Raw genomic sequence first — 57671 nt, forward strand, 5'->3', positions numbered from 1 at the left:
GGCGGCGATTTGGTAAGGCCGCATGACTAGGAGGTTGCCGTCTTCGCGGAGCACGCAGTATTTGGTGAGGATGTTGAGGATGGTGTGTTTAGCGAAGAAGGTGCGGGTGAAGCCGTTCAGGTCTGGGATGACTTTGTTGTGGCTGTCTGCCCACCAGCAGGTGAAGGCCCACGTGTTGGGGGTGCGTTTGGTGTTGTCGGTTTTCTTGGGGCGGGTGGTGTTGGAGTAGTACTTGGTGAGTGTTCCGTTGGAGATGACGAACACTTGCACGTAGTCGAAGAGGCCGTGGCCTGCCCAGAGGGATTGGTTTTGGTAGCGGGCTATTTGGTTGAACGCTTCGCGGAGGTTGACGCCGCGTCGTTTGAGTTCGATGTGGATGAGTGGCAGCCCGTTGACGAGGATGGTGACGTCGTACCGGCTGGAGTGGGTCGCGGCGCCGGGGGTGGTTCCGGCGTCGACGGCGTATTGGTTGATGACTTGGAGTTTGTTGTTGTGGATGTGGGTTTTGTCGAGCAGCCGAATGTTTTTGGTGGTTCCGTCTTCGCGGCGTAGGAGTTGGGTGTTGGCGTTGTGGAGGCGCCAGGTTTTCTCTTTGGGTCCTTCGTTGGCGCTGGCGATGGACGTTTCGAAGAACGTTTCCCATTCGGCGTCGGTGAATTGGATGTTGTTGAGCGCTTCGAGTTGGGTGCGGAGGTTCGCGACGAGGGCGGCCTCGTCGCGGATGTTGGCGTATTCGTAGGCCTGCGTTTGGAGCTGTTTGATGAGGGCGTCTTCGAGTTGCGCTTCGGACTGATAGGCGTCCGATGCGGTGGTGTCGGCTTCGTAGGTGGCGACGACGGTCGCTTCATCGCTGACCGCGATGGGCGCGATTGTGCCGCGGCCCAGTTCCTCGATTGTGGAGCGTTCCATCCCTACCTATCCCCTTACCCTGCCGTTACGCGAACCGAAGTGGAAGCCGGCTTATGCCGCTTCTGGTTGCAACTCTTTGAAGGTCAATAGTTTGTCTCGATAGTACTCATACTGTTTCCGCCGAACCTCAATCTCCGCCGGCAAACCCGACGACAGGTCGTTCACGAGCGCATCAAACTTGTCGAGAACATCGGCGATCTGACGCTGCACCTCAATCGGTGGAACTGGAAGCAACACTTTTTGCACTGCTGTCTTCTTCAAATGCGTCTGATCAGTACCATTGTCGTAACGCAATAGCTGGCGGTTCCGGTCCATTACGAATGACAGGAAACGCGGCAATAGTTTGGTGGGGTCCTTAACTCGCAAGATGGCCACTCGTTGGTTTATTGCGAAAGCATTAGACTCACGAACAAAAAATGTGCGTGCGAGCGCACGTCCGTTCGGCAAATCACTCAAGACTAGGGCGACATCGCCTTGCAAGGCGGGCGTGAGGACAACCTCTGGTTTCAACCAACGATTGGCTTCGCCATTGCGCGAAATAAAACGGGCCGTAATCAGTGGAACAGATCCATCTGGGTGAACCAGTTTTTCGTGGGCTTTGCCGTTGATGTATTCAACGAGCGAGTCAAGCTCAACCCAGGTCGCCGCCCCATTTTCAGGGAAGGTGAGGAGCTGGTCGCGGTAGTGCTCGTACTGCTTCCGGCGAGCCTCGAGCTCAGCCTCGAGCTCAGCCTCGAACTCAGTAAAAAGATCAAGAATCTTAACGATCTCCCGCTGCACCTCAATCGGCGGAACCGGGATAACTACCTTTTTCAGTTTGTTCGCTGAAATATCAATGACTTTCGCACCGGTAGCTAACTTGTACTTCTGCGCAAAAAAATTTGTTGACCTAAACCAGTAGGCAAGAAACGTCGGGTCCAACGGACTGCGAATTACTGACGAGTGTCCGCCAATTACAATGGCATTCTCGCCGAGCCAGGCCACAGTGGAACAGACGTCATCGAGATTCTCACTGGTGTTTGTAATAACGACGTCGCCCGGCTGTACTACCGTTAGTTTCGCCGCATCCTCGGGCGTCACAAAGGAAACTGTTTCTCTTGCAGTTGGACCGTAATGCGTGTAAATCTCTCCATAATGAATGGCCCCAACGCCCTTCTTGGTGAGCATCGTTTTGGGCATTCCATTACCGCGATCAATTACAGCAATATCTCCGAGCATTTTGTACTCAACCCCGTTGGGGCACAGCTCTCGGATCAGTTTTTCGACGCGGTTCATTTGGTTGCACCTGCTTCGAGTTCGGCGACGATCGCGTCGATACTGGTCCGCAGCTCGGCCTGACGCTTCACAATTTCCGCGATCTCGGCGTTCAACGCCTCAATATCGATCTTTTCGCGGGTGTCTTCCAGCTCCACATACGAGCTCACGGAGAGGTTATAGTCGTTCGCCGCGATCTCCTCGGCGCTCGCCCGCTTCGAAACGTACTGCTCCTCGCTTCGCTCCGCGACCATCTCCACGATCTTGTCGCGATGCGACGGCGCCATCACATTGTGCTTGCCCTGCCGCACGAAGTCCTTCGACGCGTCAATAAACAACACGTCGTTATCCTTCTTGGACTTCTTCAACACGAGCACACAAACAGCAATCGTGGTGCCAAAGAACATGTCCTCCGGCAACTGAATCACCGCATCGACATAGTTGTTGTCCACCAAGTATTTGCGGATCTTCTGCTCCGTACCCCCGCGATACAAAACCCCAGGGAACTGCACCAACGCGGCCGCACCATCGACTGCAAGCCACGAAAGCACATGCATCGTGAACGCGAGATCCGCCTTCGTCACCGGCGCCAACACACCAGCTGGAGCGAACCGCACATCGTTAATCAACAGAGGATTATTCTTACCCTCCCACCGCGTCGAATACGGCGGGTTGGACACAATCGCATCGAACGGTTGATCGTCCCAATGCTGTGGCTCAATCAACGTGTCCCCGTGCGCGATATTGAACTTGTCGTAGTTCACGTCATGCAAAAACATGTTGATGCGCGCCAAGTTATAGGTAGTTAGGTTGATCTCCTGACCGTAGTACCCCTGCCGCACACCATTCGGGCCCAGGACCTTCGCGAACTTAAGAAGCAGCGAGCCGGAACCGACCGCCGGGTCGTACACGCGCTGCACCTGCTTCTTACCGATCACCGTCAGGCGCGCCAACAGTTCACTGACCTCCTGAGGCGTGTAGTACTCGCCACCAGACTTACCGGCCTGCGAGGCATACATCTGCATGAGGAACTCGTAGGCGTCACCAAACATGTCGATGCCCTCATCGTGCTGCTCGCCCATGTCCAGCTCACCGATTGCGTTGAGCAGCTTGCGCAGCTTCTCGTTGCGTCGCTCCACCGTGTTGCCCAGGCGGGTCGAGTTCACATCAAGGTCATCGAACAGGCCCTTGAGGTCGTCCTCACTCGCGTGCCCCACCGACGAGCCTTCAATGCTTTGGAAGACCTTCTCTAGGGTCTCATTCAGGTTCTCATCCTGCGCCGCCCGCTTGCGCACGTTCACGAACAGCTGCGACGGGAGGATGAAGAAACCCTTCTCATCCACCATCATGCCGCGGATCGGTTCAGCCTGCTCATCCGTCAGGTCCGCGTAGCTGAACCCTTCGCCCTCGTTCTTTTCAATGAAGGTGGCGAGGTTCTCCGAAATAAAGCGATAGAACAGCATGCCGAGCACATAGCTCTTGAAATCCCAGCCGTCCACCGCACCGCGGAGCTCATTCGCGACCTCCCAAATAGTCCGATGCAAACGATCCCGCTGAACCTCACGCGACAAAGAACCCACAACAACCCCTCACATTAGCCAGGGCAGACGAAAACAGCCCGAAGAAAGCATTTCTGACAGGATACGTCAGCGAACGACGGTGGTCGCGGCTGGCGCGCGGATACTGGGTGGGTGGTGGCGAGACGGCGGCTTGCAACCGAGCCTCCGCGCCAGACCTCCCGTGTAGGGTTGTTGGCATGAGTACATCCAAGAATGTCCTTGTCATTGGCGGCCACGGACGAGTTGCCCTGCGCACGCTGCCGTTGCTGACCAAAGCCGGCCACAACGTCGAGGCCCTCATCCGCAAACCCGAGTATGAGGCCGACATCGTAGCCCTCGGCGCGCGGCCTCGCATTGCCGAGATGCTTAACTTCGATGACGCCGCGTGGGATGAGCTGCTGCGCGACAAAGACGTCGTGATTTGGGCCGCGGGCAACGGGGGCCGAAACGGTGTCGACCAGACCTACGCCATCGACCGCGACGCCGCGATCGCATCAATCGACGCGGCCACCCGCGCCGCTAGCAAGCCCCGCTACCTGATGGTGAGCTTCGCAACCTCGTTCGTGCACCCCATCGACGAGGAAGATCCGTTCCACCACTACGTGCTGGCCAAGCGTGCCACCGATGAGCACCTGCAGGGCACGAGCCTGGACTACGCCATCGTTGGCCCAGGCCTCCTCACCGACGAGGATGAACCTGCCGGCGTGCAGCGCTTCAACCCCAACAGCGATGTGCCGGAGAGCACGGACACGAGCCGGGAACTCGTCGCACAGGTGCTGGCCCACCTGGTTGACGCAGATCAGCTTCCAGACGACAGGTTCATTGCGTTCATGGACGGGACAGACCCAGTAACAAGCCTCTGAAATAGTTCCGGTTCGCAACAGCGGTGCCGAGCCGCCGATCACCAAGGTGACGGCGCTCGGCACCGTTGTTGTTTAAGGCTCGTGGTTATCCTTGGCTAGGCAAGCGCGATCTCCAAGGATATGCATTATCCTTGGATGAAATATCCATCTTCTCAAGGATACCTCTTATTCTTGAGAAAGACGTCGCTTGATGGAAGGCTAGCGCTGATGTCGTGGACAGCTAGGGAATGGACTCCCTCTGACAATGCACGGCGGCCACGCGACCGCTGGCACGGAACCTACTGGGCGTACCAGCCGTTCTCGCTCACCACACCGGAGTGGCGCATCGACCCGGCAGTAGCGACCGAAGCCGGCCGTGTGGAACGGCGCATCCGAAACCTGAAGTTTCACGACGCCGCAGGCAAGCTTGAAGCTGTGTCACGCCACCTTCTGCGTAGCGAAGCCGTTTCAAGCTCCTACATAGAGGGGCTGCGTTCTAACGCGCGGAATATTGTTATAGAAGAGCTCAAACGACTCGAGCAAGCCGCGAAAGGCACCCCTGAAGCCGGGCATCCATCGGTAGCGGCAGAAGTCGCCGCCAACATCGCGGCCCTCACCACCGCTGTTGAGCGGCTTGGCGCAGCCGAAAGCATCACGTGGGCCGACATCGAATCACTACAGACAGAACTGTTGCCTCACTTGGGCTCCTCAGGTATTCGCGACAGACAGAACTGGGTAGGCGGAAGTGAGATGCACCCGGGAGAAGCCGAGTTCATTCCACCCACGGAAGACGCGCTCATTCCAGCGATCGACGACCTCGTCGAGTTCATGAGTGGCGCCGCCGTGGGGTGCCTCATCCAGGCTGGACTGGTGCACGCGCAGTTTGAAACTCTGCACCCTTTCGCTGACGGTAATGGGCGAATCGGCCGCGCACTCATCCACACCGTGCTTGTGCGCGGCGGCCTCACAGAGAGCTCCGTGCTGCCGATCAGCCAGGTTCTACTGACACGCTCAGACGAGTATGTTGCTGGGCTCATGGCGTTTCGTGGCATCCCGCACAGCGCTGAACTTGCATCAGACGCTGAACCGCTCCGTGAGCTCAGCGTCAGCGAAGGCATCAACTCGTGGCTGCGGACATTCATCGCTGCCGCCGATGACGCCGTGGATCTTGCATCTGCACTCAGGGATGAGCTCGCCGAGTTTGAACGCGACGCCCGATCCATGGTCGCCGCCTATGCCGAGCAGACCGGCACACGTATTCCGCGTAGCGACTCAACCGTATGGAAGATCCTTGATGTGCTGCCGAAGCTACCCGCCTTGACTATCGATGTGGCAGCCCAGCTAACCGGAACGAGCGGTACCTCAGCACAGAACGCCCTTGAATACCTTACTGAGGCAAGCGTCCTGGACCAGCGAAGCGTCGGCAAGGGCAAACGCGGTTTCATCTGCAACGACATTTTCGACTTGCTGAACGCTACCCAACGACAATGGGCGAGCACCCGGTTCGACACCCGCATCAGCGAACCGAACCGGCCCGTACCGAGCAGGCCCGCACAGAGGTGAGGCAAGGAGCCCTCACTCCAGCCTGTTCTTACACCGCGTCACCGCGGCCGGTTATCGAGGTGGATGATAATCTACTTCCCCACGGAAGAGTTGTACTCCACGGTCATGGTGGAACGGAATGTTCTCGACCGCTATCCTGCCGGGCAAGACCGAAGCCCACCCCCATGCGAGGGCAACGACAACGCACGTGAAAAGCCTCCTCACTAATTGAACCAATCAAGCGGCTAGATCGTAGTTCGCGCGCGCTTGTATCAATCGTGGTGTGAAAGTTTAAAAAAGTTCAGGCTGGCCAACTTGTCTTGATAGGGGCGTAGATTATTGCGGCGCTTGATCGCACCTACGCCTGGTTCATGGATGATCTGCTCTAGTTCATCGGTGAGGCTATCGAGAAATGCAGGATCAATCACCCGGTGGATATTCTCTGGACTGGTGTAGTGCATCCCTCCTGCCTGGCGGGTTTCTGGATTGAGTGTGGACTCAAAAACACCGCCGAAAATAGTCGGGGAAACATTTGACCAATCGGTACCGGCGGAGACTTCTTCAAGCAGCAGCTCGACGATCTCATCGGTGAACTGGGGAATGTCTACGTTCTGCTCTGCAAAAAGCCCACCGTTGACATAGGGGAATGCTTTGAGTTGGTCGCTAGCGTATGGGTCGCGGTCTTCTGGCCGTGTATCTAGATACAGGAACAACTCACGAAGTGCGATACGAACTTGGCGGGCTGGCAGCTCTTTGAGGTAGTTGTAGAACGCTGCTCGATCAAAAACACCGGCATCTTCTGCAAACAGACAGAAGACTAACCGCACACACAATACATTCAGACTGTGTTGTGCCTCCGGGGTGTCAGGATCTAGGTACCGCTCCTGCAGCAGGTCGTACAGCTTGCCTATCAGGTAACCGGCGTTGACCGAGACCGCCTTCTCACGTCGGCGACGATCTGCTTTGGGATCAACGAGAAAATCTAGCAGGTGTAACTGTCCTGGCAGTTCTTCCAACTTGAAAGAAGAATAGTTCGTCTCTGGATGCAGCTCTTTGGCAAGATCATGGATCCGAAACTCTCGGAAGTTGGACACAATAATGGTGTCTGGGCGCTGCACATTCGGCTGGGCATCCGCGTAGCGTTTGGCTTGTTGGAAAGGTGTTACAAGCTCGCCCTGACGCGACTCTGCCCTGTCTAGATCTACGCCGAGGGACTTTTGTTCAATGAAGGTCTTAGCATCCACCACAATCGCATCGATGTATCCGCGGGACACAGTGGATTGCTCAAACATCACATTCGTAGTGACATCTTCCATGCCCAAACGTTCGACCAGAACTTATGGGTATCGCCTTTGTCGTAGCCGAGGCCTTCCCAACGTTTTACGAATTCTTTTACATCAATAAGTTTGTGTTCGATTGAAAGAAAACTCTTGGAACTTCAAACGTCGGATATTTCTACTTTTGGTTATGTCGCTTCTTAAGGTAGATCGACAGCGCGACAACGTAGATCGCAAGGATCCCGATGATGCGCTGTCCCACCGAGAACGTATCGATCGTGCCCAGAAAAAACTGCGGGGACGGTACTTGTCAGCTCAAGACTACGCCGGCAATCGCGCATTCGCACAAGAGCATTCTAATCAGCCACCGTGGTCATGCACCTTCAATGAGCAGTCTGGTTTGGCCGGCCAAGTGTACGGGCAGGGCCTGAACCTGCCACACCTGCCGGATGAGTTCCTGAGTCAAGACCGTCGAGGGGTGGCCGTCCGCCACGATGTGCCCGTCGTGCAGGACGAGCACGCGGGTGCAATAGGACGCTGCCAGATCAAGATCGTGTAAGGCCATGACCGTGGTTTCGGAACTGGCGCGGAGGTGATCTAGCAGCTGGTGTTGGTGCCGAAGGTCCAAATGATTGGTTGGTTCGTCCAAGAGCAGCAGGGCGCTACGTTGGGCAAAAGCTCTGGCGAGTAACACCCGGCGGCGCTCGCCGCCGGACATTTCCTGCAAGGAACGGTCCAGCAACCCGGTCAGCTCCCAGCGCTGAGCTAGGTCCTCGACTGCGGCGTGATCGCAGCGGCGGTGCGGGTGCCAATCGGGCTGCCCTGCCGTCCGGCCCAAGAGCAACACGTCACGTGCCGTGAAGGGCAGCTCGGTAGCTTCTTCTTGGGCGACTAGAGCGAGTAATCGTGCCCGGTGACGGTCCGGCAGCTTGCTTAACTCCCGCCCGTGCAGCTGGACACTGCCTTCATCGGGAGCCACCATGCCGGCTAGGACACGCAGCAGTGAGGTCTTACCGGACCCGTTGGGGCCCAGCAGCCCGACTTTTTCACCGGCATGGATGCGGAGGTTGATCCCGCTCAGGATGTCCCGCGATCCGCGACTGACGCCAAGCCCGGAGGCCTGCAGCACCGGCTGATCGGCTGATGCTGCAGGCAGTCCAAACTCGGAGGTGCTAAAGACCCGCCGCAGCAGACTAGTGATCGTGGGCCAGCTCATGTGACTGCTTAACCAGTTCCTCTAGGCCTGCCACCGCGGACGGTGCCGGACTTGAGGCAGAACCTGGTAGGAGGATGATGCGTTCCTTCTTCACGGCATCGAGAGCCTTGATACCGGGTTCAGCCAGAAACTGTTTGAGAGCCTCATCCTTGGTCTCGCCGTACAGTCCGTAGCTGAGCACGATCCACTCGGGCTGTTTCTGAAGCAACGATTCAGTGGAGACCGTGAGATAGGCGTCCTTTTCATCTGCGTAGGCGTTTTCCATGCCGGCACTGCGCAGAATCGCCGGGGAAATTCCTTTCCCGCCGTAGGCCGAAAGTGGATCACTGGAGGAGAAGTAGTAGACCCAGGCGGCACTTCCATGACCGACTTTGTCATGGTGATTCTTCTTGATGCGTTCTTCTAACGCGTCGGCCTGCTCGTTCGCAGTGGACTCGGTCTTGAACAGTTTTCCGAGCCGACGAATGTCATCGGTGACGGTATACAGATCAACTTCGTCACTGGTGGTTTCGGCGTCATGGCCGCATTCACCATTCACCGTCAAGGACGCGATCCCGGCTTTGTCCAGCTCTTCGGTGTTCGCGTTGAAAAGCCCGTAGCCAAAGACCACATCGGGGGCGGCGGTGAGAATATTCTCGGTGGTGGGATCTGCCGGATCAACAATGAGGTCCTCGGCGGGCGGATTCTTGACATCCTCCGAGAGTGGGGCACCGAATTCACCGCTGCGGCCCACAATCTTGTCCGTGGCACCAGCGGCGTCTAAGAGTTCTACCGCGGCAGTGCCCACGGTAAAGACCTTTGCGGGTTGTTTATCTAGCGTGATTGTTGTTCCGCAATTTTCAACCGACAATTTCTCGTCGGCCTTCGCTACCGCTTTCTCATCATCTTGGCTGGCGCAGGCGGTCAGGGTTGTCAGACCCAGCCCGGCGGCCAAGAGCAATGCCAGAGGTTTACCCCAAGCGGAGTATTTCAACGGTGAAAGGTGTACAGATGTCATTCGATTCCTTCTGAGTAGTAGTGATGACGTGGGTAAGATGTGCGATTCGAGCTAGTTAAGTTGTTGGCGTCGGCGGTGCAGCATGTACATCAGCAACGGCGTACCGACCAGAGCCGTGAGAATGCCCAGCGGTATTTCTCGGGGCGCTAAAACGGTCCGTGCCAGAGCATCTGCGAGTACGAGCACACTGGCCCCCAGTAAAGCGCTGGCCGGGATCAGCAACCGGTGGGTGGCTCCGACCAGTTGCCGGGCCAAATGCGGTATGACAAGACCGACGAAACCAATGGCACCACTGACGGAAACGGCAGCGGCTACCGCGATAGCGACAACGATGGCCACCGAGCGACGGACCCGGAGTGGATCAACACCGAGACTGCGAGCCACATCGTCGCCCAGACCAATGGCATCGAGCCGTCGGCCCCAGAGCAACAGCAGCGCGGTTGCCAGCACAGTGACGATGAGCACCAAGGGGACTTGGTCCCAGCTCGATTTGCCGAGTGAGCCCAACATCCAGAACATGATGGCGCGCACCGCGTCCCGCTGATCGGAGAGTGCGACGACCAAGTTCGTCAAGGCCGAGAGGAAATAACCGACCGTCAAACCGGCCAGCACAAGTCGAGAGCTGCTCAACTGTCGATTTCCCAAAATCACCAACACCAGAGCCAGCGCAGCAAGGGCCCCCAAGAAGGCGCCGCCGGCAGCGCCAACCACGGCGCCAACCACCCCGATGCCGGAGGCCAACACCACGGCAGCCCCGAATGAAGCACCGGATGAGACGCCCAATAGATACGGGTCCGCCAAATCATTGCGAACAATGGCCTGAAGTGCGGCCCCGCTCGCGGCTAGGATGGCGCCCACGCAGAGGCCGACCAGCACGCGTGGAACGCGCAGCTGCCACACAACAGTGGTGGCCAGCCCTTCTGTCACGATGCTGGTGGGCCCATCCCATAGCGTGCGCACAACGTCCGTTGGCCCCAGACTCAATTGCCCGAGACCGATCGCAAACAACCCGACGAGCGGTGTCAGTAATGCAAGGCCGAAAAGCACTAAGCGTGGGGCAACGGTCGTCATATGCGGTTTTTCTAAATTGACGCGGGGGACCGCAGCTCGTAATGTCACAAGCTAATGATAACCATTAGCAATAGCAATTGGGCAACTGAAGGGTGACAGGCGTGCTACATGTAAGACTTCTCCGGTTGTGGGGGCGACGCCGCTGGGCGTTGGGCGCGCTGATCATCGTGGGCCTGCTGATCGCCGGCAGCTGGATTTGGCAAGCACTGCTGTTGTCGGAGATTTTTGCCGAATTGGCGGTCGGCCGGGCGTGGGACGCCGTGCAGCTGGTCCCGCTCATCATGGTGCTAGCCGCCGTGCTTTTGCTGCGGCCGCTGCTCGTTGTGGGTCGACAACTGCTTTCCCAATGGGCCATGACTCTCATCAAGTCGGAGCTGCGCTCCGCCGCGCTGGTCGCGTATATCCGTCGTTCGGCCACCGACCCTGCCGGTGGCAACTCCGGACGGGACCACGCCCAATTGGTGGACGGTGTCGAAAACCTTGACGGGTACCTCTCCGGATATCTGCCGCAACTTGGTGTGACCGTCGCAGTGGTGTCGGTGGTTGGCACCACCATGATTGTTTTCGATCCGGTGACAGGTGCGGTCGCGCTGTGTCTGGCCTTGTTGCTGCCTTTCTTGCCGCGGTTGTGGGACAAGGTGTTGGCCGCCCGTGGGCAGGACCATTGGGGTGCTTACGCACAATTACAGGCCGAATTCGTCGATTCTATGCAGGGCATGACCACCTTGGTCAGCTTTGGTGCCGACCAGCGTCGCGAGCGCCAATTGGCCGATGCCTCAGAAAACTTGTTGCGTAGGACCTTGCGGCAACTGCGGATTTCCCTGATTGAATCCGGGCTCAATGGTTTTGCGTTGGCTGCCGTCCCCGCGGTGGTTCTGGTGGTGGTGGCCAGCCGTCGAGCAGATCTTGACGCGTTTACCGCCTTTGCCCTAGTGCTGCTCTCCATCGAGTTGGTCCGTCCTTTCAAGGATCTGGCTGCCCAATGGCATGCCGGCTACTTGGGCACGTTTTCCGGTCCGGGCATCGTGGAACTTATCGAACAGGATTCGGTGGACCGCAAAGTGGCTGCCGACAGTGAGGAACCTGATGCAGCCCCGCACCAGGTTGGTGAAGTAGCGCTCGAGCAGGTGACGGCTTACCACCCGCGCACCGAGCATGCAGCGCTGGCCGATATTACTCTCCAACTACGCCCAGGGTTGACTGCGGTGGTCGGTGAAAGCGGGTCAGGAAAATCGACGCTGGCAGCAGTTCTGACCGGTCTCATAAACCCCGCCCAGGGTCAGGTCCGTGTCAATGATGAGGCGATCGACGCTGCCGAACGATTGAAGGCCGTGGCGTTAGTGGCACAGGATCCAGTGTTGGCGGCAGGCACTATCGCTGACAACATCGGTGCCGGTCAGCGGACTAAGAATCCTGACCTGATTCACGCTTCGGCCCAGCTCATGGGCATCGGAACTGAGGAGAGCACGCTTGAGCTGCAGTCCCCGGTGGGGGAGGGCGGTGCGTTGCTCTCGGGAGGGCAACGTCAGCGTGTAGCGCTTGCTCGTGGGCTAGCCCAAGACCGGCCCATCGTGGTGATTGACGAAGCAACCTCTGCCTTGGACACCGCCAGTGAAGCGCTCATCATGCAACGGATCCGACAGGCCTGTCAGGACAAGATTCTGTTGGCCATCACCCACCGGTTGGCAGTGGCCAATAACGCCGACTGGGTGGTCGTGATGGCAGACGGAAACATCGTCGAGCAAGGTCAACCCGAACAGCTTTTAGCGGACCCGAATAGCGCCTTTGCCGCGCTCGCGGCGCAAAACCAAGGAGCCCTCTCATGAGCACTGGTACCCAAATCCGGACGCCAGAGACCGGCAGCATCGGTGGTTTGTTAGAGCCAATCTTCGCTCTGTGGCAACACCTACACCAGTTCCGACGGCTGTTCTGGTCAGTCGTGGTGATTGTGTGGTTCAGCTTGTTGCTGGGGATTGCCGCCGGGAGCTTGTCGGTTTCCGCCACCACAGCCCTAATCGCCGAGCACACTAATACGACTGTGTTAATTTTCGCTCTGCTGGTCGCCGTTCTCGGTGTAGGCCTGACCGCATGGTTGGAACAGTGGTTTGCACACGTGCTGGCATATCGAGTCATTGATACGATCCGCATCAAAGTGCACCGGGCTATCGCACGGCTAGCCCCACTAGGCCTAGCGCGCAGACGAAGCGGCGAAACCGTAACGGCAGCCATGAACGACACCGAATCGTTGGAATGGTTCTACGCGCATACGGCGGCGCAGATTGTGGCGGGGCTGGGTGCCGGAGTGACGATCACGGTTGTTGGTTGCCTGTGGTGGGGCCCAATCGGGCTGTTGATACCACTGGCCCAGCTGCTGTTGATCGCGGTGCCGCTTGCCCTGCTGCCCCGGGCAGTCCGGCAGGGCCGTCGTTTACGCGCGGCCATTGCTGAACTAGGGGCAGAAGCTCTAGCAGCACGCACGGCTGCCCGAGAAACCCTCGTGTTGGGAAGACTCGGTCAGGTGGCTGCGACCGTTGCTACCGGAACCTCGAAAATACAATCGGCCCGCCGCGCACTCTCGGTACGGGCTGGACTGGAACAAGCGTGGGCGGAAACGACCGCAGTGCTGGTCATCGTCGGGACACTCATATGGGGCAGCACCGCTGCCGCAGCAGGAACAATCGATCCGGCCAGCGTGCCCACCATGGTGATGCTCGCCAGCATGTCTCTAGTCCCAGCCATGGCGGTGACCGCAGCGCTGAACAAGATTGGTGAAATCTCCGCCGCGGCCCACCGTGTGGACCAGCTGATCAGCAACAAGGGGATCCGTCCCACCGCCAATCCAGAGCTGGCACAGCTCCTCCCTTCAGTTCCAGTGGAGAACGGGTCCATCTGCACGGAAAATCTGCGAGTAACCTACCCGGATACCTCAATGGAGGTGCTTCGAGGCCTAGACCTGCAGGTGCGCCCGGGTACACACGTGGGGATTGTGGGGGCCTCCGGAGCAGGCAAAACAACGCTGGCTCTAGTCCTAGCTCGCCTCATCGCTGAGGATTCCGGAACCATCATGGTCGATGGAGCCAATGTGGCAGCTGAAGACCCAGAAAAGACCCGAACCAGACTGGTTTTGGTCAATCAGCATCCTCATATTTTCCGGGCCAGTGTCCGAGATAATCTGCTTACCCCGGAGGCGACAGACGAGCAGATTTGGTCCGCGCTCCAGACCGCGCAGATCGCCGATCATGTTCGTGCTTTGCCCGAAGAATTGGACACGAAGCTTGCAGAAGGCGGCACCAACTGGTCCGGCGGCCAACGACAACGATTGGGCCTAGCTAGGGGACTGCTGCGAGATCCTTCGGTCTTGGTGCTAGACGAACCAACTGCGGGACTAGACACGGCAACTGAGGCCCAGTTTCTGCGGGCCCTGAATCAGGGCCGAGCTCACAAGACCACCCTGATCATCACCCACCGGCCAGCGGTCATGGACAGATGCGACACCGTGGTTTTCCTCCACGAGGGCACGGTCGCGGACTGCGGCACCCACCAAGAACTTCTGCAGCGAAACCCGAGCTACCGCTCCGTGGTTGCCAGCGCAGAAGATTCCCCGCCCGCATCGAGTCCCTTGGAAGGAGGTGAAACGGATGGTTGAAATCTCCATTGTTGAAGTTGCCCAAGAGCGTGACGTGGAAACCGTGCTAGCACCTAACTCGCACCACCACGGTCACGTGGCGACCTCGTTCGCCTGGTCCTAAGTGAACGGTCCGTAACGACCGACCACACCTGGACCTGAGGTCGGGGGTCAGCTCAACCCGTTTGATCTGGCCCCCGGCCCCGAACAATACCCACCCGATAAGCCGCTGCCCAAGGCCAAGGAATCACACCCATATGAGCACCCCTCTGCTGACATCTCCCACCAGTTTTGCTTCCGGATTTGAAGTCCGTGCCCTGAACTCTGACGAAAGCGTGCTCAGCCGGGGCGAAAAACACCATCGTCTAGGGCTTCCAGCAGAGACTTTGAGCTTGCTGGTGACGGCATGGAGTCAACAACGACTCGAATTGATCAGCCCACAACTCTTAGCCGCGGCACAAGGGGTTTTCGAACTCTTAGAGAAACTCACGCATGACCGGTTGGGCCCGCAACAACCCCACCGTGAACAACGACCCCCAGCCCTAACAGTGCGCTCAAGCATTATCTTGGCTGGCAAGCCCGAGTTGACCGAGCCGCTGCGCGAATTCTTCAGCGAGTCGGCCCCGATTCGATCCCTCGAGCTGGTGTCAGCGCGTGAAGTGGTCAACCAAGCGTTTGCCACCGCCAGCCTTCTCGTCGTGGTCTGTCGGGGAGCCAACCACGATTTGCTGGTTGATATCGACCGCATGTGCCATGACATGCGGGTGAACTGGATGCCGGTAGAGCTCACGCGGGGGAGGATTTGGGCAGGCCCTGTCGTGACACCAGGGGTTGGGGCAAGCTATGAAGACGCTGCCGCCCGGCGTCTGGCCGCTGCGTTCGATCCGCAAGTGCATCGGGCATTACGCCAACCCGCCGTCAATGGGGACCAAGGTCCGGGGCTGACCGACATGCCACCCATCACCACCACACTGGCGGAGGTCCTAGCAAACGCGAGTGAGCAGGTGGCCGCATACCGGGAAGGAGACCGCGAAGATCCTCGTCCTGACATGGTGCACGAAATCTGGTGGGATGACGCACGTGAGCTGACGCATCATGAACTTCACCCGGTATTACCACTACCTCACCGCAGTACACAGCACCGGGACCATCGGCCCGAAGACCTCATCGATCCCAAGACCGGGCTCATCCTCAAAGCCAGGGACGTGGTGCATGATCAAGCAGTACCGAAATCCTTGACCACGCGGCAAGCGGACGTCGCCGACATCCGTGCGGTGACGCCGTGGGCCAACAATGTGCTGTGCCAAGGCTCTGCGTTCCATGACCCGGAAGGTGCTCGGTTGGCCGCCATCGGTGAGTCGGTGGAACGGTACTGCGGCAATATTTTGGACACGCATCCGGTGATCTTTGCCAGCTATGACCAGATGCTCCGGCAGGGTCGGCAGGCCGTAGACCCGGATACCTTGGTGCTGTACAGCGACCGTCAATACAGTGAACCGGGCTTCCCATTCGTGCGCCTAACACGGGAGCTTCCAGTGCACTGGGTCCCCGGGCTCAGGATGAGCGACCAGAGTGAGGTGTGGGTGCCGGCTTCGCTGGTGTACGTGAACTGGTACTCGGCCGGGTACGCGGCCAGCCCGCCCACCAACTTCTGTGCTTTTGCAGGCATCGCCGCCGGACCAAGCCAAGATTTTGCGGTCGCCAGCGCGCTAGAAGAACTCATCGAACGCCACGCGACCATGATCTGGTGGCTCAACGCGCAAACTCTACCGGCAGTCGACGGAGTCTTCGAACGCACAGAGGCAGGTAGCTTGCATAACCCTGCCCAACGTGTCGACTATCTAGCTTTGCCCAACGAATTTGGGGTGCCGGTAGCGGCCGCGATCCTACGCGACGAGGAAGAAGCACTCATCAACATCGGCTTTTCTGCTCGGCCATCCTTTGCCCAAGCTGCAGCCAAGGCACTGACCGAAGCGTACACCTTGCAAGAGGGCTCCCGCGATCTGCTGCGCTACGACGGGTTGCACTGGCAGGTCATGACAGCAGGCGAACTCAACGGCCGGGCCTTCAAGCCGTGGCGGGAGGACCGGCGTTATCTCGATGACTTCCGTGCCGACATGCGCGATTGCGACGACCTCATGGTGCAGCAGCAGGTCTATCTTGACCCACGGGCCGCCACGAAGATGAGCCACCTGCTGGCACCGAACACTTCGGTGGATGTCCACGAGATTGGCGCACTTGCTGATCGCAGTTCCACGAGCTATCTGGCTTGCCTGCACAAGACAGGCATCGATCCCATCGTCGTGGACCTCACCAGCCCGGATGTAGCCAGCACCGGACTGCATGTAGTGCGGGTCATTGCACCAGGTTTGGTTGGCAATGCGCCAGCGGCGTTCCCGTTCCTAGGACGGGCCCGCGTGCAGCAAGCCGCCGTTGAGCTGGGATGGCGGGAGAACCCGCTGGATGAAGAGGACCTCAACTACTTCCCGATGCCGCATGCCTAAGGCGCCGGTAGCACATCGGTTCCCGCACGCTTCCCCCGTTCCGGAACGATTTCAGCACTACCAAGTGTCACTGCCGGAACGAACCGGAGTCGACACCATCGCCCCTGCGGTTGGTTTTGATCTAACAGCCGAGCAGACCGCGCAACTCGTGCAGCGTGCGGCAGCCCGGCACTGGTACGCCTGCGATCACGGACAACTCACGGTCCGAGAAGGAAGTCAGAACCAACTCGAAGCAGAGACTCCTGTCCTCGGCGTGCACGACTTCGGGCTGGTCTCCCCGGTCCTCGCTGAGATACCCGGCAGCCCGCTGGTTCCCGCCACCCCGAATACGCAGCACCGGTGGGTACGATCCGAATACATGGCGGGCCTGAATGATGAAAGCCCAACACCAGGTTTTGTGCCGTATACGCTCGCTGTTCCCCGACCGTGGGATCACCACCAGCAAGAACCTCGGATCACACCGCACTACCTCGGTGGTCTCGGCGCCGGGGAGTGTCTGAAACAGGCGACCGAAGCTGCATGGGCGAACCTGAACGTGGAAGACGCGCTCGCGCATTGGTGGTACGGGCACCGCCGAGTCACTGCCATGACGCCGGGGCCAGATCTCGAGCCCGAAACCTGTGGGGTGCGGTATCGATTTGGGGCTTTGCACTCCTCGCTGGGTGAGCCTGTGACCGTGGTGATGATCGAGGCGCCGAGCGGCGGCAGGCGGCTGCAAGCACTGGGCGGCGGTTACGGACATGACATCGATGGCCAGCGATCAGCGTTAGCGAATGCATGGTGGCAGTGGGCTATGGCCCGGGAGCTGTCCGATCCTCAGAGTTCCCTCTACGAGGGCCATGGGTCGGGTTTGCCGCGCTACCGGGTCCGCAACGATTATCTGCGCGCGGCACGGGCGCGGAACTTCCGGACGCTGTTAGATCCACTAGCGCACGTGCAATTGTTGCTTGATCCGGACATGGCGGCCCACATCGGGGCTCGTTGGAAACAAGGAACAGGTCCACACTCGCAAGCTGCTCCAACCCGGGAGTCGGAGGAAATCTGGCGGGTGGTCTACACCCACCAACCTGGGGTGAGTGTCGTGCGGCTCTTAGTTCCCCGAGCCCTAAAACTTCCCGTGGGCGCATTCCCCGCCACGCCTCAGCAGTTCATCGAATCGGTGCCTTACCCCGGCTGGTAGTTACCAGCCGTAAGGCTACGATCAGGCGCTCTTGGAAGACTTCTTGGTGGACTTCTTCGTCGTTTTCTTCGCCGAACGTTTTCGATCCAGAGAGGATTTCAGCGCTTCCATCAGATCGACCACGTCGGCGTCGTCTCCGGTATCTTCATCCTCGGGTTTCTCGCCGAAGGTCGCCTCGGTGTCGAGGGTGTCTCCGGCCTCGAGCTTCGCATCGATCAGCTTGCGCAGCTCGACTTGATACTCGTCCTCGAAATCCTGCGGAGTAAAGTCTGAAGCGAACTGGTCGACGAGTGCTCCTGCCAATTCAAGTTCTTTATCGCTGATTTTCGCCCGCGACTTGGTGCCCTTGAAGTCGACGTCACGGATCTCATCAGCCCAGAGCAGGCCCTGTAGTACTAACACCTTGCCACGGACCCGCAGCACACCCAACCGGGTCTTGTTCCGCAGCGCAAATGTCACAACCGCTGTCCGGTCCGTGTCTTCAAGCGTCTGCCGCAGCAGCAAATAAGACTTAGGCGACTTACCTTCCGGCTCGAGGTAGTAGGTGTTTTCCAGCATGATCGGATCGATCTGATCGGAGGGGACGAACTGAACCACCTCGATCTCGTCATTCTCCGCTTGTGGCAGGGCCGCGAAGTCCTCATCGGTGATGATGACGGTATCATCTCCTGACTCGTAAGCCTTATCGATGTGCTTGTACTCGATCTTCTTGCCGCACACCTCGCAACGCCGCTCATAGCGGATCCGCCCACCGTCCGCATCGTGGACTTGATGGAAAGAGATGTCATGGTCCTCTGTCGCGCTGTACACCTTGACGGGGACATTGACGAGGCCGAAAGTGATGGCACCGGTCCAGATAGCTCGCATAGCATGAGTCTATAGAGGAAGGGTTGTGCGGATGCCGCGAAAGGCCAAAAAGTTTGAAGTCGGCGGTCACAGCTTATCCGTGACCAACTTGGACAAGGTCCTGTATCCGGAAACTGGGACAACCAAGGCCGATGTCATTCACTACTACCTATCGGTCGCGGACGCGCTCATTCCACTCCTAACCTGACGCCCGGTGACAAGAAAGCGTTGGGTAGACGGTGTGGGGACGGCGGAAGACCCAGGGAAGGTGTTCTTTCGCAAAGACCTCGAAGACTCCGCCCCGGGCTGGATCCCGACCGGTAAGATCAAACACAAGAGCGGGACAAACACCTACCCGCTTGCCGACGAGCCAGCGGTGCTCGCATGGTTCGGGCAAGTCGCCGCTCTTGAACTTCATACTCCGCAGTGGCGTTTCGGCCGCAACGGGCAACCTAAAAACCCGGACCGCCTAGTTTTGGATCTCGACCCAGGTGAAGGGGTCGGACTGGCAGAATGCGCGGAAGTAGCACAGTGGTGTCGAGAGATTCTCGAGGACATGGGGATGCCCACCTACCCGGTGACCTCCGGGTCAAAGGGTATCCATCTGTACGCGGCGTTAGATGGAAAACACAATTCAGACCAAATCTCTGCGGTGGCACACGAACTCGCCAAAGCCTTGGAAGCTGATCACCCTGATGAGGTGATCTCACGAATGAAACGAGCAGACCGGGCCGGCAAAGTTTTTGTCGATTGGAGCCAAAATAGCGCCGCAAAAACCACCATCAGTCCGTACTCCTTGCGTGGCCGTGCCAAACCCACCGTGGCAGCGCCGCGAACGTGGGAGGAACTTGCCGACCCGAAGTTGCGCCAGCTGGGTTTTGAAGAGGTGCTCGCACGGCTAGAAAAGGGCAACGACCCAATTGCTGATCTGGGAGCAGACCGGCTCGAGACCTATCGGTCCATGCGGGATGCGCAAAAGACAGCGGAACCGGTACCGAGTACGCGGGTGGTAGTCGAAGATAACGACCAGCCAAGCTTCGTTATCCAAGAACACCACGCAAGTCGGTTGCACTGGGACTTCCGGCTAGAGCATTCTGGGGTGTTGGTCAGCTGGGCGGTCCCCAAGGGAGTGCCGCTAAAACGGAACATCAACCGGCTCGCCGTCCAAACCGAAGACCATCCCCTTGAGTACGGCAGCTTCGAAGGCACCATTCCGAAAGGGGAGTACGGCGCTGGTGAGGTCACAATCTGGGATAGCGGCACCTACGAACGGGAGAAATGGCGGGACGGGAAAGAAATCATTGCCGTGCTGCACGGCAAACCGGACGGCGGACTAGGTGGGGTGCCCCGACGCTTTGTCCTCATCAGAACAAAAGGAATGGACGGGAAAAACACCTGGTTGCTGCAGTTGATGAAAGACCAACCAGACGAATCGGCGCCCGACCCCGAACAGGCCTCCGAGCCGTCAGCTCCCGATCGGGAACTCCCGGCACCAATGTTGGCCACGACTGGCTCTGAAGCGGATGTCCGGCTCGCGGAAGAAGACGGTCATAAGTGGGCGTTCGAAATGAAATGGGATGGCTACCGAGTCATCGCCGCAGTCGACTCGGCCGGTGTCACGTTATCCAGCCGTAACGGTAAAGACATCACAGGACTGTTCCCAGAAGCCGCTGAATTGAGCGAACTGGTAAAGGAAGACGCCATCCTTGATGGTGAACTGGTCGCCCTGAATGAAAAAGGACGCCCGGACTTCAGCCACTTACAAGCTGTGCTACGAGAAGAAAAAGCTCCGCCGCCAGAGGCTGAGCTACGCTACATGGTGTTCGACATCCTTGAACACAACGGAACATCTCTACAAGAGAAGACCTACGAGGAACGCCGTTCGGTACTGACCGAGGTGCTGGAAGCGGGTGAGCACGTTGCCGTGCCGCCGGCACACACCGGACGACTGGCCCAAGCGATCAAGGCGAGTCACACACTTGGTCTGGAAGGCGTGGTGGCCAAGCGCCGTGACAGCACCTACGAGTCCGGGAAACGAAGCTCGGCGTGGCTGAAGCTGAAAACTCAACAACACCAAGAGGCCGTTGTTATCGGCGCTCGCGAAGGTAAAGGGTCCCGGTCCGGCGGGATCGGTTCTTTACTGCTGGCAGTACCGGATGACAGTGGCGAGCTGCGCTACGCGGGCCGAGTAGGCACCGGCTTCTCCGATAGCGAGCTCGCAGACATCGAACGACGACTACGAAAACTACAACGCAAGACCCCCGCTGTCGACGATGTTCCGACCGAAGACCAAGCTGATGCGTGGTGGGTGACACCGAAGCTCGTTGCGGAAATCTCTTTGGCCGGTCGCACCCGGCAGAACAAAGTCCGTCAGTCCTCATGGCGAGGTTGGCGCCAGGACAAGGAAGCAGCTGACGTGCGTTGGGAAGTTTGACGAGACAGATGAATTTGAGCCAATGTCAAAGTAGCATCCTAGGAATCAGGCTTCTCCACAGCTGCCATATGAGGCACGAAGAGCCTTGGAAGGGTGTTGGAAGAAGCGGCATGAAAGTCAAAACGAATTAGGGTCAGAGGTGAGGAGGTGAAAAAATTGCTAAAGACATTGACCGATGGCATCGCCATTCGAGGCAGCGAACATGTTCAGCAAGATGTTTGGGGCAGGGAGAACAGCACTCTTTGGGTGATAGACGGTGCCACACGTGCTTCGACGGAAGAAAACATGACGGTTGCAGCTTGGGTCACCAAGCTCAGTGCAAAGATTGCACAACTTGCGCGTGATTCACCTTCGCTAAGTCTTCAGGAGTTATTAAAGCAGGCAATCGTCGAAGCCAGATCGACCACCACCGGGTGGCACCCCTCTGCAACCATTTCACTGGCACGACTACATCCGACAGCGATTGAATTGCTTGTCTTGGGTGATGCAGGCGCTCTCGTTCGTACAGAACTTGGTGACCATGCCGGGATTCAAGACAACAGACTGCAGAATGTTGGTGCCCAGATTAGAGCCAAGCGGCAACTAGCCCGTCAACAGGGGAACATCACGGAAGCGAAAAAACTCACGCAGGAACTTCTGAGTGAGGAAGATCGGTGGCGTAACAAGGAAAACGGATTCTGGGTGGTTGGTGCAGATCCGAAGGCGGCCGAAGAAGCCGTTCATCACCGGTTTGAAAATGCCAGAGGAATCGTCCTCATGTCCGATGGTGTATATGGCGAGATCGGAAAGTTTTTGGGCAACCGTGAAACAGCGTGGGAAGCTCTGACTTCCAATCTCGAAGAGTGTCTACTTCAATTGCGCCATCAACGTTTAGAAGAATCGGGTGCGGTTGACGATATGTCCGCAGCTGTAGGTGGATAGAACTTTTAGAACACTCGGCTCTCTTTCTAGATTGGGCAGAGCGCATCGTGTGGATTGTGGTTGCCTTGGGGCTTCCGGTAATCCGGTGGTCTCGTCAGCGCTTCAAACGGTCTCGAGTTCGGAAGTTTTTTGGTGGCGAAACTGTAACTACTTACTTTCCGCTTCGAACCTTGGACCGACGAACTGCAATCGCGGAAGCCGACTTTGTTGCGGCCCATGAATTATCCGCTTTTTAGCAAAGTTCGGGATCTCCGTAAATTACAAGTTCATCAAACCCAATGGTCGCATCGATCTGAGTGACCCTGCCATCGTCCTCATTTGCGGACCCAAATCATCCTCCGTGGTCAAAGATGTTCTGGATCGCGATGAAGCAGTCCGGTTCCGGGTTGCTAATAATGACTACGTTTTAGACGACCTTGTTGAAAACAAGACATTCAGATCGAGACGAGACTTCGATGGGGTGGAAGCAGATATCGGATACTTGGCACGTCACGCAATAGATCCCGAAACGGATAGGTCTCTCATCTCAATTGCGGGAATTCACGCTGAGGGAAGTGCTATCGTGATCCGTCACATTACCGATTATCGGCGGTTACGTGCCCTGCAAAAATCTGCGCGGGATACGCTTTTTTCTGCGATCATTGGCGGACAATATCAAGCAAACCCGCTTCAGGTAACCTCATCCAAGGTCTTGGCTCAGCACACACGGGATTCAAGCGGCTTCACCCAAGATCACTTCACTGTTGTAGAAGAAAACGCGTGCCAGCCAGAAAGTGCCAATGACTTGGACAAGCAAAAGTCTAGTGATCACGTCAGCGATGACTAGTGCGCACCTGCCAGCAAGAATTCGGTGAGCTTGGCGGTAATTTCTGGGTGCTGTCCCATCGGCTGATTATCCAAGCTCAAGACCGGCGTGATCAGGCGTACGGAGGACACGAGCCACACCGCATCCATCTGCAAGAGCTCTTCGGTGGTCACCGGCCCATACCCTAAGTCCCACCCGGAGTCTTCCGCACCGGCGAAGATGGCGCCCTGTGTGGTGCCTGGCAGCACCCCGGTTTCCAGCCGCGGGGTGATCAGGGTCGGCACCCCGGTCTGCTGATCGATCTTGACCATGAGCACGGTGGAGGTGGGGCCTTCTAGGACCCGTCCTTCGGAGGTGTGGAAGATGACGTCGTCTTTGCCCTGAGCTTTGGCGTAGCGAAGCGCGGACATGTTGACCGCGCAGGACAGCGTCTTGGCGCCCATCAGTAGCCACGGGGCCCGATGGTTGGCAGCCGCGTCGTGACCCTTATCTAGCAGGATCACGTCGACACCGTTTTCGCGTTGCCGGATGGTGGACTCCGGCACTCCGGTGGCCAATACCCAGCAGGTGCTGCCCATACCGGAGACGCCGCGCGTGGCGGTGAGCTTCACGGTCATCTCGGTGAACTCCGGGCGCTGTTTCCTCAAGGTCTCCACGGCGGTCTGGATGGCGGCTTCCCACGCCTGCTCGGGTGGGATCGGCAACGTGCAGATATTGGCTGACGAGGCGAGCCGGTTCAGGTGCAGACCCAGCTTTCTGACCTTGCCATCGACAGCCAGCATGGTTTCGAAAACACCATCGCCACGAGTCAAGCCTTCATCGGTGACCAAGATCTGCGGCTGGGTGGGATCTGCGATGCGTCCGGCAGGGTAGTTCGGGTCAAGGAAAACGAGGGCTGCATCAGTGGGCTGGCTCATGCCATCAGAATACACACGGTGCGCAAACATGGGCATAAGCTAGAGGGAATTATTGTCTACTGTTTGCACTCAAGGAGTCGTGTTGGGCTGGCCCATTACGTTGACTGCGTTTTTGCCGGAGTGGGCAGTCGCTGTGCTCTTCGTGCTGGAACTGGCCGTGCGCGTACTCATGCTGGGTATCATCCCCGGCAACCGTCGCCCCACCACGGCCATGGCTTGGCTGTTGCTTATCTTCTTTGTGCCGTTGCCCGGCATTATTCTGTTCCTGCTTTTCGGGACCTACAAACTCTCTAATCGGCGCCGCGAAGCCCAGCAGATCATCAACGACTACTTGCGGGAGAACACCGAACACCTGAAGCTGCCGGACGAGGCCAGCAATGTGGACAAGCGCTGGTTGACTGCCGTCCACCTCAATCACGATCTGACCGGGTTCCCCATGCTGGATGGGAATGAGCTCGAGTTCATCACCGATTATCGGGCCGTTCTGAAGCGGATCGCCGAGGACATCGATAACGCCAAAGAGTACGTGAACATCGAGTTTTACATTCTGGGCTGGGACGAAGAAGTCGCCAAACCGGTGTATGAGTCCATGGCCGCTGCCGCCGAACGCGGTGTCAAGGTTCGCCTGCTCTTTGATCACTTAGGCACCATGCGCACCTCCGGGTATCGGACGCTGCTGAGGTATCTCAATGGCACCAAAATTCACGTTCGCAAGGCGCTTCCGCTGCAGCCGTTGCGGGGGCTCTGGCGCCGGTTCGATCTGCGGAACCACCGCAAGATCGTGGTCATTGACGGCGATATTGGCTACACCGGCAGCCAGAACCTAATCGAGCCGGGCTATAACCGGGCCAAGTCCCACAAGATGGGTCGGGAATGGGTCGAGATCATGGCCCGCTGCACCGGTCCAATCGTCAGCGGCCTCAACGTTGCTTTCGCCTCCGACTGGCTCATGGAATCTGACGCCAGCCTGGAAGAAGACCTGCGTAAGGTACCGCCGGCAGAAGTACAGCCGCACGGGGGTGGCGGCGTGGCCACCCAGGTGGTGCCCTCCGGGCCCGGTTACGCCACAGAAAACAACCTGCGCCTGTTCAACACCCTGATTTATGCGGCCCAAGAACGGGTCCGCATCGTCACCCCGTACTTCGTGCCGGATGACACACTGTTGTATGCCGTTACCATCGCGGTCCAGCAGGGAGTTGAGGTAGAGCTGTTCGTCTCGGAGCAATCAGATCAGATGATGGTCTCCCATGCCCAACAGTCCTACTATCAGGCCCTGTTAGAGGCGGGTGTGAATATCTACCGGTACCCGGTGCCGGACATCCTACACGCCAAGATCCTGACCGTTGATGGTGAGGTCTCCGTGTTCGGGTCCTCCAACATGGACATGCGGTCCTTCTCCTTGAACCTTGAGATTTCTGTGATGGCGCTGGGTGAAACTATCACGGGGGAACTGGACAAGATCATCGATTCGTACAAGGCTGAAAGTCCAAAGCTTTCCTTGGATGAGTGGGAGAACCGTTCGCCACGGACCAAATGGTTGGACAACGTTTTCCGGCTCACCGCGACCATCCAATAACCACATTTGAATACGCCGCAATCTCCATAGCCCTGCAAGGAAGAAGTTCGTATGAACACTCAACGCCTGCTCCGCATCCTCCTTCCACTTCTTCTGATTGGCGTGTGGCTTGCCGGCGCAGGGTTTGGTGGGCCGACTTTCGGGAAGATCTCTTCGGTCTCCTCCAACGAGCAGGCGACCTTCTTGCCGGCGGACGCCGAATCAACCAGGGCGATTGACTGGCAAGAAAAGTTCAGTGAAGAAGACGTGATCCCGGCCGTCGTGGTGATTACGGACTACGACCAAGAAACCTTGGGCCGGGAAGACCTCGCCGAGTTCGGTGAGCTCTCCGAAACCCTGAAAGACATTGACGGCGTAGTTCAAGCCATTGGCCCCATCCCCAACGATGAACAGGACCCCAAAGCCGTTCAGTTCACGGTCTTGCTAGATACGGCCGACCACGAATCGACCGAGGTCGTTGAAGAGCTGCGGGATGTCCTTTCCAGTGATTTGAATGAGAACTACACGGCAAATGTCACCGGCCCGGCCGGGCTGAGCGCTGATCTGGGCGAGGCGTTCTCCGGTATCGACGGGCTGTTGTTGATCGTCGCTTTGGTGGCCGTCTTCGTCATCCTCATCATCGTCTACCGGTCCGTGCTGCTGCCGATCATCGTGCTGATGAACTCCGTCACCGCGCTGTCGGTCGCGATCTTAGGCGTCTACTTCCTGGCCAAGGAACAGCTCATCCAGCTCAACGGCCAGTCCCAGGGCATCCTGTCCATTCTGGTGATTGGTGCCGCCACCGACTATTCGCTGCTGCTGGTGGCTCGCTACCGCGAAGAATTGATGAGCGAAGAAAACCACATCAGCGCCCTGCTCAAAGCGTGGCGCGCCAGCTTAGGGGCGATTTTGGCCTCCGGCGGAACCGTGATCGCGGCTTTGCTGCTGCTGTTGTTCTCCGAGCTGAACTCCAACCGTTCGCTCGGCCCGATCGCGGCGATCGGGATCGTGGCCGCCATGGCCGCCTCACTGACGTTCCTGCCGGCTTTGTTGGCCGTGGGCCGAAGAGTGATTTTCTGGCCATCCATCCCCAAGTTTGATCGCAGTGCCGAGCACGCCTCGGACGACGAGTACGCCCACCCGCGCTGGCGCAAGATCTCCCAGTGGGTGCAGGCGCATGCCCGTCCGGTCTGGATCATCACCCTGATCGCCTTGCTGGCCGGGGCCGGTTTCGTCTCCGGATTCCGGGCCGAAGGGGTGGCGCAATCCGAAACCATCTTGGGTGCCTCCGACGCGAAAGAGGGCCAAGACAAGCTTGAAGAATTCTTCGGCGCGGACATTGGCTCCCCGGTCAACGTGGTGACCGCCGAGGACAAAGCCGAGCAAGTATTTGATCTCCTCAGCGACAACCACGAGCTGACCGATGTCACGGTCACGACCGAAGAGGGCCAACCGGCACCAGATATCCGGGCGGCCAAGGTCGTCGAGGATAAAGTCTTGCTCTCGGCCAACCTGAAACACCCGGCCGACTCGGATGAGTCCAAGGCCGTGGTGACCCAGCTGCGGGACGAACTGCGCGGAGAAGACCCGGATGTTCTGGTTGGCGGGGAGACCGCGGTGTTCGTGGACACGACCGAAACCGCCCAGCGTGACTTGGTCCTGCTGGTGCCGCTGATCCTGGCAGCCGTCTTCGTCATTCTGATCATCCTGCTGCGCTCCTTCTTGGCGCCGCTGCTATTGATCATCGCCACCACGATCTCCTTCTTCACCGCACTCGGCGTCTCCTCTTTGGTGTTCACCCACATCTTCGGGTTCTCCGGGGCGGACCCCACGGTGCCGCTGTTCGGGTTCGTCTTCCTAGTGGCGCTCGGCGTGGACTACACCATCTTCCTGATGACCCGAACCCGGGAGGAGGCCGGCAAGATCGGCGCGCGACCGGGCTTGTCCAAGGCGCTGACCGTGACCGGCTCGGTGATTACCTCCGCGGGCATCGTGCTGGCCACCACCTTCGCGGCCTTGGGCGTCATTCCGCTGATGTTCATGGCTCAGCTGGCCTTCCTAGTCGCCTTCGGCGTTCTGCTGGATACCCTGATCGTCCGCACGCTGCTGATCCCGGCGGTCGGTTTCGAGCTGGGAGAGCGGATCTGGTGGCCGGCTAAAAAGTTTTTGGCACAAACTTCTGCAACCGGGAAATAAACCACGCCTACCGATAGTTGTACCTATCGAAAGCCAAAGTTGAGCCAGCTTCACTCAAGTTAGTTTGACAGTGCGGAAGATTCTCGTGAAGAATCGTTTCCAGACGTCGCAACTGACCGAAGTTGAGTCAGCTCGGCTTAAGATTGTTAGTCAGCATTTGGAAGGACACACACATATGTCTCGTGCAGTAGGTATTGATCTCGGTACCACCAACTCCGTTGTCTCCGTACTGGAAGGTGGCGAACCCACCGTTATCGCGAACGCCGAAGGCGGTCGCACCACTCCATCCGTGGTTGCTTTCTCCAAGGGCGGCGACGTCCTGGTTGGTGAAGTGGCCAAGCGTCAGGCCGTCAACAACGTTGACCGCACCATCGCTTCCGTCAAGCGTCACATGGGCACCGACTGGTCCATCGACATCGACGACAAGAAGTACACCGCGCAGGAAATCTCTGCCCGTACCCTGATGAAGCTCAAGCACGACGCTGAAGCCTACTTGGGCGAGGACGTCACCGACGCCGTCATCACCGTACCGGCCTACTTCAACGACGCCGAGCGTCAGGCCACCAAGGAAGCCGGCGAGATCGCCGGTATGAACGTGCTGCGCATTGTCAACGAGCCAACCGCAGCCGCGCTGGCCTACGGCCTGGATAAGGGTAAAGAAGATGAGCTCATCTTGGTCTTCGACCTCGGTGGCGGTACCTTCGACGTCTCCCTGCTGGAAGTTGGCAAGGACGAAGACGACTTCTCCACCATTCAGGTCCGCGCAACCGCCGGTGACAACCGCCTCGGTGGTGACGACTGGGATCAGCGCATCGTGGACTGGCTGCTGCAGTCCCTGAAGACCAAGGGCATCGACCTCTCCGGTGACAAGATCGCCCTGCAGCGTTTGAAGGAAGCCGCTGAGCAGGCCAAGAAGGAACTGTCCTCGGCCACCAGCACCAACATCTCCCTGCAGTACCTCTCCGTCACCCCGGAAGGCCCAGTGCACTTGGACGAGCACCTCTCCCGTGCCAAGTTCCAAGAACTGACCCAGGACCTGCTGGACCGGACCAAGAAGCCATTCGAAGACGTTGTGCGTGAAGCCGGTGTCTCCATCTCCGACATCGACCACGTGGTCCTGGTCGGTGGCTCCACCCGCATGCCAGCGGTGACCGAACTGGTCAAGGACATGACCGGCAAGGAACCAAACAAGGGTGTGAACCCGGACGAGGTCGTCGCCATCGGCGCCGCACTGCAGGCCGGTGTGCTCAAGGGCGAACGCAAGGACGTGCTGCTGATCGACGTCACCCCACTGTCCCTGGGTATTGAAACCAAGGGTGGTGTGATGACCAAGCTCATCGAACGCAACACCGCGATCCCGACCAAGCGCTCGGAAACCTTCACCACCGCCGAAGACAACCAGCCTTCGGTCTCCATCCAGGTGTTCCAGGGCGAACGCGAGTTCACCCGGGACAACAAGCCACTGGGTACCTTCGAACTGACCGGCATCGCCCCAGCACCACGCGGGCTGCCACAGATCGAGGTCACCTTCGACATCGACGCCAACGGCATCGTGCACGTCTCCGCTAAGGACAAGGGCACCGGTACCGAGCAGTCGATGACCATCACCGGTGGCTCCTCCCTGTCCAAGGAAGACATTGACCGGATGGTTCGCGAAGCCGAGGAGCACGCCTCTGAGGACAAGGCCCGCCGTGAAGCCCAGGAGACCCGCAACAACGCCGAACAGGCCGCGTACTCCGTGGAGAAGCTCATCAAGGACAACGAGGACAAGCTGCCAGCCGAGGTCAAGGACGAAGTCCAGGCCGACGTTGACGCCCTGAAGAAGGCACTGGAATCCCAGGACAACGACGACGAGGTCAAGGCCGCGTTCGACAAGCTCCAGGAATCCCAGACCAAGCTGGGTGAGGCCCTCTACGCACAGGCTCAGGCTGACGCTTCCGCCGAAGGTGCCGAAGAGGCCCCAACCGCAGGTGCCGACGATGAGGACATCGTTGACGCCGAGGTCGTCGACGAAGACGAAGAGAAGAAGTAACCCCTACTTCCTCTTCTGACACAACCGTTGCCGGTGGGCTGGGATCGTAGGCACACGCCACGGCCCAGCCCACCGGCGCATCAGCTTGAAACACCCAGCCCCCCCCGGCTGCAGACCTGAAGGAGCCCCATGACTGAGCAGAACAACGATCTGCCCGACGAGAACAACAACGAGCAGCCCAACGACCAGCCCAACCCCGAACAGGCCGAGCAGGCCGACCAGGCCGCAACTGACGCGGCCGCCGAGGAAGCGATCGCCGAGGCTGAGGCCATCGTCGCGGACGTGGAAGAACAGAGCCACACGGACCGCGAAGAAGACCTCCTCAATGACCTGCGCCGGCTGCAAGCCGAGTATGTCAACTACCGCAACCGCGTGGAGCGGGACCGGGACGTGGCCAAGAACAACGCCATCGGTTCGGTCTTCTCCTCCCTCATCCCGGTCTTCGATGACATCAGCGCCGCCCGCGAACACGGGGACCTGACCGACGGCCCGTTTGCCGCCATTGTGCGCAAACTCGAGTCCGTCCTCGAAGGCCAGGGCCTGGAAGTCATCGGGGAGGTCGGGGTGGAGTTCGACCCGAACATCCACGAGGCCATGCTGCAGGCACCCAACGAAGAGATCCCGGCAGACCACGTCGCCCAAGTGCTCCGCCTAGGCTACAAACACGGCGACCGGCTGCTGCGCGCAGCCCAAGTCATCGTCTCCACCGGGGCTTAATGACCGAAAAAACACCAGCAAACACCACTAACAACAACACAGAAGGGAGGCACCATGGCCTCACAAGATTGGCTTGAAAAAGACTTTTACCAGGTTCTGGGTGTCTCCAAAGACGCCACCGACGCGGACATCAAGAAGGCGTACCGCAAACTCGCCCGCAAGTACCACCCGGACACCAACGCCGGGGACGCGGCCGCGGAAAAGAAGTTCAAGGACATCACCGAGGCGAACTCGGTGCTCTCCGACCCGGAACAGCGCAAAGAATACGACGCCATCCGGGCCATGGGCTCCGGGGCCCGCTTCACCGCCGGTGGGGCAGGCGCCTCCAACGCCGGCTTCGAGGACCTCTTTGGGGACATGTTCGGTGGCGGTGGCGGCCGCAACTACTCCTACTCCACCCAGGGCGGGCCGGATCTGTCCGACCTGTTCGGCCAATTCGGTGGGGGCGGCGGCTTCGGCGGCAGCCCATTCGGTGGCGGCTACGGCCAACCTACCAAGGGTGCAGACCGCACCGCGGCAACCACCATCTCCTTCGGCGGCTCCATCAAGGGCACCACGGTCAAGTTCCGGGTGCCCCAGTCCGGGGAAACCATCGACGTGCGGATCCCCGCCGGGATCCGGGACGGGCAAAAAGTGCGGGTGGCCGGCAAAGGCGAACCCGGCCAAGCCGGACCCGGTGACCTGCTGGTGACCGTCAACGTGCGCGAACACAAACTGTTCAAACGTGATGGCGACAACATCCGCATCACCGTGCCGGTCAGCTTCGATGAGGCCGCGCTCGGCGCCCAAATCCAGGTACCCACCCTGGACGGGGGCACCGTCACCATGAAGGTCCCGGCCGGATCCAACTCCGGGCGGACCCTGCGCTTGAAAGGCCGGGGTGTCAGCACCAAGAAGCGGACCGGGGATCTGCTGGTCAGCCTTGAAATCAAGGTCCCGCAGAACCTCAACGACGCCGCTAAGGCGGCCGTGGAGGCCTTCAAGGAAGCCACCGAGAACGAGAACCCGCGCGCCTCGCTGATGGCTGACGCGCGACTGTAAAAAAACCAGCTGTGTGAGGAGGTCAGAGACAAATGAACGAGAACTTCATAGGTGAGAACGCGCCGGTCTACCTGATCTCCGTCGCGGCTCAACTGGCGGACATGCACCCGCAGACCCTGCGTCAATACGACCGGCTGGGTCTGGTGGTGCCCCGCCGCCAAGGCGGACGGCACCGCCGCTACTCGGCCCGTGACGTGGCCCGACTGCGTCAAATCCAAACCCTCTCCCAAGACGGAGTGTCCCTGGAAGGGATCCGGCGGATCCTAGAACTGGAAGCCGAAGTCCAAGCCCTGCAAGACAGGGTCTCCGGGCTGCAGAACCGGGTGCGGCAACTGAACATCGCCGCCCGGGCATCGCTGCGGCCCACCGAGGAGGGCACCGACGCGCGGGTCTTCGTGGCCGACGGCACCGGTGGTGTCACCACCTTCGGGGCCGGCCGGGCCAGTATGTTCGTAAGGCCACTGCCGCTACCGGCCGCGCGGACCCGCCGCATTCTGGCGATCGGACGGGACTAGTCCTCAACACAAAAGTGGCCGGGTACCTAAGACAAGGAACCCGGCCACAGTTATTTGTGTTTTAGAGAGTTAGCTCTCTTTACTTACTCCTGAGTGAAGAAGACTTCCTCGTGGACCTGGTCGTAGAAGCTAACTTCCATCTCAAGGTCAGACTTGTCAGCCACTTCGTAGGCGACGTTCCACTTCAGGGACTTGCCTGGGCGGATGGAGGAGGATGGGGAGCGGTAGTTCGAGCCGTAGAAGGTGGAGGCCTCGGAACCGTCGGAGACAACCTTCATGTTGACCCGGCTGGCTTCGATGTTCTCGTCGGAACCGTTGGTCACGGAGACCGAGAACGCTACGACGTCACCGGTGGCCCGCTCTTCTTCGTACTTGTTGGCGAACTCAGCATCGGTTGGCTTGCCGATGGTGATCTCCAAGCCGTCTTCCCAGCGGTAGGTGTCACCGAACTTGGCTTCGTTGGTGGCTGGGCCTTCGCCGCCACCACCTGGGGAGTTCTCACCGCCATCTGGAGCTGGCGAGCTTTCGCCACCACCCGGGGAGTTTTCGCCGCCGCCTGGGGCCGGGGACACAACGCCGCCGCCGCCACCTGGGCTGGTTTCGCCGCCACCGGCTGGTGGTGGAGTGGTTTCACCGCCGGAAGGGCCCGGGGCAGGAATGCAGGCGGTCAGCCCGAAGACAAGGGCCGTTGCCGCAATGGCGAGTTTGGTCTTTTTCATCTGATCTCCCTGAAGGTCGTCAGTGCGAGTGATTAAATTCGAGCCCGCACCCCTGCGGGCGCTGGTCTTGATTTCATAGTATGGCACCCCGACCGTAAAAAAGTCGTGCCCGTCAGAAAAGTTACAGGTTAAGATTCAAAATCGTCGAAAACTGTTTCCGTGCCGCTTCAGGTGCCACAAATCTAGACCCCGCCGCGGGTGTGCCGGCAGTGCCGCAGCGGACCAACACTGGTCCCCAGTTCTTCCATGAACCGTGGTGGTGACGCCCAATATAGTGCGCTATGGCCTTCAGGAACGGGAACCAGTGGTACCGTCATCCGGGTTGGACGAAGCGGACGGTTCATCCGTTGCGGGCTGCTCGGCCGAATCAGCGGCGGCAGTTTCATCACTCTGGGGTACCTCCTGGGGCGTTGGATCTGGGTTGACCCATCCATCAGCATAACTGTTGGTCTCGTAGTCGTATGCTACCGGTTCGCCATCCTCATCATGTCGGACGTACCACCCGGTCAGCTCCTCGGCCGTGGAATCAATGTCCCCGGCAGCAGAGTAACCTTCCCGGGCTCGCTCCACGGAGATCTCAAACTCGTCCCCGTAGTCGGCCAGACCGCGGCGGACCGCGGTGGCCACGGCCCGGCGGGCGTAGCGTTGGCGCAGCGAGTACGGATCGGTCCGCAGCTCCCGGTAGAAGGCGTACATGGTGAACAGCAACACCAGCGCGAACGGCAGCGCCGTAATGATGACCAGGTTCTGTAGGCCGGTCAGCGCGGTCTCGCCACCGGTCAGCAGCATGACCACGGCGATGCCCATCATGGCCAGACCCCAGAAGATCACCCCACCCTTCTTCGGGTTGGTGTCACCGCGCTGGGACAAGGTGCCCATGATGACTGAGGCCGAGTCGGCGCTGGTGACGAAGAAGATCGCCAGACAGATCATGACCACGATGGTGATGATCGGGGCCAGCGGGAACTGATCGATCAGGTTGAAAAGCAGTTCGGCCTGAGTCAGGGACCCGTCGAAGCCTTCGCGGCCCTCCCGCGAGAAGTAGATCGTGGTCCCGCCCATGATGGTGTAGGCAGTGTGCAGCACCAAGGTCGGCACGAACAGGACCACTAGGATGAACTCGCGGATGGTCCGGCCCCGGGAAATACGGGAGATGAAGGTACCCACAAACGGGGTCCAGGAGATCCACCAGGCCCAGTAGAACACGGTCCACAGGGACTGGAACTCTTCGGCCTCCGGACCCCACGAGACGGACTTGGACATCATGGCGAACATCTGGTCGAAGTAGAACATCAGCCCGGAAGGCACCAAGTTCAGCAAGAACAGGGTGGGGCCGAGGGCAAAGATGAAGATCATGAACCCGAAGGTCAGAGTCATGTTGATGTTGGAGAGGTAACGAATACCGCGGGCCACACCGGAGACGGCGGAGACGATGAACGCAGCCGTCAGGATAGCCAAAATACCAATGAGGACAGCGTTGGAGACCTCATCCCAGCCGGCGACAATCTTGACACCCTCACCGATCGACATGGCCGCCAACCCCAGGGAGGCGGCGGTCCCGAAAACGGTGGCGAAGATCGCAGCGATGTCGATGATCTTGCTGACCCAGTTCTTCGACGGGCTCTTACCCAAGATCGTGGTGAAGATCGCCGACAGCAGCGGCACCCGGCCGCGCCGGTACGTGGAGTAGGCGATAGCGCCACCGACCAGGGTGTACATGGCCCAAGCGTGCAGGCCCCAGTGATAGGTCGTCTGCGCGATCGCTTGGTGCAGCGACTCCGGGGTGCCCTGGGCGAAGGTCTCCGGAGGCGGATCCAAGAAGTAGCCCAGCGGCTCGGAGGGACCGAAGAAGAACATGCCGATACCGATACCGGCGGCGAACAGCATCGCGACCCAGGAGAAGCGGGAAAACTCCGGTTTCTCATCGTCGCGGCCTAGCCGGATGTTGCCGTACTTGGAGAACGCGATCGCCAGCAGGTACACCAGACAGACCGCGGCCACCAGGTTGAACAACCAGCCGGCGTTGGTGATCACCCAGCCGAACAGCTGGGAGGAGACGACCGAGACCGAGAACGGCGAGGTCACACCCCACACCACGAACGCGATCAGCGCAAGACCGGTAATCCAGAACACGATCTTGTCCGTACCGTAACGGTAGCGCTGCTCGTCAACGGAGATACCCGGCACCAGCGCCGGGTGCACACCGTCGGGATAGCGGCGGGCCGGGGTGATGCGGTCCAGCGCTCTGCGGGCCGCCCCCAGCGGGTTCGGAGTCTTCTTTTTTGGTGGTGGAGTGTTCATAGTAACTACTAAGCGTAGTTCATACTTTGTGGTAGCTCCCCTTGTTACGGGGCGCTAGCGCCACTCCGTGGCCGTTATGCCTGTTCTGCGAAACGGAAGGTGAGATCAAAAATCTCACGTCCGGCGCGGTGGGCCTTCGACTCGAAGTTGGTCAGCACCCGGCCTTCAAAGCGTGGGGCCCAACCGCCTTCGGTGTCGAGGGCGTCAGCTGCTGGCAGCGGGTCTTCTTTCTCCAACCCTTCAGCTCTGACCTTGGTCAGCGGGGAGTCCTGCCCGGCACGCTCGCCGGCGTGAACGTTCTGGAAACGAGGATCAGCCCCAAAGATGGCGCGCATCTGTTCGGCGTACCCGGACCAGTCGGTGGCTAGCCGGACGATGCCGCCGGGGGCGAGCGCCCGGGCGACCACGTCCAAGAACTCGGCCGTGATCATCCGGCGCTTGTGGTGCTTTTTCTTATGCCACGGATCCGGGAAGTAGATCCACAGTTCGCTGACCGAGCCGGCAGGCAAGGTGTGGGCGAGCACCTCCGGGGCATTGGCCTCGATGGCACGCACGTTCTCTAACTGCTCGGCCTTGACCTGGACCAACAGTCCGGCGATGCCCGGGGTGTAGACCTCTACCGCGAGGAAGTTCTTGTCGCGGTGTCGGGCCGCCGCGGCTGCTAGGTTCTCGCCCTGACCGGTGCCAATCTCAACGATCAACGGATTGGTGTTGCCGTATACCTGGGCCAGATCGAGTTCGACATCAGGTGAGACGGAGGTTGAGGCTTCGTCGCGGTCCAGGTGCAACACGTACTGGTCTTTCAGCTCGTCCCAGACCTTTTGGCGGCGCGGGTTGAGCCGGTTGCCGCGGCGCACAAATGAGACCGGCTTGGTGCGAAACTTTCCGGTGCGTTTGGCCTGTTCGGCGCTAGGGCTGATATGTTGCGTGTCCGGGGTGTCAGGCTGTTGGTTCATCAGGAACTAGTTGTCTCGGTCTTTCTGAATCTCATGGGCGCGGATCAAGAAGTCTTTGGCCAGCGGGCCGCTGGTGATGGCCCCGCCCCAACCAATCTCGACGAAGACGGCCACCGCGAGGTCCCCGTGGATGGCGACCACCCACGTGTGGGCTTCTTCCTCACCTTGGTGGATGAATTCGGCGGTGCCGGTCTTGGCTTGGGCTTTCGGTGCTGGCAGCTCCTGCAGGATCGGCAAGGTGCCGTTCTCCACGGTGCCAGCCATCATGGATTTCAGGGCGGCGCCTTCTTCTTCCGTCAGCGGTTTTGCCGGGGCCTTGCCGTCGGCCAGTTCGGGCTCGAGTACGAACTTCGGTGTCACGGTCGCGCCCTTTGCGATGGAAGCTGTCACCGTCGCCATGCCCAGCACGGAGGTTTCGATGACGCCCTGACCGAAGAGGTTGGCTGCGTGCAGGTTGCCTTCCGAATCGGTCGGTACCGAACCCATGAACAGGCCTTCGACACCCATCTTGGCGTCATTGTTCAACCCCAGAGCGGCGGCGGCTTCACCCAGCTTGGGGCCGGTCACGGTGTCCCACTGGTTTGCAAAGACGGTATTGCAGGACTGGGCGATGGCCGTGGCAAACGGAATCGTGCCCAGATACTGCGCCGGGTAAGCGTCGTAGTTTTTAAACACTTGGCCGGCCGCCAGAGTGGTAGCTGGGCACTCGACTTCGGTCTCCGGGGTGATGCCATTGCGCAGCATGCCCAACGCGGTCACCAGTTTAAATGTTGAGCCAGGGGCGTAGCGGTACTGAGTCGCAACCGGGGCAGCATTTTCTCCCGGCCCGGAAACGGCGGCGAGCACGGCTCCGTCGGAGGGGCGGATCGCTACGATAGCGGAGTTGTGGCCGGTGTTGGCCAGCGTTTCGGTGGCGGCTTTCTGCAGCTCGACATCGATGGAGGAGCGCACGTTCTTGCCGTCGGTTGCCGGCAGCTCCAAGATCTCGTCCTTGCCGGCGTACAGGGTCAACCCGTAGTCGCCGGTCAACGCCTTGTTTTGGGTCTGTTGGATGCCGGATTGGCCAACCAGTACGCCACGCGGCAGCGGCTTCTCCGCTTTTTCGGCTTTCTCTAGGTCTTCGGCGGTCGCTTCCCCAACGGTCCCGAAGATCCCGTTGGCGTAGGCCCGGCTGGGGGCCAAGGGCAGCGTCGATTCTTTGGCGGTCGCCCCGGTGATCCCGGCGGTCATGCTGTCTTGGTACTCGTCGGCGCGCAGCGTGAGTGCTTCCACGAATGAGTTCTCCGGGTAGCCGGCGACTTTCGCCACGTAATCGTCGACCCCGATATTCAGGGCCGCGGCCAGCTGTCGGGCGCTCGCGGCCGCCTGGTCATCGTCAAGGTCGGTCTTGTCTAGGCCGATCACGCGCACGGGCCGATCGGTCACGATGGACTCTTTGTTCGCGCCAAGGATCTTGCCACGCTTTCCGGCGGTGGCCTGATAGCTAATGACTTCGCCCTCATCCAATTCCGGAGCAGCTAAGGATGGGGAGAGCGTGGCCTGCCACTGTTCGGCTTCTTCGTCGTAGACCAATTCGGCGGTGCTGGTGTAGTCCCATTCCTTATCGATCCCGATACCGGAGAAGTCCCAGCTGGTCTTGTAGGTCGCGGTGGCAGTCGGAGCTGCGTCCTTGTTGTCTTCGTCCTGGGGGTGCTGCTCGGCACCAACCAGTTCTACGGTCCGCTCCGCCTTGGTTAGGGCGGCGAATGCCTTCTCTAGGTCCGGGGCTACCGAATCTTCGGTCTGGGGCACAGTGGAGAAGTCCCCACTGTTCAGACTTTCGGCGACCGCACGGGCTGTCTCATTGGGTGAGGGCAGCGACGGTTGGCACGCGGTCAATGATGCGGCCACGAGGGCGGCAATGCTCCCGGCGGTGATCAGCCGGGTGCGCGTGCGGCGGGTGCGGTGAGAAAAAGAAGTCGAGCTCATCAGTATGGCCTTGCCTAAATGACGTCCGAAGCAAAGAGTGCTTCTGTCACATAATAGGCCACCGGGAACACCGGAACTGGACCCTGCCGTGGCTCTGTAACGCAAATCGCCTTTCCAGTACTAGGCTAAGCACGGGATACTAGGAGCATGAAAGCTCTGCTTAACATCATCTGGTTGGTCTTCGGCGGTTTGTGGTTGGCGCTGGGCTACTTTGCCGCCGGAATTATCTGCATGATCTTCATCGTCACCATTCCGTTCGGGATCGCCTCCTTCCGGATGGCTTCTTTCGCGTTGTGGCCGTTCGGCAGGATGATCGTGGACAAGCACTTGAAACCCTCGGGCTGGTCCGTGGTCGGCAACGTCATCTGGGTGTTGGTGGCCGGAATCTGGATCGCGGTCGGCCACGTTCTCACCGCGATCCCGATGTTCATCTCCATCATCGGGATTCCGCTGGGGCTGGCCAACCTGAAAATGATCCCGGTTTCCCTGTTCCCCTTGGGCAAACAGATCGTGCAAACCGACCGAATTGAGGCCTTTTACGAAGGAAAGATCACAAAGTGATGACGTTTCCGCTAAAACCTCAATCCCAGCTGGATAAACGCTGAGTTTTTTAGCACAGTAGAGGAGTGCTCACTTCATGGATGGAGTAGGCTGCGGAAAGGCTACCGGCAAGCGAACGGGTTCGGTAGCCTTTTTCGTTCAAAGCGTCGATAACGCTAACGGGCCCCGGTCCGGCGGTAAAAGCTAAGTTACCGTCCGGCCGGGGCCCGATTTTTTGTTGAGACCTTTTGACTAGCCGCTAATGGTGATCACGCCGACGGTGGCTAACAGTCCGAAGGCGGTACCCCACAGCAGGATCGAGACGATCTGCCAGCCGATGACCTTGTTGCGTTGGCCGGTGACCGAGACCAGCATCGCCGAGGTGATCTGGCTGGGCAACAAGGTCTGGCCCAGGAGGCTGACCCCGGCAATGCCGTACTTGTTAAAGAGTTTCAAAAAGCGTTGCCGTTTCTTGCTGTACTTGTTCGGGTCAACGCCGCGGCGAGCGAGGACCCCTTGCCGGGCCTTATCTGCACTGAACACGAAGACCAGCATGGAGATGATGTTGCCAATCACGGCCGCGGCGACGGCGATCCATAGTGGCAGACCAGCGAAGACACCCAACACTGAACCGAAGTAGGACTCAACAAACGGGATGGCGGCGACCAAGATGATTGCGGCCCACTGCCACAGTGCTGGAACGGTAGCGGTGAATTCTTGTAGTGCCTCAAGCATGATGGCGAAGTCCTTTCGTAACTGTTGGTCTCCCTTGCGGGTTGCTTAGTTACTACGATTCCAAGTTTGCGAGTCGGCCAGTAGTGTCAGAACGCAGCAGTTGATATGGGCAAATACATGCGCCGACCATGACAGATGTCACGGGCTCTAGGATGGTGGGGAAGCAGTCTCGATCCATCAGAGGTTCCAGCTCCTTGAACATCGCTCCCAGCAGTCCCAGCGGCCAATTACCCACAGCTGTGACCACCCCGGCCCAGCATGCGGCCATGACCCAACGCCGGCTCAAAGGCATGTGGCTCTACACGCTGCTCACCCTGTGGCTGTTCCTGCTGCTGTTCGGTTTCTTCACCGCCCTAATCGTCATGGCGAACAACCGTGATGGTGTTGCCACCGGTTGGATCTGATGGTTGCATGCCTTGAATGCGGCAGCGGTGCTATCGGCCGGCCTGATCTGTATTCGCCTCAGGCCCGGTTTCGGTGCACCCATCAACCCGTTGCTGTTGGCGGTCAGCGCGCTGCCATCACTGGCCATGTTTGTGCTCTCGGTCGTGGTTGACGAGCTGACGATCTGGTTCCAACTGGTCTTCTTGGCCTGGCTGAGCGTCGCGGTTGGTTTCCTGCGACCACCCTGGCGTCGGTGGGGGATCGGTCTGGTCCTGGCCGGCGTCGTGGGATACATCGTGGCAGGGTTCGGGGAGCACTACGTTGAGTTGTTCATCTTCTTAGCCATTACCCCGTTCATGATCGTCTCGAGCGTGTGGATGTGGGACCTGTACCTGCGTACCGCTCAAGCATCAGGGTTGGCCGCCCAACTTGCCAGCACCAGCGAACGGCTCCGGATCGCGGCTGATCTGCACGACATTCAAGGACACAACCTCCAAGTCATCGCGTTGGAGGCTGAGTTGGCGGATCGGCTGCTGCAGCGCGACCCGGCGGCAGCCCAGCAACACATCAAACGGGTCCGGGAACTCATCAGATCCGCGCAGACCGAAACCAGTACGCTTGTCCGTGGACTGCGGGAAACGGATCTACTGACAGAACTGGCCAACGTGCAAGATGTGCTCGCGGCCGCAGGCATGGACGTGAAAGTCATCGGTGAGCCACTGCTACCCTCGGCTGAAGCGGAACAACTTTTCAGCATGCTGCTACGTGAGGCCAGCACCAACATCCTGCGGCACTCCGATGCCCACCATGTCAGCCTGCGCTGGCTCCTGGACTCGTCTGCGATCCAGTTGCAGATCGGCAATGATGGTGTAGGCCGTGACGGACAAGATGACGTGGGTGCTGGCAGTGGTCTGGCAACGCTGCGACGCCGATTCGAACAGGCCCACCGTAGCCTGACGTTCCAGCACTCCGGTCACGAATTCGTGGTGCAAGCCCGGCTGCCGCTCGATCCGAAATGGAGCTAGTGATGGAAAAGACGATCTCGCTGGTTCTCGCAGATGACGAGACCATGTTCTTAGGGGCCTTGACTTCCCTGCTGGGCTTAGAAGAGGATCTGCAGGCGCTGGCTGCCGTGAGCAACGGGGCCGAGGCGGTCGCGGCCGTGAAAGAGCACCGTCCCGATGTGTGCGTGCCCGATCTTGAAATGCCCGAACTGGACGGCATCGGCGCGGCAGAGCAGATCGCCAAATCGGTGCCCTGCAAGATGATCATCTGCACCAGACATGCGCGGCCAGGAGTGCTACGCCGTGCGCTGGCCACCGGGGTGACCGGGTTCGTGCCGAAGACCATGCCCAGGCAATCCAAAAACTCGGGGCCTCCAGCCGGGCGCAAGCTGCCCGCCACGCGTGGGAGCAGGGCTGGATCTAAGAAAGCAGCAGGGCGCTCATCCGATCCGCCAGTGCCAGCACGCGACGGTCTTGGTTGAAGCCACCGGCCACGTCAATGCCTACTGGCAGCCCGGTGCTCGCGACCTGGATACTAGCCGCAGGAAAGCCCAGACAGCCGGCCAGATGAGCGTGCGCGGTGTGCAGGGTGAACGCGTCAACGCGTTGGCCTAAGTGTTCGGTGGTGCCGTCGGCGGCAATTTCAGGCGCTTGTGCCGGCGAGGTCGGGTAAATCAAGAACTCCACGTCCGCCTCGACCAACGCCTGCGCATATGCTTTTTGTCCTTCGGAACGGCGTGCAGCCAGCTGCGCGTGATCTTGTTCGGTGTTGTGCTCGTACGCCAGAGCAACATCTAGGACAGCGCGGACATCCCGGGATGCAACCTGCTCGGCCACCTCGGAAACGGTGAGCCCGGTGCCGGCGGCATCCAGGTACTCCTGCAAGGCCTGCGGGAATTCGGCCAAGCACAGCGGCATGGAGATCTCCGTGGTGATCTCTTGAGCTGCGCTCACATCCACCTCGACCAGTTCGATACCGGCCCGCGCCAGCGCGTGGCGGGCCTGCGTGAACGCCTCGGCCACGACCGGGTCGAAGGCCTGTCCGAAGACATCGGAGGCGACCCCGATTCGCAAACCTTGCAGGTCAGCGAATTCGTCCGTATCCCACGCGGCTTCTCCGGTGATGACCGCGTCGACAGTGGCGATGGTCGATATCGAGTCGGCCATCAACCCCAGGGTGTCCCGCGTTGGCGAAATGGGTACGACTCCGGCACTGTCGTACCGGCCGTGGGTTGGCCTAAAGCCGTAGATCCCGCAGAACGCCGCCGGCAGCCGGGCCGAGCCGCCCGTGTCCGCGGCAATCCCGAACTGGGCCAGACCGAGCGCGACGGCAACCGCCGTGCCACCGGACGAACCGCCGGCGGAGCGTTCCGGGGCAACCGGGTTGCGAACCGGACCGGTGTGGGCGTTGTTTGAGGTGATCCCAAAGGATAGTTCGTGCAGATTAGTGGTCCCGTACAACACGGCGCCGGCTTTCTGCAGGGCCGCAATCACCGGGGCCACGGACTTCGGACGAGAGTTGTGCAGGGTCGGCGTTCCAGCGGTGGTTGGAAACAACCCGCCGGTATCAACAATGTCTTTGGCGACGAACGGCACGTGGGTGAGCGGCTGCTCTTTACCGAATTCCTCGGGGCCGGGCACCGCGGCTGGATTCTCGGGAAACAGGCTCGGATCAACTGAGATAAAACAGTTGAGTTTTTTGGCGGTCGACAGGTTTTGCAAAGAGGGCACAGTGGTCGTCATGGCGCCCACCATAGCCAGTTGAGACAACAATGTTAATGGTTTGATGAAGATGACGTTTCAAGCAACCGCAAAAGCAGGGGAGGGCCGAGAATGGAGATCGGAGTCCTTGCTGCCGCGATCATCGCGATCCTGATTGGGACTATCCTGCAGCGGATCTCCGGAGCTGGTGTCGGTATCACCCTCACACCCGTCCTAGTGTTGCTGCTCGGACCGCTTACCGGCGTGCTGCTGACGAATCTGAGCACCATCATGTCCGCGGCCATGATCATGATTTCGGTGTGGCCCCGGATCAATTGGGAGCAATTCTTCCGGATCGGCCCGGCTGCGATCATCGGGTCCGTGCCTGCCGCCATCCTGGTCTACGCGTTGCCCGGACCGTGGCTGCAAATCGTTGTTGGTTCGGTGATCCTGCTGGCCATGATCACCATGCTCTCCACCCCCAACCTGCCCGAACGCCACGGCACCGGCTGGGCCCTCAGCGCCGGAGCCGTTGGCGGCTTCCTGAACACCACCGCCGGTGTCGCCGCGCCGGCCATGATCATGTACGCAACGCTGACCCGCTGGCCGCAAAACTCCTTCGCCGCGACCTTGCAGCCCACCTTCTTGACCATGGGCTTCCTCTCGGTTGTCACCAAGATCATATTCGGCTCCGGGGACCTGCAACTGCCGCCGTGGTGGGTGCTGCCCATTATCCTGACCACGGTGTTTGTGGGCATCAAAATCGGCGTGATCTTCGCGAAAAAAGTTTCCGCTGCACAAGCCCGCGCGCTCGCGGTCACACTGGCCGGTCTCGGGGCCGCCGCATCGGTGATACGCGGGGTTCTCACATTGGTCGGCTAGCTCCGTTGAGTGGCTAAGTTACCAGTGTTATTGTCGATGTATGTCACGTTTTAGTTTTTTGGGCTGGCCTGTGGTCCGGCAGTTCACATCGGGGGATAAGACCGGGCGTGGTCCCGCGGTCACATCCGAAAAAACCCGTGACATGGCACCGCGAACCAAGGATGCCGAGTTTGTCCAGAGCGTGTGCCCCTACTGTGCTGTTGGTTGCGGCCAACGTGTTTACCACAAGGACGGCAAGGTCATCCAGATCGAAGGCGATCCGGATTCACCTATTTCACGCGGACGACTCTGCCCGAAGGGTGCAGCAAGCAATCAGCTGGTCAATGCTCCGGGCCGCGTCACCAAAGTTTTGTATCGGGCACCACGGGCAACCGACTGGACCGAACTCGATCGCGACACCGCGATTGAGATGATCGTCGACCGCTTCCTCGAGGCTCGCAAGAACCACTGGGAAGATTACGACGAGAACGGTTCTCTGCTGCGGCGCACCATGGGCATCGCGGCCCTAGGTGGCGCAACGCTGGATAACGAAGAGAACTACCTGATCAAGAAGCTCTTCACCGCCGCAGGTGCGATCCAGATCGAGAACCAGGCGCGCATATGACACTCCGCCACGGTTCCTAGTTTAGGAACCTCGTTTGGGCGCGGCGGCGCTACCCAGCCAGTTCAAGACATGGCGAACGCCGACTGTATCATCATTCAGGGCTCCAACATGGCCGAAGCCCACCCGGTTGGTTTCCAATGGGTGACCGAGGCCAAGGCACGTGGTGCGAAAGTCATCCACGTGGACCCACGCTTCACCCGCACCACTGCGGTTGCGGACAAGCATGTTCCGATCCGTCCCGGGTCGGACATCGTGTTGCTGGGCGCCCTCATCAAGTACGTCATCGACAACGACCTGTACTTCAAGGAATACGTCACCGCCTTCACCAACGCTGGCACCATCATCTCCGATGACTTCCAAGACACCGAAGACTTAGACGGCGTCTTCTCTGGGCTCGACCCGGAGACGGGCAAATACGATCTGGCTTCGTGGGCTTACCAAGCTGCCAACGGTGGCGACATTAAGTCCAGCGACGGTGAGCAGGAAGACGGCGAGGAGCAGTCAGAAGTCGCTGCCGGCCAGTCCTATGGTTCTGGTGGTCCGAAGCTGAACACGTGGGTGGCCAAGCAGGATCCAACCCTGCAGGACCCACGCTGCGCGTTCCAGCTGCTCAAACGCCACTACCAGCGTTACACGCCGGAAATGGTGGAAGAAGCTTGCGGTATTTCGGTTGAAGACTTCGAGTACTTGGCAAAGACCATCACCGAGAACTCCGGACGGGAACGAACCACCTGCTTCGCGTACGCTGTCGGCTGGACCCAGCACTCTCAGGGCGCACAGTTCATCCGTACCGCCGCGATCTTGCAGCTGCTTCTGGGCAACATCGGTCGACCCGGTGGCGGCATCATGGCGCTGCGCGGTCACGCGACCATTCAGGGCTCTACCGACATCCCGACCCTGTTCAACCTGCTGCCGGGCTACCTGCCGATGCCAAAGGCGGGCAGCAACGACAACCTGCAGGAATACATTTCCTCGATTGCGTCCAAGGAGCAGAAGGGCTTCTGGGCGAACGCAGACAAGTACACCGTCTCCCTGCTGAAGGCCTACTTCGGGGACGCAGCCACGGCGGAAAACGATTTCGCCTACGACTACCTGCCCCGACTCAACGGCCCGCACGGCACCTACCAGACCGTCATGCGGATGCTGGAAGACAAGGTCGACGGCTACTTTATCCTCGGCCAGAACCCGGCCGTGGGCTCGGCCAACGGCAAGATGCAGCGGATGGGTATGTCCCACCTGAAGTGGCTGGTCGTGCGTGACTTCACCATGATCGAATCCGCCACTTGGTGGAAGGACGGCCCGGAGATCAAATCCGGTGAGCTGAAGACCGAGGAAATCGACACCGAAGTCTTCTTCATGCCGGCCGCCAACCACACCGAGAAGTCGGGTACTTTCACCCAGACCCAACGCATGGTCCAGTGGCGCGATCAAGCCGTACCACCACCGGGGGATGCCCAGTCCGAGCTGGAATTCTTCCACGACCTAGGCGTGCGCATCCGCGAACGGCTCAAGGACTCCACGGACTGGCGCGACCGCCCACTGCTGGATATGACCTGGGACTACCCGGTCGACGAACACGGTGAACCAGACGTTGAATCCGTGTTGATGGAAATCAACGGCTACTACACCGACGGTCCGGACAAGGGTAAGCCGCTGGATAACTTCAACCAGATGACTGCCGACGGCTCCACCGCCGGTGGCTGCTGGATCTACACCGGTGTGTATGCCGGTGGGGAGAACAAGGCCCGCCGGAAGGTGCCTGGTTACCTGCAGGACGAGACCGCCGCCGATTGGTGCTGGGTCTGGCCTGCCAACCGACGTATCCTCTACAACCGTGCCTCTGCCGACGCCGACGGGAAACCGTGGTCGGAACGCAAGAAGTTCGTGTGGTGGGATGAAGAAGCTGGCAAGTGGACCGGTAAGGACGTCCCAGACTTTCCGATCGACCGCGCCCCGGATGCCAAACCTGACCCGCATCAGGGTGGTCCAGCTGCGCTCTCCGGGACCGACGCCTTCATCATGCAGGCCGACGGTAAGGGCTGGCTGTTTGCCCCGAAGGGCATGTTGGATGGCCCGCTCCCGACCCACTACGAGCCGCCCGAGTCCCAGATCAAGAACCCGCTGTACCCGCAACAGCAGGCCCCATCAAGGGTGACCTTCGAACGCGCCGATAACCTGAGCGCACCCGGTTACGGTGAAGAGGGCGCCGGCGTTTACCCGTATGTGTTCACCACGTACCGGTTGACGGAGCACCACACCGCCGGTGGCATGAGCCGTTGGCTGCCGTACCTGTCGGAGCTGCAGCCGGAGCTGTTCTGCGAGGTGTCCCCGGAACTGGCCGCCGAACGTGGCTTGGAACCATACGGCTGGGCGACCATCATCTCCCCGCAGGCGGCGATCGAAGCCCGCGTGCTGGTGACCGAGCGGATGACCCCACTGCAAGCCGGTGGCGCCACCGTTCACACGATCGGGCTGCCGTACCACTGGGGTATCGGTAAGGACGCCGTCATTGAAGGCGACGCCGTCAATGACCTGCTGGGTCTGACGCTGGATCCGAACGTGCTGATTCAGGAATCCAAGTCCGCAGCCTGTGACATCATCCCGGGCCGGCGCCCCCGCGGGTCCGCCCTGCTGGATTTGGTGCAGGAATACCGCGACCGTGCCGGGGTCACCCCGGACACCAACAAGCAGGTCGTCACGCATCCAGAGTTGGAGGGATTCTAAGTGAGTCTGCAACAACGTCACTCGGATCCGGCCGTTGATGTCGGCTGGGAACACACCCACGAACGGAAGGGTTTCTTTACCGACTCCTCCATCTGCATCGGCTGTAAAGCCTGTGAGGTGGCCTGCAAGATCTGGAATGAGAACCCGCAGGACGGCGACTACGAACTGCTGAACTCTTCCTACGACAACTCCGGGGGCCTCGGCGCCAACACGTGGCGCCACGTGGCCTTCGTGGAACAGACCGAGGACCGCATCGCGGCGGCCCGCGAGTCTGGCCGGAAACTCGTCGGACTGGGGATGCCGCAGATCGGCCCGCCATCCGGTACCCCCGCCAACGGGACCGCCCCGGCCCCGGCGACCAGCACCGGACCGGAGCTGGCCAACGGCCACACCCTGCCGGACACCCCGGAGTTCCGCTGGCTGATGTCATCGGATGTGTGCAAACACTGCACCCACGCCGGTTGTTTGGACGTATGCCCCACCGGTGCGCTGTATCGCACTGAACACGGCACCGTCGTGGTTCAGGCGGACATCTGCAACGGTTGCGGCACTTGCGTGGCCGGCTGTCCTTTCGGCGTCATTGAACGCCGTGACGACGGCACCGTGCGGACCAAGGAAGACCGCCCAGACCACGTCACCCGCCAGCAAGAAGTCTCCAACCGTGGGGTCGCACAAAAGTGCACCCTGTGTGTGGACCGCCTGGTGGAGGGCCAGACCCCGGCGTGCGCCCAGACCTGCCCCACCACCTCCATCAAGTTCGGCGAACACGATGACCTAGTGGCGCAGGCCGAAGAACGCGTCGCGCAGCTGCACGCCCAGGGCATGACCGAGGCCCGCCTGTACGGCGCCAACGAGAACGACGGTGTCGGCGGCACCGGCTCCGTGTTCCTGCTGCTGGATGAACCAGAAGTCTACGGGCTGCCACCAGATCCGCAGGTTCCTACCAAAGACCTACCGAACATGTTCAAGAAAGCCGGACTGGCTGCCGCCGGTATGCTGGCCGCCACCGCCGTCGCTTTTTTGGGAGGACGTAAGTGACCGTTAGCGAATACGATTCCCTCCGCCCACCAGAGGCGCCACGGCGTCGACGCCGCCGCGCGGCAGAAGGCACCGGCGCGAAGCTGCGCCGGTTCGCCTCCAACGTGCTGCGTGGACCCGGGGACGGCTCCCGGGAGATGCCGATGGTTGACGATCCGGAGTTCAGCTCCTACTACGGCCGGCCCATCGTCAAAGCGCCACCGTGGGGCCATGAGATTGCTGGCTACCTGTTCCTTGGCGGCCTCGCCGGCGGCTCTGCGCTGCTCAGCCTGGGCGCCGAACTGACCGGGCGCACCACGCTGCGTCGCAACACCCGGCTCACCGCCCTAGGCGCCGTCGGGCTGGGCACCGTCGCACTGATCGCGGATCTGGGCCGACCCGAACGCTTCCTGAACATGATGCGCACGGTCAAGGTCACCTCGCCCATGAGCCTAGGAACTTGGATCCTGACCCCGTTCGCGACCGCAACCGGCGTGGCCGCAACCTCCGAGATCGACAAGATGACCGGGAACAAGCTGCCGCTGGGACCGCTGCGGAAGGTTCTGCGTGCCGCCGAAACCCCATCCGGGCTGGCGGCCGCTGTCTTCGCCGCACCGCTGGCTTCCTACACCGGCGTGCTGCTGGGAAACACCGCCAATCCGGTCTGGAATGGCGGCCGCAACGGACTGTCCTTCGTCTTCGCGTCCTCGGCCACCATGGCCGCCGGCGGCGCCGCCATGGCGACCACCAACGTTGAAGAAGCTGGACCGGCCCGCGCGATGGCCCTGATGGGTGTGGTCGGTGATCTGGTCGCTGTGCGCGCCATGAAGGCCGGGATGCACCCGGTGGAAGTCGAACCGTTGGAAACCGGGCACGCCGGTAAACTGCTGCACTGGGCCGAATACCTCACCATCGGTGGTGGCATCGGCGCCCTCCTCGGTGGCAAGAATCGCACGATCGCGGCGCTATCCGGGACGGCGCTGGCAGCGGCTTCGGCCCTGACCCGATTCGGTGTCTTGGATGCCGGGCTCGAATCCACCAAGGACCCGAAGTACGTGATCGAACCGCAAAAGGCCCGCCTGGCCGCCCGCCGGGCGCGAGGCATCACGCACGACTCGATCACCACCGGTCCGCGCCGGGCTGCCGCGCCGGAACAAGCCGGCAACTAAGCTACGTCCGGAAGTTCCTCCGCTTACTTGATCTGAATACCGGAGCCAGCCACGGTGTGACCGATGACCGGGTAACCGGGGATCTCGCCGACGACCAACAGGCCGCCGGAGGTTTGGGCGTCCGCCAGCAGAATCATCTCGTTCTCGCTGATGCCCTCGGCCACGAGCTCATCACCGAGTGAGGACCGGACCCAGTCCAGGTTGCGGCGGCTGCCGCCGGGCACAAACCCTGCCTCCATCGATGCGCGGACATCATCCAACACCGGGACGGCCGAGGAATCGAGCACGGCACCCACGCCGGAGGCGCGCATCATTTTGAACAGGTGCCCCAGCAGCCCGAATCCAGTCACGTCGGTCGCGGCTTTGATGCCTGCCGCCACGGCCTTTTCGGCTGCTTGCCTGTTCAACGTCGTCATATTGGCGATGGCCTGGTCGAACACCGCGCCGGTCGCCTTGTGCCGGTTGTTCAGCACACCGACACCAATCGGCTTGGTCAGGGTCAACGGCAAGCCCGCTGCGGCTGCATCATTGCGCATGATGTGCTCGGGTGCGGCGGTGCCCGTGACAGCAAGCCCGTACGTCGGTTCCGGGGCGTCGATAGAGTGACCGCCGATCAGCGGGCAGTTCGCCTCATCGGCCACGGACAACCCGCCGGCGAGTACCTCGGAGAGCAGCTCCATGGGCAGTTTTTCCCGTGGCCACGCCACTAGGTTCAAGGCGACAACGGGGGAGCCGCCCATGGCGTAAATGTCGCTGAGCGCGTTGGCGGCAGCAATTCGGCCCCAATCGTAGGGGTTGTCTACCACCGGGGTGAAAAAGTCGGTGGTCGCCAGAACGGCGGTGCCGTTTTCGATGCGGACGGCAGCGGCGTCATCGCCGTGGTCCAACCCCACGATCACGGACTCATGGGTGCGACCGGTGAGTGCGGAAACGGCATCCTCGAGTTCACCCGGTGGGATTTTGCAGGCGCAGCCGCCGCCGGCGGCGAACGAAGTCAAACGTTGGGGCAGGGAAGTTTCGCTCATGCTCCCGAGTATAAGCAGCAGGGCAGAGGATTCGCAGGTCTAATGATAGATTGACCACGTGGAGGCGTCCGGTGCCCTGGTGGGCCCCCCGGTCTTCAAAACCGGTGAGGCCGAGGATCTCGGTCTGGCGGGTTCGATTCCCGTCCGTCTCCGCCAAAACTTTCACGCCCGAGATCATGTGGGAAGGGAAGCAATGGCCCAAGACGACTTCCGCCGGGCGATCCCGCGCACCGACGCGCTGCTGGCCGAACCGGCCGTCGCCGAAGCCAGCGCAGCGCTGGGCCACACCGTGGTACGTGGTGTCATCCGCCAAATTCAAGACCAAGCCCGGCGCGGGGACATCGCCCCGACCAAGGTTCTTGACCACGTCATTGCGGCTCTCAACACCACCCGCTCTTCCTCCCTGACGCCCGTATTGAACGGTACCGGCGTGCTGATCCACACCAACCTCGGCCGGGCTCCACTGTCGAAGGCCGCGCAATCGGCCGTCAGCGACGCCGCCGGTTACGTGGACTTGGAGATGGATTTAGACACCGGGGTGCGCTCCCGCAGGGCCACCGCGCTGCGGCAGGCCCTCTTGGAAGCCGTGCCGGCCGCACAGGACGCGCTGGTCGTGAACAACTGTGCTGCCGCACTCTTGCTGGTCTCTACCGCACTCGGTGCGAACGGGCCCATGGTGATCAGCCGCGGCGAGCTGATCGAGATTGGCGCCGGCTTCCGGCTGCCCGAATTGATGGGCTCGGCCGGGACCGAATTGGTGGAAATCGGGGCGACCAACCGAACACACTTAGCCGACTACGCTGCCGCGCTCCAAGAACCCGTGGGCGCGGTGCTGAAGATGCATCCGTCGAACTACGTGGTGCGCGGCTTCACTGCCGAAGTTAGCACCACCGAGTTGGCCAAACTCTGCGCCGAGAAGCAGGTGCCACTCGTCGTGGACATCGGCTCGGGACTCTTGGCACCGGAACCCTTGTTGCCGAACGAACCCGACTTCAGCACCGCCCTAGCCGACGGGGCAGACCTGGTACTGGCCAGCGGTGACAAGCTCTTAGGCGGACCGCAAGCCGGGATTATCCTCGGCTGCAAAGAGTTGATCGGGCATCTGGCACGCCATCCGATCGCCCGTGCCGTTCGCGCCGACAAACTCACCATCGCCGCACTGGAAGCCACCGTCCGCGCCGGCACCTCCCCGATCAAGGAAGCATTGCACACGGATTTGGACGCACTGCGCTCGCGCACCGAAAAGCTCGGCGCCGCCCTGAATGTGCCGGTCGTGGAACACGACGGACGGGTCGGCGGTGGCGGGGGAGTGGAAGTCCCGCTGCCCGGGGTGGCCCTGAAACTCCCCGAGGCATTGGCCCAGCCGCTGCGAACCGGCACTCCGGCGATCCTCACCCGGGTTAAAGACGGCGCCTGCCTGCTCGATCTGCGCTGCATCGAGGAAGAATATGACGAGCAGATCTGCGCTATCCTTTCAGACGCTTTGAACCAGCTCGATTAAGCCGCACAACCAAGAAGGAGCACCCCATGTTTGTGGTGGCCACCGCCGGACACGTCGACCACGGCAAATCGACGCTCGTCAATGCTCTGACCGGGATGGAGCCGGACCGCTGGGAAGAAGAAAAACGCCGCGGACTGACCATCGATCTCGGTTTCGCATGGACCAAGCTACCCTCCGGCCGTGAAGTCTCCTTCGTGGATGTGCCCGGCCACGAACGTTTCCTCACCAACATGGTGGCCGGGGTCGGCCCGGCACCCGTCGTCTGCTTTGTGGTCGCGGCCGACCAAGGCTGGCAGGAACAATCCACCGATCATTTCGACGCGATCGGAGCCTTGGGGATCGAACACGGCATCATCGCCCTGACCCGCTGCGATCTGGCCACCGAAGCACTGGAGACCATCACCGCCAACATCCGGGAACGGATCCACGGAACAGCCCTAGCCAATGCTCCGATCGTGCCGGTCTCCGCCCGTACCGGTGAGGGCATCACGGACTTGAAGACAGCGCTCGATGATGCACTCGCGCAGGTTCCAGCTCCCGACCCGGCGGCTCGACTGCGCATGTGGATCGACCGAGCCTTCTCCATCACCGGTGCAGGCACCGTCGTCACCGGGACCTTGGCAGCAGGCACCCTCAGTGTCGGTGACGAACTGACCGTGCAGTCCCCCGAGGGACCGATCACCGCCGTCATCCGGGGGCTGCAATCCCGCAACCAGAGCGTCAACCGCGCCGCTCCTGCCAACCGGGTGGCCGTCAACTTACGCGGTGTCCCGACCGAGTCAGTGCACCGCGGTGATGCCCTCACCCGCGCCGACCAGTGGGTGCTCGCCGACGAATTCGACGCACGGCAACTACACTTCTCCACCCGAAGCGTTGAGCAAACCACCAAGTTGGACCAGCTACCCGATGAAGTGATGCTCCACATCGGCACGGCCTGCGTGCACGGACACTTGCGCGGCTTTGACACCGAGCATGCCCGGCTGAAACTGGCCCACCCGCTGCCGCTACAGGTAGGCGACCGGCTCATCCTCCGGGTGCCAGGCTCCGAATTGCCGATCACCGGATTGGAGATCCTCGACCTAGACCCGCCGGAGCTGACCCGCCGCGGCGCCGGCAAAGCCCGACAAGCAGAACTGGTCGCGTTGCCCTCCGGCGGCGATGCGCTAGCACACGTGCGCCGCCGCAACCGCGTGAGCGTTGCCGAGTTGCAACGCCAAGGGCTCCAGATACCGACCGAATTGCCTGCAGACATCGTGCTGCTCGGTGCGGCAGCTAGTGCCGAACTTGTCGACCGTGCCGCACTCAAAACCTGGGCCAGCCTGCTGGATGAAGCCTTACAGGCCCAAGCGGCCGCTGACCCGCTCTCACCGTGGCTGACCCGGACCCGGGCCAGCCACGTGACCGGAGTCGACTCCGGCGCCGTGCTGGATGCCATCATCACCGCGAGCTCCGCCGTGCTCGAGCAGGGCAAACTCCGCCACCGAGACGCCACGCCGTCCCTCGGTACAGCCGAGGCCTCGGTTGCGCAGCTGGAGGCCCGGCTCGCAACCGAACCATTCGCCGCACCGGAGGCTGACGAGCTGGCCGCCCTCAACTTGGGTGCCAAAGAACTGGCTGCCGCCACCGAACAGGGCCGCCTGCTGCGGCTGGCGGACGGTATCGTCCTGCTGCCCAAAGCCCCGGCCATGGCGATGCGTGAACTGGTCCAACTGGAGCAGCCCTTCACCACCAGTGCCGCCCGGCAAGCCTTGGGCACCACGCGCCGGGTCGCCATCCCACTGCTGGAATACCTCGACTCCCGAGGCTGGACACGACAAGAATCCCCGGGCAAACGCGTCGTCGTCAGATAAAGAAACCCGACCCAAAAAGTTTCTGTTGAAAAGGGAATATCCACCCCACGGGGCAAGTTGAGTTAAGTAGACTCAAGTTTGGATTAACCAAGAAACTTTCACGGAAATGGAGTGCCGTCTATGGACGCAAAATTTACCAATAAGAGCCAAGAGGCTCTCTCCGCTGCCGCGATGAACGCTTCGACAGCGGGAAACCCCCAAATCGAACCTGCCCACCTGCTCAAAGCGCTGCTGGATCAACGCGAAGGTGTGGCGGTCGCCGTGCTGAAGGCGGCCGGCGTCGACATTGACGCGCTGAGCACCAAAGCCTCCGGCGCCATCAAAGCCCTGCCTTCCAGCTCCGGCAGCTCGGTCGCCCAAGCCCAGCTGTCCCGGGCCGGCCTGCAGGTCATTCAGGCTGCCCAAACCCAAGCCGAACAGCTCGGGGACGACTTCGTCTCCACCGAACACCTGCTGCTCGGTCTGGCCGGGGACCAAGGCGCTGCCGGGCAAGCCCTACAGGACTCCGGTGCGAGCATCGAGGCGCTCAAGGCTGCCCTGACCGGTGTGCGCGGGGATCGCAAGGTCACCAACCCGGATCCGGAAAACACCTTCCAGGCCCTCGAGAAGTTCGGCACGGACCTGACCGAAATCGCCCGGGCCGGCAAGCTGGACCCGGTGATCGGCCGCGACTCGGAAATCCGCCGCGTCGTCCAAGTCCTCTCCCGGCGTACCAAGAACAACCCGGTGCTGATCGGTGAACCCGGTGTCGGCAAGACCGCCGTCGTTGAAGGCTTGGCCCAGCGCATGGTGGCCGGAGACGTGCCCGAATCCCTGCGCGGCAAGACGCTGATCTCCCTGGATCTGGGCGCCATGGTCGCCGGGGCGAAATACCGCGGCGAGTTCGAGGAACGACTCAAGGCCGTGCTGGAAGAGATCAAGGCTTCCGAGGGTGAGATTGTCACCTTCATCGATGAGATCCACACCGTCGTGGGTGCCGGTGCCTCCGAAGGCTCCATGGACGCCGGCAACATGCTCAAACCGATGCTGGCCCGCGGTGAACTCCGCCTGATCGGTGCCACCACGCTGGATGAGTACCGGGAGAACATCGAGAAAGACCCCGCCCTGGAGCGCCGCTTCCAGCAGGTCTACGTCGGTGAACCGTCCGTGGATGACACCATCGCCATCCTGCGCGGGTTGAAGGAACGCTACGAGGCCCACCACAAGGTCGCCATCGCTGACTCCGCGCTGGTGGCTGCCGCCACGCTGTCCAACCGGTACATCTCCGGCCGGCAATTGCCGGATAAGGCCATCGACTTGGTCGATGAGGCCGCCAGCCGGCTGCGCATGGAGATCGATTCCGCACCGGAAGAGATCGACCAGCTGCGCCGTGCCGTCGACCGGCTCACCATGGAAGAGCTGGCGCTGAAGGATGAAACAGATCCGGCCTCCGTGGAACGGCTGGCCGCCCTGCAGGAAGAGATGGCGAACAAGCGCGAAGAACTTGACGCCCTCAACGCCCGCTGGGAAGCCGAAAAGGCCTCGCTGAACAAGTCCGGTGACCTGCGCGTGAAGCTCGACGAGCTGCGCTCGCTCGCGGACAAGGCCCAACGGGACGGGGATCTGGGCGAAGCCTCCCGCATCCTCTACGGGGAGATCCCGCAGGTGGAGGCCGAACTGGCTGCCGCTGACGCCGCCGAGGCGAGCGCGGCCGAATCCACCATGGTCTCCGAGGACGTGACCGCCGACGACATCGCCGAGGTCATCTCCGCCTGGACCGGCATCCCGGCCGGACGCATGCTGGCCACCGAGTCCCAGAAGCTGCTGGACATGGAAGGCGAGATCGGCGCCCGGCTCATCGGCCAACACAAGGCCGTGGCCTCGGTCTCTGACGCGGTGCGCCGCGCCCGCGCCGGCATCGCCGACCCGAACCGGCCGACCGGCTCCTTCCTGTTCCTGGGCCCCACCGGTGTGGGTAAGACGGAACTGGCCAAGTCACTGGCCGAGTTCCTCTTCGACGATGAACGCGCCATGGTCCGCATCGACATGTCCGAATACTCGGAGAAGCATGCCGTCTCCCGACTGGTCGGTGCCCCTCCGGGCTACGTCGGCTACGAGGAGGGCGGCCAGCTCACCGAGGCGGTACGCCGCCGGCCCTACTCGGTCATCCTGCTGGACGAGGTGGAAAAAGCCCACCCAGAGGTCTTTGACATCCTGCTGCAGGTGCTCGACGACGGTCGACTCACCGACGGGCAAGGACGCACCGTGGACTTCCGCAACGTCATCCTCATCCTGACCTCGAACCTGGGCTCCCAGTTCCTGGTGGACCAGTCCATGGAGCAGAAGGCCCGCGAGGACGCCGTGATGAACGTGGTCAACGCATCCTTCAAACCGGAGTTCCTAAACCGGCTGGATGATGTGATCATGTTCGAACCCCTGGCCAAGGACGAACTGCGCCACATCGTAGGCTTGCAGGTCGAGGCGCTGGCCCAACGGCTCTCCGACCGCCGACTGGAGCTGGACGTCACCGACGCCGCACAAGACTGGTTGGCCGAGCACGGTTACGATCCGGCCTACGGTGCCCGCCCGCTGCGCCGACTGGTGCAACGGGAAATCGGGGACAAGCTGGCCAAGGAGATCCTCGCCGGCAGCATCGGGGACGGCCAGCGGGTCAAGGTGGACACCGACGACGAGGACGGCGGACTGCTGGTCTACCCGAGCGTGGACGTCATCGACGTCTCCGACTTCGGTACGGACCTGAACAACTAACCCCGCAGCGGCGAGCCACTCGCCGCCATAATGCACCCGTGGGCGGTGACCGGTATCAACTGGTCACCGCCCACGGGCTGTTGTAAGGGGTCTTAGTTGCTGCGGGTTGGTGATGGCGAATTCTGGATCGGGCCTTCGGTTTCGTCGTCGCTGTCTTCGGGCAAGAACGACTGATCCGCAGTACCAGATTTCACGATGATCAAGCAATCCACGATGCGGTCCCCGCGCTTCCACGTGTCGGCGGTCGGACGGGTCAGCGTGGTCTCGGTATCCAGATCCTGCGGGATGTTGGTATCGAGCGAGGTGCAGAACTCCTGAGCCGAATTGACCAGCGCGTCATCGCCCGGGTAGGAGTCGTCCTCGGCGTATTCCTTGCGCCCCACCAATTGGGCTTGGTGCTCGGTGGTGCATTCCACCACGGTTGCCGGCTCAGTGGCGCCAGCAAAATCGGTCAGGCAGTCGCCCAATTCCAACTGGTTCGGCGGCACATCCCGGGCAATCACACCATCGGCGTCCGGGGTCGCATTACGCTCCACGGTCGGTTCAGCCGACGGGTCCTCGTTGCCGCCGCTGAAGACGTTCACCAGCCACAGGGTCAGCAGCACCAGACCGATCAGGCCCAGCACCGCCCAAATCGCATTACCGACCGGTGTGCCGCGGCGTTTGCGGGCCTGCTCTTCCAAGCGACGCTGGCGACGCGACGGCATCGCCGCGACAGCCGGGGCAGGGGCAGGCTCCTGCGCATCAACATCGTCCTCGGCACCCTCAACATCAGGCTGGGCGGACACCGGTTCCGGCACATCAGCGTCACCGCTCACGGGAACAATGCTGGTCGGGACGGTGCCGGTCGAGGTGTTGCCAGCTGAGTCGGTGCTGGCGGTGGATTCATGCTCGAGTGCGTCAAAAAGCTGATCAAAACGAGCCTCATCGCTCGCTGCAGGTAACCATTCTGGCTGCGGGCTATGCGCCTGCAAGTCAGGTAGCCCCGTCCCCTCTAGGTTGTGATGATCGCGCTCTGTCGCCACTGACGAAACCCTCAATCTTGGTGCTCCCGGGCTCACATTGCCCGGATATGATCAATAACAGTCTAATGGAAGATAAGCTTGCGACCATTAAGCCCATGCCGAAAACCACTGTGATATCCACAGCAGCGCCCGCTCTTATTGCCGCTGTGCGCGCCTGATCATGTAATCTATTAGCACGAACCATTTTGATCAGCATCACCGGGGCCCCGCCTAGCAAGCGGCTGCCGGCCGGAACCACAGAGAAGGGGGTCACGCTCATGGGGCGCGGCCGTCAACGGGCAAAAGCTGCACGACAAGCACGTGATATCAAGTACTTCTCCCCAGAAACCGACCTTTCAGCGTTGGAACGGGAGCTAGGCGCGGCGCGAAAGCAGCGAACTGCAGTCTATGAAGATGATTTTCCAGAACCCGATTACTCTGCCTACGCGGACAAATACGCTGATTACGACGACGAGGACAACTCCTAGGTCTTCGTGAGCCGTCAGGAAACGCCCGCGGACTTCCCCAGCTACCACATCGCCAACGCCCACCAGTCGGCGCTGCGATCCATCGCCCGGGTTGTCAACGAGCGTGCCGAACTCCAAGACGAGGCCACCGCAGCAACCGCCATCGCCGCCCAGCTGGCCACCGGCAACGTCCTCGTGCTGACCGGCGCCGGCGTCTCCACCGACTCCGGGATCCCGGACTACCGCAGCCCCGGCGGCAGCCTCAACCGCGGCCGGCCGATGACCTACCAAGAGTTCCGCTACGACGACAAAGCCCGGCAACGCTACTGGGCCCGCTCCTTCATCGGCTGGAACATCATGACCGGCTTCCAACCCAACCTCGCCCACCACATCTTGGCGGACTTCGAAGAAGCCGGG

The 57671-nt window shown here is 60.6% G+C and carries 43 protein-coding genes, 1 tRNA gene and 2 pseudogenes (2 of these 46 cut by a window edge); 29 read left to right on the forward strand and 17 right to left on the reverse strand.

Going from position 1 to position 57671, the window contains the following annotated elements:
- The 3 genes in view from ACFFFR_RS11385 to ACFFFR_RS11395 are tightly spaced (at most 51 nt apart) and all read right to left on the reverse strand, a layout consistent with a single transcriptional unit that may run on beyond the window.
- Nucleotides 1-909: the beginning of a type I restriction endonuclease subunit R gene (locus ACFFFR_RS11385; protein WP_377460558.1), read on the reverse strand. The gene continues 2244 nt to the left of window position 1, outside the view; the window shows 909 of its 3153 coding nt (coding positions 1-909); its start codon is at nucleotides 907-909; its stop codon lies beyond the left edge, outside the window.
- 51 nt (nucleotides 910-960) lie between these two features.
- Nucleotides 961-2184, reverse strand: a complete 1224-nt coding sequence (locus tag ACFFFR_RS11390) for a restriction endonuclease subunit S (RefSeq protein WP_377460560.1) — start codon at nucleotides 2182-2184, stop codon at nucleotides 961-963.
- The gene (locus tag ACFFFR_RS11395; protein ID WP_377460562.1) at nucleotides 2181-3707 is read right to left on the reverse strand and encodes a type I restriction-modification system subunit M; all 1527 of its coding nucleotides are present in this window, start codon (nucleotides 3705-3707) and stop codon (nucleotides 2181-2183) included. Before ACFFFR_RS11395 ends, ACFFFR_RS11390 begins: the two co-directional genes overlap by 4 nt.
- Nucleotides 3708-3919: 212 nt before the next feature.
- Here ACFFFR_RS11395 and ACFFFR_RS11400 point away from each other — a divergent pair, with 212 nt between their 5' ends.
- Together ACFFFR_RS11400 and ACFFFR_RS11405 are read left to right on the forward strand one after the other, a co-directional pair.
- A complete protein-coding gene (locus ACFFFR_RS11400) occupies nucleotides 3920-4585 on the forward strand; it encodes an NAD(P)H-binding protein (protein WP_377460564.1) in 666 nt (221 codons plus the stop codon).
- A 207-nt stretch (nucleotides 4586-4792) separates the two neighbouring features.
- Nucleotides 4793-6127 carry a Fic family protein gene (locus tag ACFFFR_RS11405; RefSeq protein ID WP_377460565.1) on the forward strand — a complete coding sequence of 445 codons (1335 nt, stop codon included), beginning with the start codon at nucleotides 4793-4795 and terminating at the stop codon, nucleotides 6125-6127.
- 251 nt (nucleotides 6128-6378) lie between these two features.
- Here the strand turns inward: ACFFFR_RS11405 and ACFFFR_RS11410 are convergent, their stop codons facing one another.
- The 4 genes from ACFFFR_RS11410 to ACFFFR_RS11425 form a co-directional block, all read right to left on the reverse strand.
- The gene (locus ACFFFR_RS11410) at nucleotides 6379-7422 is read right to left on the reverse strand and encodes a type IIL restriction-modification enzyme MmeI (protein ID WP_377460567.1); all 1044 of its coding nucleotides are present in this window, start codon (nucleotides 7420-7422) and stop codon (nucleotides 6379-6381) included.
- Between the two features lie 334 nt (nucleotides 7423-7756).
- Entirely contained in the window at nucleotides 7757-8599 is an 843-nt protein-coding gene (locus tag ACFFFR_RS11415; protein WP_377460569.1) for an ABC transporter ATP-binding protein, read from the reverse strand.
- A complete protein-coding gene (locus ACFFFR_RS11420) occupies nucleotides 8577-9596 on the reverse strand; it encodes an ABC transporter substrate-binding protein (RefSeq protein WP_377460571.1) in 1020 nt (339 codons plus the stop codon). The genes ACFFFR_RS11415 and ACFFFR_RS11420 overlap by 23 nt, the downstream gene beginning before the upstream one ends.
- A gap of 51 nt (nucleotides 9597-9647) precedes the next feature.
- Nucleotides 9648-10667, reverse strand: coding sequence for a FecCD family ABC transporter permease (locus ACFFFR_RS11425; RefSeq protein WP_377460573.1), 1020 nt, complete (start codon nucleotides 10665-10667; stop codon nucleotides 9648-9650).
- Nucleotides 10668-10768: 101 nt separating this feature from the next.
- Between ACFFFR_RS11425 and ACFFFR_RS11430 the strand changes: the two genes are divergently transcribed.
- From ACFFFR_RS11430 to ACFFFR_RS11445, 4 genes are all read left to right on the forward strand, one after another.
- The gene (locus ACFFFR_RS11430) at nucleotides 10769-12493 is read left to right on the forward strand and encodes an ATP-binding cassette domain-containing protein (RefSeq protein ID WP_377460575.1); all 1725 of its coding nucleotides are present in this window, start codon (nucleotides 10769-10771) and stop codon (nucleotides 12491-12493) included.
- Nucleotides 12490-14313: an amino acid ABC transporter ATP-binding/permease protein gene (locus tag ACFFFR_RS11435; RefSeq protein ID WP_377460577.1), complete on the forward strand. Its 1824-nt coding sequence runs from the start codon at nucleotides 12490-12492 to the stop codon at nucleotides 14311-14313. The genes ACFFFR_RS11430 and ACFFFR_RS11435 overlap by 4 nt, the downstream gene beginning before the upstream one ends.
- 236 nt (nucleotides 14314-14549) lie before the next feature.
- Nucleotides 14550-16796: a SagD/YcaO family ATP-dependent cyclodehydratase gene (locus ACFFFR_RS11440; protein ID WP_377460578.1), complete on the forward strand. Its 2247-nt coding sequence runs from the start codon at nucleotides 14550-14552 to the stop codon at nucleotides 16794-16796.
- A gap of 64 nt (nucleotides 16797-16860) precedes the next feature.
- Nucleotides 16861-17976 (forward strand): hypothetical protein, encoded by a 1116-nt coding sequence (locus ACFFFR_RS11445; protein ID WP_377460580.1) that lies wholly within the window; start codon nucleotides 16861-16863, stop codon nucleotides 17974-17976.
- A gap of 21 nt (nucleotides 17977-17997) precedes the next feature.
- Here the strand turns inward: ACFFFR_RS11445 and ku are convergent, their stop codons facing one another.
- Nucleotides 17998-18843 carry a non-homologous end joining protein Ku gene (gene ku, locus ACFFFR_RS11450; RefSeq protein ID WP_377460582.1) on the reverse strand — a complete coding sequence of 282 codons (846 nt, stop codon included), beginning with the start codon at nucleotides 18841-18843 and terminating at the stop codon, nucleotides 17998-18000.
- A gap of 31 nt (nucleotides 18844-18874) precedes the next feature.
- Between ku and ACFFFR_RS11455 the strand changes: the two are divergent.
- From ACFFFR_RS11455 to ACFFFR_RS11465, 3 genes and pseudogenes are all read left to right on the forward strand, one after another.
- Nucleotides 18875-21256: pseudogene (locus ACFFFR_RS11455) on the forward strand (ATP-dependent DNA ligase).
- A gap of 147 nt (nucleotides 21257-21403) precedes the next feature.
- Nucleotides 21404-22177: a hypothetical protein gene (locus ACFFFR_RS11460; protein ID WP_377460584.1), complete on the forward strand. Its 774-nt coding sequence runs from the start codon at nucleotides 21404-21406 to the stop codon at nucleotides 22175-22177.
- Nucleotides 22178-22517: 340 nt separating this feature from the next.
- On the forward strand, nucleotides 22518-23003 hold the full coding sequence (locus ACFFFR_RS11465; protein WP_377460586.1) for a hypothetical protein: 486 nt from the start codon (nucleotides 22518-22520) through the stop codon (nucleotides 23001-23003).
- Here the strand turns inward: ACFFFR_RS11465 and ACFFFR_RS11470 are convergent.
- Complete coding sequence (locus ACFFFR_RS11470) at nucleotides 23000-23899, reverse strand: aminodeoxychorismate lyase (protein WP_377460588.1); 900 nt, start codon at nucleotides 23897-23899, stop codon at nucleotides 23000-23002. The genes ACFFFR_RS11465 and ACFFFR_RS11470 overlap by 4 nt on opposite strands.
- 82 nt (nucleotides 23900-23981) lie before the next feature.
- On the opposite strand from ACFFFR_RS11470, the gene cls reads away from it, so the two are divergent.
- From cls to ACFFFR_RS11500, 6 genes are all read left to right on the forward strand, one after another.
- A complete protein-coding gene (gene cls / locus ACFFFR_RS11475) occupies nucleotides 23982-25475 on the forward strand; it encodes a cardiolipin synthase (RefSeq protein WP_377460590.1) in 1494 nt (497 codons plus the stop codon).
- A gap of 51 nt (nucleotides 25476-25526) precedes the next feature.
- The gene (locus tag ACFFFR_RS11480) at nucleotides 25527-27650 is read left to right on the forward strand and encodes an MMPL family transporter (RefSeq protein WP_377460591.1); all 2124 of its coding nucleotides are present in this window, start codon (nucleotides 25527-25529) and stop codon (nucleotides 27648-27650) included.
- A gap of 175 nt (nucleotides 27651-27825) precedes the next feature.
- Nucleotides 27826-29682, forward strand: coding sequence for a molecular chaperone DnaK (dnaK, locus tag ACFFFR_RS11485; protein WP_377460593.1), 1857 nt, complete (start codon nucleotides 27826-27828; stop codon nucleotides 29680-29682).
- 129 nt (nucleotides 29683-29811) lie between these two features.
- Entirely contained in the window at nucleotides 29812-30399 is a 588-nt protein-coding gene (locus ACFFFR_RS11490) for a nucleotide exchange factor GrpE (RefSeq protein ID WP_377460594.1), read from the forward strand.
- 54 nt (nucleotides 30400-30453) lie between these two features.
- Nucleotides 30454-31440, forward strand: coding sequence for a DnaJ C-terminal domain-containing protein (locus tag ACFFFR_RS11495; protein ID WP_377460596.1), 987 nt, complete (start codon nucleotides 30454-30456; stop codon nucleotides 31438-31440).
- Between the two features lie 32 nt (nucleotides 31441-31472).
- Entirely contained in the window at nucleotides 31473-31955 is a 483-nt protein-coding gene (locus ACFFFR_RS11500) for a heat shock protein transcriptional repressor HspR (RefSeq protein WP_377460598.1), read from the forward strand.
- Nucleotides 31956-32038: 83 nt separating this feature from the next.
- Here ACFFFR_RS11500 and ACFFFR_RS11505 read toward each other — a convergent pair whose 3' ends face one another.
- The 4 genes from ACFFFR_RS11505 to ACFFFR_RS11520 form a co-directional block, all read right to left on the reverse strand.
- The gene (locus ACFFFR_RS11505) at nucleotides 32039-32674 is read right to left on the reverse strand and encodes a DUF5067 domain-containing protein (protein ID WP_377460600.1); all 636 of its coding nucleotides are present in this window, start codon (nucleotides 32672-32674) and stop codon (nucleotides 32039-32041) included.
- A gap of 288 nt (nucleotides 32675-32962) precedes the next feature.
- The gene (locus ACFFFR_RS11510; protein ID WP_377460601.1) at nucleotides 32963-34975 is read right to left on the reverse strand and encodes a BCCT family transporter; all 2013 of its coding nucleotides are present in this window, start codon (nucleotides 34973-34975) and stop codon (nucleotides 32963-32965) included.
- A 74-nt stretch (nucleotides 34976-35049) separates the two neighbouring features.
- Entirely contained in the window at nucleotides 35050-35931 is an 882-nt protein-coding gene (gene trmB, locus ACFFFR_RS11515; protein WP_377460603.1) for a tRNA (guanosine(46)-N7)-methyltransferase TrmB, read from the reverse strand.
- A 6-nt stretch (nucleotides 35932-35937) separates the two neighbouring features.
- Nucleotides 35938-37899 (reverse strand): penicillin-binding transpeptidase domain-containing protein, encoded by a 1962-nt coding sequence (locus ACFFFR_RS11520; RefSeq protein WP_377460605.1) that lies wholly within the window; start codon nucleotides 37897-37899, stop codon nucleotides 35938-35940.
- 147 nt (nucleotides 37900-38046) lie between these two features.
- On the opposite strand from ACFFFR_RS11520, the gene ACFFFR_RS11525 reads away from it, so the two are divergent.
- Nucleotides 38047-38460, forward strand: coding sequence for a YccF domain-containing protein (locus tag ACFFFR_RS11525; protein ID WP_377460607.1), 414 nt, complete (start codon nucleotides 38047-38049; stop codon nucleotides 38458-38460).
- A 231-nt stretch (nucleotides 38461-38691) separates the two neighbouring features.
- On the opposite strand, the gene ACFFFR_RS11530 is transcribed toward ACFFFR_RS11525, so the two are convergent.
- Entirely contained in the window at nucleotides 38692-39174 is a 483-nt protein-coding gene (locus ACFFFR_RS11530) for a hypothetical protein (protein ID WP_377460608.1), read from the reverse strand.
- A 194-nt stretch (nucleotides 39175-39368) separates the two neighbouring features.
- Here ACFFFR_RS11530 and ACFFFR_RS11535 point away from each other — a divergent pair, with 194 nt between their 5' ends.
- From ACFFFR_RS11535 to ACFFFR_RS11545, 3 genes are read left to right on the forward strand one after another with little or no spacing between them, the layout of a single operon-like run.
- Complete coding sequence (locus ACFFFR_RS11535; protein WP_377460610.1) at nucleotides 39369-39578, forward strand: hypothetical protein; 210 nt, start codon at nucleotides 39369-39371, stop codon at nucleotides 39576-39578.
- A gap of 3 nt (nucleotides 39579-39581) precedes the next feature.
- Entirely contained in the window at nucleotides 39582-40583 is a 1002-nt protein-coding gene (locus ACFFFR_RS11540; protein WP_377460612.1) for a sensor histidine kinase, read from the forward strand.
- A 2-nt stretch (nucleotides 40584-40585) separates the two neighbouring features.
- Nucleotides 40586-41044, forward strand: coding sequence for a response regulator (locus ACFFFR_RS11545; protein ID WP_377460613.1), 459 nt, complete (start codon nucleotides 40586-40588; stop codon nucleotides 41042-41044).
- Here ACFFFR_RS11545 and ACFFFR_RS11550 read toward each other — a convergent pair.
- Nucleotides 40983-42305: an amidase family protein gene (locus ACFFFR_RS11550; RefSeq protein WP_377460617.1), complete on the reverse strand. Its 1323-nt coding sequence runs from the start codon at nucleotides 42303-42305 to the stop codon at nucleotides 40983-40985. The genes ACFFFR_RS11545 and ACFFFR_RS11550 overlap by 62 nt on opposite strands.
- A gap of 90 nt (nucleotides 42306-42395) precedes the next feature.
- On the opposite strand from ACFFFR_RS11550, the gene ACFFFR_RS11555 reads away from it, so the two are divergent.
- The 4 genes from ACFFFR_RS11555 to nrfD are packed head-to-tail and all read left to right on the forward strand — an operon-like array spanning nucleotide 42396 to nucleotide 48659.
- On the forward strand, nucleotides 42396-43145 hold the full coding sequence (locus ACFFFR_RS11555) for a TSUP family transporter (protein ID WP_377460619.1): 750 nt from the start codon (nucleotides 42396-42398) through the stop codon (nucleotides 43143-43145).
- A gap of 40 nt (nucleotides 43146-43185) precedes the next feature.
- Nucleotides 43186-46473: a formate dehydrogenase gene (gene fdh, locus ACFFFR_RS11560; RefSeq protein WP_377460621.1), complete on the forward strand. Its 3288-nt coding sequence runs from the start codon at nucleotides 43186-43188 to the stop codon at nucleotides 46471-46473.
- Nucleotides 46474-47511 (forward strand): 4Fe-4S dicluster domain-containing protein, encoded by a 1038-nt coding sequence (locus ACFFFR_RS11565; protein ID WP_377460623.1) that lies wholly within the window; start codon nucleotides 46474-46476, stop codon nucleotides 47509-47511. It begins immediately after the preceding gene.
- Nucleotides 47508-48659, forward strand: coding sequence for an NrfD/PsrC family molybdoenzyme membrane anchor subunit (nrfD, locus tag ACFFFR_RS11570; RefSeq protein ID WP_377460625.1), 1152 nt, complete (start codon nucleotides 47508-47510; stop codon nucleotides 48657-48659). Before ACFFFR_RS11565 ends, nrfD begins: the two co-directional genes overlap by 4 nt.
- Nucleotides 48660-48682: 23 nt before the next feature.
- Here the strand turns inward: nrfD and selD are convergent, their stop codons facing one another.
- Nucleotides 48683-49684, reverse strand: a complete 1002-nt coding sequence (gene selD, locus ACFFFR_RS11575) for a selenide, water dikinase SelD (protein ID WP_377460627.1) — start codon at nucleotides 49682-49684, stop codon at nucleotides 48683-48685.
- 60 nt (nucleotides 49685-49744) lie between these two features.
- On the opposite strand from selD, the gene ACFFFR_RS11580 reads away from it, so the two are divergent.
- The 4 genes from ACFFFR_RS11580 to clpB all read left to right on the forward strand — a co-directional run bounded on the left by ACFFFR_RS11580 (nucleotide 49745) and on the right by clpB (nucleotide 55783).
- A tRNA-Sec gene (locus tag ACFFFR_RS11580) sits at nucleotides 49745-49840 on the forward strand.
- A gap of 37 nt (nucleotides 49841-49877) precedes the next feature.
- Entirely contained in the window at nucleotides 49878-51185 is a 1308-nt protein-coding gene (selA, locus tag ACFFFR_RS11585) for an L-seryl-tRNA(Sec) selenium transferase (protein WP_377460628.1), read from the forward strand.
- A gap of 26 nt (nucleotides 51186-51211) precedes the next feature.
- Nucleotides 51212-53035: a selenocysteine-specific translation elongation factor gene (selB, locus tag ACFFFR_RS11590; RefSeq protein ID WP_377460630.1), complete on the forward strand. Its 1824-nt coding sequence runs from the start codon at nucleotides 51212-51214 to the stop codon at nucleotides 53033-53035.
- Between the two features lie 120 nt (nucleotides 53036-53155).
- On the forward strand, nucleotides 53156-55783 hold the full coding sequence (gene clpB, locus ACFFFR_RS11595; RefSeq protein WP_377460631.1) for an ATP-dependent chaperone ClpB: 2628 nt from the start codon (nucleotides 53156-53158) through the stop codon (nucleotides 55781-55783).
- Nucleotides 55784-55875: 92 nt separating this feature from the next.
- Here clpB and ACFFFR_RS11600 read toward each other — a convergent pair whose 3' ends face one another.
- Nucleotides 55876-56808 carry a septum formation family protein gene (locus ACFFFR_RS11600; RefSeq protein ID WP_377460633.1) on the reverse strand — a complete coding sequence of 311 codons (933 nt, stop codon included), beginning with the start codon at nucleotides 56806-56808 and terminating at the stop codon, nucleotides 55876-55878.
- 257 nt (nucleotides 56809-57065) lie between these two features.
- Here ACFFFR_RS11600 and ACFFFR_RS11605 point away from each other — a divergent pair, with 257 nt between their 5' ends.
- Nucleotides 57066-57275: a DUF3073 domain-containing protein gene (locus tag ACFFFR_RS11605; protein WP_377460742.1), complete on the forward strand. Its 210-nt coding sequence runs from the start codon at nucleotides 57066-57068 to the stop codon at nucleotides 57273-57275.
- A gap of 174 nt (nucleotides 57276-57449) precedes the next feature.
- Nucleotides 57450-57671: pseudogene (locus ACFFFR_RS11610) on the forward strand (NAD-dependent protein deacetylase) (it continues 594 nt past the right edge of the window).

Origin of the sequence: Micrococcoides hystricis, from assembly GCF_042434215.1 — a bacterium.
Taxonomy (GTDB): Bacteria; Actinomycetota; Actinomycetes; order Actinomycetales; family Micrococcaceae; genus Micrococcoides; species Micrococcoides hystricis.

Bases quoted from the DNA above. Each gene is read 5' to 3' on its own strand.
- ACFFFR_RS11390 (WP_377460560.1), bottom strand. From the start codon at position 2,184: ATGAACCGCGTCGAAAAACTGATCCGAGAGCTGTGCCCCAACGGGGTT.
- ACFFFR_RS11400 (WP_377460564.1), top strand. From the start codon at position 3,920: ATGAGTACATCCAAGAATGTCCTTGTCATTGGCGGCCACGGACGAGTT.
- ACFFFR_RS11405 (WP_377460565.1), top strand. From the start codon at position 4,793: ATGTCGTGGACAGCTAGGGAATGGACTCCCTCTGACAATGCACGGCGG.
- ACFFFR_RS11410 (WP_377460567.1), bottom strand. From the start codon at position 7,422: ATGGAAGATGTCACTACGAATGTGATGTTTGAGCAATCCACTGTGTCC.
- ACFFFR_RS11415 (WP_377460569.1), bottom strand. From the start codon at position 8,599: ATGAGCTGGCCCACGATCACTAGTCTGCTGCGGCGGGTCTTTAGCACC.
- ACFFFR_RS11420 (WP_377460571.1), bottom strand. From the start codon at position 9,596: ATGACATCTGTACACCTTTCACCGTTGAAATACTCCGCTTGGGGTAAA.
- ACFFFR_RS11425 (WP_377460573.1), bottom strand. From the start codon at position 10,667: ATGACGACCGTTGCCCCACGCTTAGTGCTTTTCGGCCTTGCATTACTG.
- ACFFFR_RS11435 (WP_377460577.1), top strand. From the start codon at position 12,490: ATGAGCACTGGTACCCAAATCCGGACGCCAGAGACCGGCAGCATCGGT.
- ACFFFR_RS11440 (WP_377460578.1), top strand. From the start codon at position 14,550: ATGAGCACCCCTCTGCTGACATCTCCCACCAGTTTTGCTTCCGGATTT.
- ku (WP_377460582.1), bottom strand. From the start codon at position 18,843: ATGCGAGCTATCTGGACCGGTGCCATCACTTTCGGCCTCGTCAATGTC.
- ACFFFR_RS11470 (WP_377460588.1), bottom strand. From the start codon at position 23,899: ATGAGCCAGCCCACTGATGCAGCCCTCGTTTTCCTTGACCCGAACTAC.
- ACFFFR_RS11480 (WP_377460591.1), top strand. From the start codon at position 25,527: ATGAACACTCAACGCCTGCTCCGCATCCTCCTTCCACTTCTTCTGATT.
- dnaK (WP_377460593.1), top strand. From the start codon at position 27,826: ATGTCTCGTGCAGTAGGTATTGATCTCGGTACCACCAACTCCGTTGTC.
- ACFFFR_RS11490 (WP_377460594.1), top strand. From the start codon at position 29,812: ATGACTGAGCAGAACAACGATCTGCCCGACGAGAACAACAACGAGCAG.
- ACFFFR_RS11495 (WP_377460596.1), top strand. From the start codon at position 30,454: ATGGCCTCACAAGATTGGCTTGAAAAAGACTTTTACCAGGTTCTGGGT.
- ACFFFR_RS11500 (WP_377460598.1), top strand. From the start codon at position 31,473: ATGAACGAGAACTTCATAGGTGAGAACGCGCCGGTCTACCTGATCTCC.
- ACFFFR_RS11505 (WP_377460600.1), bottom strand. From the start codon at position 32,674: ATGAAAAAGACCAAACTCGCCATTGCGGCAACGGCCCTTGTCTTCGGG.
- ACFFFR_RS11510 (WP_377460601.1), bottom strand. From the start codon at position 34,975: ATGAACACTCCACCACCAAAAAAGAAGACTCCGAACCCGCTGGGGGCG.
- trmB (WP_377460603.1), bottom strand. From the start codon at position 35,931: ATGAACCAACAGCCTGACACCCCGGACACGCAACATATCAGCCCTAGC.
- ACFFFR_RS11520 (WP_377460605.1), bottom strand. From the start codon at position 37,899: ATGAGCTCGACTTCTTTTTCTCACCGCACCCGCCGCACGCGCACCCGG.
- ACFFFR_RS11525 (WP_377460607.1), top strand. From the start codon at position 38,047: ATGAAAGCTCTGCTTAACATCATCTGGTTGGTCTTCGGCGGTTTGTGG.
- ACFFFR_RS11530 (WP_377460608.1), bottom strand. From the start codon at position 39,174: ATGCTTGAGGCACTACAAGAATTCACCGCTACCGTTCCAGCACTGTGG.
- ACFFFR_RS11545 (WP_377460613.1), top strand. From the start codon at position 40,586: ATGGAAAAGACGATCTCGCTGGTTCTCGCAGATGACGAGACCATGTTC.
- ACFFFR_RS11550 (WP_377460617.1), bottom strand. From the start codon at position 42,305: ATGACGACCACTGTGCCCTCTTTGCAAAACCTGTCGACCGCCAAAAAA.
- ACFFFR_RS11555 (WP_377460619.1), top strand. From the start codon at position 42,396: ATGGAGATCGGAGTCCTTGCTGCCGCGATCATCGCGATCCTGATTGGG.
- selD (WP_377460627.1), bottom strand. From the start codon at position 49,684: ATGAGCGAAACTTCCCTGCCCCAACGTTTGACTTCGTTCGCCGCCGGC.
- selA (WP_377460628.1), top strand. From the start codon at position 49,878: ATGGCCCAAGACGACTTCCGCCGGGCGATCCCGCGCACCGACGCGCTG.
- selB (WP_377460630.1), top strand. From the start codon at position 51,212: ATGTTTGTGGTGGCCACCGCCGGACACGTCGACCACGGCAAATCGACG.
- clpB (WP_377460631.1), top strand. From the start codon at position 53,156: ATGGACGCAAAATTTACCAATAAGAGCCAAGAGGCTCTCTCCGCTGCC.
- ACFFFR_RS11605 (WP_377460742.1), top strand. From the start codon at position 57,066: ATGGGGCGCGGCCGTCAACGGGCAAAAGCTGCACGACAAGCACGTGAT.